This is a genomic window from Oerskovia sp. Root918, from assembly GCF_001428945.1.
Classification (GTDB): Bacteria; Actinomycetota; Actinomycetes; order Actinomycetales; family Cellulomonadaceae; genus Oerskovia; species Oerskovia enterophila.
The window spans coordinates 57,672-113,287 of sequence record NZ_LMJG01000011.1 but is presented as its reverse complement, the minus strand read 5'-3'; the positions used below and the strand labels follow the sequence as shown (position 1 = coordinate 113,287).

At 73.5% G+C, this 55,616-nt stretch carries 55 protein-coding genes and 5 tRNA genes (2 of these 60 cut by a window edge); 31 read left to right on the top strand and 29 right to left on the bottom strand.

The genetic code is table 11. The features are described from left to right. The 3 genes in view from ASE27_RS08145 to ASE27_RS08135 are tightly spaced (at most 43 nt apart) and all read right to left on the bottom strand, a layout consistent with a single transcriptional unit that may run on beyond the window. On the bottom strand, positions 1-44 hold the beginning of the coding sequence (locus tag ASE27_RS08145) for a single-stranded DNA-binding protein (RefSeq protein ID WP_056648549.1). Its footprint begins 601 nt before the window's first position; only the first 44 of its 645 coding nucleotides appear in the window; it begins with the start codon at positions 42-44; the stop codon falls past the left edge of the window. Between the two features lie 43 nt (positions 45-87). Next, the gene (locus ASE27_RS08140) at positions 88-1,674 is read right to left on the bottom strand and encodes a GTPase (RefSeq protein WP_056648547.1); all 1,587 of its coding nucleotides are present in this window, start codon (positions 1,672-1,674) and stop codon (positions 88-90) included. Further along, entirely contained in the window at positions 1,671-3,377 is a 1,707-nt protein-coding gene (locus tag ASE27_RS08135) for a GTPase (RefSeq protein WP_056648544.1), read from the bottom strand. Before ASE27_RS08135 ends, ASE27_RS08140 begins: the two co-directional genes overlap by 4 nt. Positions 3,378-3,555: 178 nt before the next feature. Here ASE27_RS08135 and ASE27_RS08130 point away from each other — a divergent pair. Then, positions 3,556-3,628, top strand: a tRNA-Arg gene (locus ASE27_RS08130). A gap of 3 nt (positions 3,629-3,631) precedes the next feature. Here the strand turns inward: ASE27_RS08130 and ASE27_RS08125 are convergent. Both ASE27_RS08125 and ASE27_RS08120 read right to left on the bottom strand, forming a co-directional pair. Continuing rightward, positions 3,632-3,832 carry a hypothetical protein gene (locus tag ASE27_RS08125; protein ID WP_157257460.1) on the bottom strand — a complete coding sequence of 67 codons (201 nt, stop codon included), beginning with the start codon at positions 3,830-3,832 and terminating at the stop codon, positions 3,632-3,634. 316 nt (positions 3,833-4,148) lie between these two features. Next, positions 4,149-4,781 carry an alpha/beta hydrolase gene (locus ASE27_RS08120; protein ID WP_056648540.1) on the bottom strand — a complete coding sequence of 211 codons (633 nt, stop codon included), beginning with the start codon at positions 4,779-4,781 and terminating at the stop codon, positions 4,149-4,151. A 217-nt stretch (positions 4,782-4,998) separates the two neighbouring features. Here ASE27_RS08120 and ASE27_RS08115 point away from each other — a divergent pair, with 217 nt between their 5' ends. The 16 genes from ASE27_RS08115 (at position 4,999) to ASE27_RS08040 (ending at position 23,951) form a co-directional block, all read left to right on the top strand. After that, positions 4,999-6,216: a toxic anion resistance protein gene (locus ASE27_RS08115; protein WP_056648538.1), complete on the top strand. Its 1,218-nt coding sequence runs from the start codon at positions 4,999-5,001 to the stop codon at positions 6,214-6,216. A gap of 10 nt (positions 6,217-6,226) precedes the next feature. Next, positions 6,227-6,784, top strand: coding sequence for a hypothetical protein (locus ASE27_RS08110; RefSeq protein ID WP_056648536.1), 558 nt, complete (start codon positions 6,227-6,229; stop codon positions 6,782-6,784). Then, positions 6,781-8,532 (top strand): AAA family ATPase, encoded by a 1,752-nt coding sequence (locus ASE27_RS08105; RefSeq protein WP_082608693.1) that lies wholly within the window; start codon positions 6,781-6,783, stop codon positions 8,530-8,532. Before ASE27_RS08110 ends, ASE27_RS08105 begins: the two co-directional genes overlap by 4 nt. Beyond that, positions 8,529-9,896 carry a hypothetical protein gene (locus tag ASE27_RS08100; protein ID WP_056648534.1) on the top strand — a complete coding sequence of 456 codons (1,368 nt, stop codon included), beginning with the start codon at positions 8,529-8,531 and terminating at the stop codon, positions 9,894-9,896. Before ASE27_RS08105 ends, ASE27_RS08100 begins: the two co-directional genes overlap by 4 nt. Beyond that, the gene (locus ASE27_RS08095; RefSeq protein ID WP_157257458.1) at positions 9,893-10,903 is read left to right on the top strand and encodes a glutamate ABC transporter substrate-binding protein; all 1,011 of its coding nucleotides are present in this window, start codon (positions 9,893-9,895) and stop codon (positions 10,901-10,903) included. Before ASE27_RS08100 ends, ASE27_RS08095 begins: the two co-directional genes overlap by 4 nt. Next, positions 10,900-12,093: a hypothetical protein gene (locus ASE27_RS08090; RefSeq protein WP_235535390.1), complete on the top strand. Its 1,194-nt coding sequence runs from the start codon at positions 10,900-10,902 to the stop codon at positions 12,091-12,093. Before ASE27_RS08095 ends, ASE27_RS08090 begins: the two co-directional genes overlap by 4 nt. Further along, positions 12,093-14,447, top strand: coding sequence for a serine/threonine-protein kinase (locus ASE27_RS08085; RefSeq protein WP_056648532.1), 2,355 nt, complete (start codon positions 12,093-12,095; stop codon positions 14,445-14,447). Before ASE27_RS08090 ends, ASE27_RS08085 begins: the two co-directional genes overlap by 1 nt. Beyond that, positions 14,444-15,682 (top strand): protein phosphatase 2C domain-containing protein, encoded by a 1,239-nt coding sequence (locus ASE27_RS08080; protein ID WP_056648530.1) that lies wholly within the window; start codon positions 14,444-14,446, stop codon positions 15,680-15,682. Before ASE27_RS08085 ends, ASE27_RS08080 begins: the two co-directional genes overlap by 4 nt. A gap of 22 nt (positions 15,683-15,704) precedes the next feature. Further along, positions 15,705-16,988 (top strand): VWA domain-containing protein, encoded by a 1,284-nt coding sequence (locus tag ASE27_RS08075; protein WP_056648528.1) that lies wholly within the window; start codon positions 15,705-15,707, stop codon positions 16,986-16,988. Next, on the top strand, positions 16,985-18,028 hold the full coding sequence (locus ASE27_RS08070; protein ID WP_056648527.1) for an FHA domain-containing protein: 1,044 nt from the start codon (positions 16,985-16,987) through the stop codon (positions 18,026-18,028). The genes ASE27_RS08075 and ASE27_RS08070 overlap by 4 nt, the downstream gene beginning before the upstream one ends. 313 nt (positions 18,029-18,341) lie before the next feature. Further along, positions 18,342-18,863, top strand: coding sequence for a hypothetical protein (locus ASE27_RS08065; protein WP_157257456.1), 522 nt, complete (start codon positions 18,342-18,344; stop codon positions 18,861-18,863). Positions 18,864-19,070: 207 nt separating this feature from the next. Continuing rightward, on the top strand, positions 19,071-19,796 hold the full coding sequence (locus ASE27_RS08060) for a biotin transporter BioY (protein WP_235535389.1): 726 nt from the start codon (positions 19,071-19,073) through the stop codon (positions 19,794-19,796). 18 nt (positions 19,797-19,814) lie between these two features. Then, positions 19,815-21,248: an AMP-binding protein gene (locus ASE27_RS08055; RefSeq protein ID WP_056648523.1), complete on the top strand. Its 1,434-nt coding sequence runs from the start codon at positions 19,815-19,817 to the stop codon at positions 21,246-21,248. Continuing rightward, complete coding sequence (locus tag ASE27_RS08050) at positions 21,245-22,438, top strand: thiolase family protein (RefSeq protein ID WP_056648521.1); 1,194 nt, start codon at positions 21,245-21,247, stop codon at positions 22,436-22,438. The genes ASE27_RS08055 and ASE27_RS08050 overlap by 4 nt, the downstream gene beginning before the upstream one ends. Continuing rightward, positions 22,435-23,265 carry an energy-coupling factor ABC transporter ATP-binding protein gene (locus ASE27_RS08045; RefSeq protein WP_082608691.1) on the top strand — a complete coding sequence of 277 codons (831 nt, stop codon included), beginning with the start codon at positions 22,435-22,437 and terminating at the stop codon, positions 23,263-23,265. The genes ASE27_RS08050 and ASE27_RS08045 overlap by 4 nt, the downstream gene beginning before the upstream one ends. After that, positions 23,262-23,951 (top strand): energy-coupling factor transporter transmembrane protein EcfT, encoded by a 690-nt coding sequence (locus ASE27_RS08040; RefSeq protein ID WP_082608690.1) that lies wholly within the window; start codon positions 23,262-23,264, stop codon positions 23,949-23,951. Before ASE27_RS08045 ends, ASE27_RS08040 begins: the two co-directional genes overlap by 4 nt. A gap of 16 nt (positions 23,952-23,967) precedes the next feature. Here the strand turns inward: ASE27_RS08040 and ASE27_RS21160 are convergent, their stop codons facing one another. Beyond that, on the bottom strand, positions 23,968-24,324 hold the full coding sequence (locus tag ASE27_RS21160; RefSeq protein WP_369819005.1) for a WYL domain-containing protein: 357 nt from the start codon (positions 24,322-24,324) through the stop codon (positions 23,968-23,970). A gap of 71 nt (positions 24,325-24,395) precedes the next feature. After that, positions 24,396-25,331 (bottom strand): phosphotransferase, encoded by a 936-nt coding sequence (locus ASE27_RS08030; protein WP_056648517.1) that lies wholly within the window; start codon positions 25,329-25,331, stop codon positions 24,396-24,398. A 357-nt stretch (positions 25,332-25,688) separates the two neighbouring features. Here ASE27_RS08030 and ASE27_RS08025 point away from each other — a divergent pair, with 357 nt between their 5' ends. Both ASE27_RS08025 and ASE27_RS08020 read left to right on the top strand, forming a co-directional pair. After that, a complete protein-coding gene (locus tag ASE27_RS08025; RefSeq protein WP_235535388.1) occupies positions 25,689-27,992 on the top strand; it encodes a choice-of-anchor I family protein in 2,304 nt (767 codons plus the stop codon). A gap of 5 nt (positions 27,993-27,997) precedes the next feature. Then, positions 27,998-29,080, top strand: a complete 1,083-nt coding sequence (locus ASE27_RS08020; protein ID WP_056648515.1) for a WxL protein peptidoglycan domain-containing protein — start codon at positions 27,998-28,000, stop codon at positions 29,078-29,080. Positions 29,081-29,293: 213 nt separating this feature from the next. Here the strand turns inward: ASE27_RS08020 and ASE27_RS08015 are convergent, their stop codons facing one another. From ASE27_RS08015 to ASE27_RS07985, 7 genes are all read right to left on the bottom strand, one after another. Continuing rightward, positions 29,294-30,547: an MFS transporter gene (locus tag ASE27_RS08015; protein WP_056648513.1), complete on the bottom strand. Its 1,254-nt coding sequence runs from the start codon at positions 30,545-30,547 to the stop codon at positions 29,294-29,296. Further along, the gene (locus tag ASE27_RS08010; protein ID WP_056648511.1) at positions 30,544-31,278 is read right to left on the bottom strand and encodes a helix-turn-helix transcriptional regulator; all 735 of its coding nucleotides are present in this window, start codon (positions 31,276-31,278) and stop codon (positions 30,544-30,546) included. The genes ASE27_RS08015 and ASE27_RS08010 overlap by 4 nt, the downstream gene beginning before the upstream one ends. A 164-nt stretch (positions 31,279-31,442) precedes the next feature. Further along, positions 31,443-32,063, bottom strand: a complete 621-nt coding sequence (locus tag ASE27_RS08005; protein WP_056648509.1) for a response regulator transcription factor — start codon at positions 32,061-32,063, stop codon at positions 31,443-31,445. Further along, positions 32,060-33,403: a sensor histidine kinase gene (locus tag ASE27_RS08000; RefSeq protein ID WP_200955921.1), complete on the bottom strand. Its 1,344-nt coding sequence runs from the start codon at positions 33,401-33,403 to the stop codon at positions 32,060-32,062. Before ASE27_RS08000 ends, ASE27_RS08005 begins: the two co-directional genes overlap by 4 nt. 9 nt (positions 33,404-33,412) lie before the next feature. After that, positions 33,413-34,177 carry an ABC transporter permease gene (locus tag ASE27_RS07995; protein WP_200955920.1) on the bottom strand — a complete coding sequence of 255 codons (765 nt, stop codon included), beginning with the start codon at positions 34,175-34,177 and terminating at the stop codon, positions 33,413-33,415. After that, positions 34,177-35,112 (bottom strand): ABC transporter ATP-binding protein, encoded by a 936-nt coding sequence (locus ASE27_RS07990; RefSeq protein WP_056648507.1) that lies wholly within the window; start codon positions 35,110-35,112, stop codon positions 34,177-34,179. Before ASE27_RS07990 ends, ASE27_RS07995 begins: the two co-directional genes overlap by 1 nt. A 97-nt stretch (positions 35,113-35,209) precedes the next feature. Then, positions 35,210-35,977, bottom strand: coding sequence for a phosphatase PAP2 family protein (locus ASE27_RS07985; RefSeq protein ID WP_082608689.1), 768 nt, complete (start codon positions 35,975-35,977; stop codon positions 35,210-35,212). A 151-nt stretch (positions 35,978-36,128) separates the two neighbouring features. On the opposite strand from ASE27_RS07985, the gene ASE27_RS20215 reads away from it, so the two are divergent. Further along, positions 36,129-36,278: a hypothetical protein gene (locus ASE27_RS20215; protein ID WP_157257454.1), complete on the top strand. Its 150-nt coding sequence runs from the start codon at positions 36,129-36,131 to the stop codon at positions 36,276-36,278. A 115-nt stretch (positions 36,279-36,393) separates the two neighbouring features. Here ASE27_RS20215 and ASE27_RS07980 read toward each other — a convergent pair whose 3' ends face one another. Further along, on the bottom strand, positions 36,394-36,969 hold the full coding sequence (locus tag ASE27_RS07980) for a type 1 glutamine amidotransferase domain-containing protein (RefSeq protein WP_056648506.1): 576 nt from the start codon (positions 36,967-36,969) through the stop codon (positions 36,394-36,396). A gap of 177 nt (positions 36,970-37,146) precedes the next feature. On the opposite strand from ASE27_RS07980, the gene orn reads away from it, so the two are divergent. From orn to ASE27_RS07960, 4 genes are all read left to right on the top strand, one after another. Beyond that, positions 37,147-37,785, top strand: a complete 639-nt coding sequence (orn, locus tag ASE27_RS07975; protein WP_369819004.1) for an oligoribonuclease — start codon at positions 37,147-37,149, stop codon at positions 37,783-37,785. 69 nt (positions 37,786-37,854) lie between these two features. Next, positions 37,855-37,930 (top strand) — tRNA-His (locus ASE27_RS07970). A gap of 129 nt (positions 37,931-38,059) precedes the next feature. Continuing rightward, complete coding sequence (locus tag ASE27_RS07965; protein ID WP_056648955.1) at positions 38,060-39,466, top strand: FAD-binding oxidoreductase; 1,407 nt, start codon at positions 38,060-38,062, stop codon at positions 39,464-39,466. After that, entirely contained in the window at positions 39,463-40,737 is a 1,275-nt protein-coding gene (locus ASE27_RS07960; RefSeq protein WP_056648503.1) for a class I SAM-dependent methyltransferase, read from the top strand. Before ASE27_RS07965 ends, ASE27_RS07960 begins: the two co-directional genes overlap by 4 nt. Before the next feature lie 48 nt (positions 40,738-40,785). On the opposite strand, the gene ASE27_RS07955 is transcribed toward ASE27_RS07960, so the two are convergent. Next, complete coding sequence (locus ASE27_RS07955) at positions 40,786-41,175, bottom strand: nuclear transport factor 2 family protein (protein WP_056648501.1); 390 nt, start codon at positions 41,173-41,175, stop codon at positions 40,786-40,788. Between the two features lie 309 nt (positions 41,176-41,484). Here ASE27_RS07955 and ASE27_RS07950 point away from each other — a divergent pair, with 309 nt between their 5' ends. After that, positions 41,485-41,964, top strand: a complete 480-nt coding sequence (locus ASE27_RS07950; protein ID WP_056648499.1) for a hypothetical protein — start codon at positions 41,485-41,487, stop codon at positions 41,962-41,964. 169 nt (positions 41,965-42,133) lie between these two features. On the opposite strand, the gene ASE27_RS07945 is transcribed toward ASE27_RS07950, so the two are convergent. Together ASE27_RS07945 and ASE27_RS07940 are read right to left on the bottom strand one after the other, a co-directional pair. Further along, the gene (locus ASE27_RS07945; RefSeq protein ID WP_056648497.1) at positions 42,134-43,054 is read right to left on the bottom strand and encodes a RimK family alpha-L-glutamate ligase; all 921 of its coding nucleotides are present in this window, start codon (positions 43,052-43,054) and stop codon (positions 42,134-42,136) included. Between the two features lie 66 nt (positions 43,055-43,120). Further along, entirely contained in the window at positions 43,121-44,167 is a 1,047-nt protein-coding gene (locus tag ASE27_RS07940) for an ABC transporter ATP-binding protein (protein ID WP_056648495.1), read from the bottom strand. A 68-nt stretch (positions 44,168-44,235) separates the two neighbouring features. Here ASE27_RS07940 and ASE27_RS07935 point away from each other — a divergent pair, with 68 nt between their 5' ends. The 3 genes from ASE27_RS07935 (at position 44,236) to ASE27_RS07925 (ending at position 46,778) form a co-directional block, all read left to right on the top strand. Beyond that, complete coding sequence (locus ASE27_RS07935) at positions 44,236-45,000, top strand: ABC transporter permease (protein WP_082608688.1); 765 nt, start codon at positions 44,236-44,238, stop codon at positions 44,998-45,000. Then, complete coding sequence (locus ASE27_RS07930) at positions 44,997-45,677, top strand: ABC transporter permease (protein WP_056648494.1); 681 nt, start codon at positions 44,997-44,999, stop codon at positions 45,675-45,677. Before ASE27_RS07935 ends, ASE27_RS07930 begins: the two co-directional genes overlap by 4 nt. An 84-nt stretch (positions 45,678-45,761) precedes the next feature. Next, complete coding sequence (locus tag ASE27_RS07925) at positions 45,762-46,778, top strand: glycine betaine ABC transporter substrate-binding protein (protein ID WP_056648492.1); 1,017 nt, start codon at positions 45,762-45,764, stop codon at positions 46,776-46,778. A gap of 28 nt (positions 46,779-46,806) precedes the next feature. Here the strand turns inward: ASE27_RS07925 and ASE27_RS07920 are convergent, their stop codons facing one another. From ASE27_RS07920 to ASE27_RS07890, 7 genes are all read right to left on the bottom strand, one after another. Next, positions 46,807-48,330 (bottom strand): NAD(P)/FAD-dependent oxidoreductase, encoded by a 1,524-nt coding sequence (locus ASE27_RS07920; protein WP_056648490.1) that lies wholly within the window; start codon positions 48,328-48,330, stop codon positions 46,807-46,809. A gap of 90 nt (positions 48,331-48,420) precedes the next feature. After that, entirely contained in the window at positions 48,421-48,987 is a 567-nt protein-coding gene (locus ASE27_RS07915; protein WP_056648488.1) for an AAA family ATPase, read from the bottom strand. 91 nt (positions 48,988-49,078) lie between these two features. Continuing rightward, positions 49,079-49,816, bottom strand: coding sequence for a tRNA (guanosine(46)-N7)-methyltransferase TrmB (gene trmB, locus ASE27_RS07910; protein WP_056648487.1), 738 nt, complete (start codon positions 49,814-49,816; stop codon positions 49,079-49,081). Between the two features lie 156 nt (positions 49,817-49,972). Further along, positions 49,973-51,226, bottom strand: coding sequence for a TrpB-like pyridoxal phosphate-dependent enzyme (locus tag ASE27_RS07905; RefSeq protein WP_235535397.1), 1,254 nt, complete (start codon positions 51,224-51,226; stop codon positions 49,973-49,975). Between the two features lie 381 nt (positions 51,227-51,607). Further along, a tRNA-Lys gene (locus ASE27_RS07900) sits at positions 51,608-51,683 on the bottom strand. 71 nt (positions 51,684-51,754) lie between these two features. Then, positions 51,755-51,830, bottom strand: a tRNA-Lys gene (locus ASE27_RS07895). Between the two features lie 120 nt (positions 51,831-51,950). Continuing rightward, positions 51,951-52,247 (bottom strand): co-chaperone GroES, encoded by a 297-nt coding sequence (locus ASE27_RS07890; RefSeq protein WP_056648953.1) that lies wholly within the window; start codon positions 52,245-52,247, stop codon positions 51,951-51,953. A 190-nt stretch (positions 52,248-52,437) separates the two neighbouring features. On the opposite strand from ASE27_RS07890, the gene bcp reads away from it, so the two are divergent. Continuing rightward, positions 52,438-52,917 (top strand): thioredoxin-dependent thiol peroxidase, encoded by a 480-nt coding sequence (gene bcp / locus ASE27_RS07885; RefSeq protein ID WP_056648482.1) that lies wholly within the window; start codon positions 52,438-52,440, stop codon positions 52,915-52,917. 118 nt (positions 52,918-53,035) lie between these two features. Continuing rightward, positions 53,036-53,120, top strand: a tRNA-Leu gene (locus ASE27_RS07880). A gap of 12 nt (positions 53,121-53,132) precedes the next feature. On the opposite strand, the gene ASE27_RS21075 is transcribed toward ASE27_RS07880, so the two are convergent. Next, the gene (locus ASE27_RS21075; RefSeq protein ID WP_255354704.1) at positions 53,133-53,267 is read right to left on the bottom strand and encodes a hypothetical protein; all 135 of its coding nucleotides are present in this window, start codon (positions 53,265-53,267) and stop codon (positions 53,133-53,135) included. Between the two features lie 186 nt (positions 53,268-53,453). Between ASE27_RS21075 and ASE27_RS07875 the strand changes: the two genes are divergently transcribed. Continuing rightward, a complete protein-coding gene (locus tag ASE27_RS07875; RefSeq protein WP_318244484.1) occupies positions 53,454-54,050 on the top strand; it encodes a protein-L-isoaspartate O-methyltransferase in 597 nt (198 codons plus the stop codon). Here the strand turns inward: ASE27_RS07875 and ASE27_RS07870 are convergent. The 3 genes in view from ASE27_RS07870 to ASE27_RS07860 are tightly spaced (at most 43 nt apart) and all read right to left on the bottom strand, a layout consistent with a single transcriptional unit that may run on beyond the window. Continuing rightward, positions 54,037-54,669, bottom strand: coding sequence for a thymidine kinase (locus ASE27_RS07870; protein ID WP_255354254.1), 633 nt, complete (start codon positions 54,667-54,669; stop codon positions 54,037-54,039). The genes ASE27_RS07875 and ASE27_RS07870 overlap by 14 nt on opposite strands. 43 nt (positions 54,670-54,712) lie before the next feature. Further along, positions 54,713-55,297: a GNAT family N-acetyltransferase gene (locus ASE27_RS07865; protein ID WP_235535387.1), complete on the bottom strand. Its 585-nt coding sequence runs from the start codon at positions 55,295-55,297 to the stop codon at positions 54,713-54,715. 15 nt (positions 55,298-55,312) lie between these two features. After that, positions 55,313-55,616, bottom strand: the 3' portion of a protein-coding gene (locus ASE27_RS07860; RefSeq protein WP_056648479.1) for an Rne/Rng family ribonuclease. It continues 3,641 nt past the right edge of the window; the window shows 304 of its 3,945 coding nt (coding positions 3,642-3,945); its start codon lies off the right edge, out of view; its stop codon occupies positions 55,313-55,315.

Here is a 55,616-nt window from a genome sequence, read left to right as displayed (position 1 = left end):
GTGCCCATGAAGCCTGCCAGCGTGACCGTGACGTCGTTGCCCATCGTTCCTCCTGGGTGCGGGGCCGGCCTGGTGCCGACCGCGACCTCAGGCTGACGGTTCGCGCGCAGCGGTGTCCGGGGACGTCGAGCCGTCTGTGGACGGAGCGACCAGATCGTGGGCTGTGGGCAAGCTCAACGCCCCGGTGAGCGGTGCGGTCCTGCCCGTGTCGCGTGCGGACTGGGCGAGCTCGCGCACGCGCCGGTGCTCGTCGAGCAGCTTCTGCGTGGGCTTGCCCATGGTCTCCTGGACCACTCGCTCGACCGCTCCGCGGCCCGAGGCCAGCACGGTCGCCTCGCGCCGACGGGCCAGGGTCCGACGGATCTGGATCCCCGCGAGGAAGAAGCCGAGCGCCACCAGGACCGCCGCGCCCGCCACGATCGCGGACGCAGCGACGATCGTCCGGTCGAGGTCCAGCACGCCCGACGAGCTGAGGATCGCGAGCGCCCCCGTGACGACGGCCACGCCGATGGCCACGAGCGCGGTCGTGCGCGTGGCACGGGCCGAGGACGGCCCGCGCGTGTCGAGCGAGACCTTGGACAGCGCCCGCTGGGTGTCCTCGACCAGGCGGTCCGCCGGGGCGACGGCCTCGTCGAGCGCCTGCTTCCAGCCCGGGCGCAGGGACTTGCCGGCGCGCGCCAGCCACCGGCTGCGCGAGAGCGCGACCGCGTCGGTCTGCGGCGGCGCGAACTCGGGGCGGCCGTACCCGTTGCGCACGGCCGCGGCGACCTGACCTGCCACGGCCGAGAGCCCGGTCGCCTCGCCGATCGCGGAGACCTCCTCGTCGACCGCGGTGCTCATGGTCCACGGCACCTCGCCCGGGGTCTGCTCGAGCAGCAGAGCCCCCGCACGGTCGAGCTCGCCCGCGACCCGGCTCGCAGCCACGCTGCGTCGGGCCACGGCCTGCTGCAGCAGCTCACGCACCTGGCCGAGCCCCTCGCCCGTGCGGGCCGAGACCATGGTCACGTACACCCCGGACAGCCCGTCCTCCTCGAGGAGGCGACCCATGTCCGCGACGAGGTTGCCGCGCTGGGTGGTCGGGACCGTGTCGATCTGGTTGAGCGCCACGACCATCGACGCCTCGAGCCCGACCGACTTCTGCAGGTAGCCCGAGTGCAGCGCGTCGTCGGCGTACTTCTGGGGGTCCACGACCCACACGAGCAGGTCCACGAGCGGCAGGACGCGGTCGACGACCGCCTGGTGCGCGGGCTCGATCGAGTCGTGGTCCGGCAGGTCGAGCAGCACCAGCCCGTCGAGACCCTCCTCGGCGTCCCCGTCGAGCTCGCTGCCCCGCGTGATGCGCCGCTCCGGGTCGACCTCGAGCCAGTCCAGGAGCGCCGTGGCCTGGTCGCTCCACGAGCACGCCGTGATGCGGGCCGTGGTGGGGCGCTTGGCACCGACGTCGGCGAAGTTCAGGCGCGAGATGCGGTTGAACAGGCTCGACTTGCCCGAGCCCGTGCCGCCCGCGAGCGCCACGACCGTGTGGTCGACGCCCAGGGCGAGGCGCTCGCGCACCCCGCCGATCGCGGTCCGGATGCGGTCCGCGACCTCGGGGTCGAGCCGGTCGCCCGCGAGGTCGAGGGCCTTGCCGAGGTCGTCCGCGCGGGACCTGAGCTGAGAGTCGTGGGACGTCATGAGAGCCTCCTGAGCTCAGCGAGGCGCAGGCGCAGCCCGACGGCGGCATCCGGCGCGAGGGCGGGGATGTCGAGGCGTTCCAGCAGGTCGACGGGTTCGCGGGCCACCATCGCGGCGGCGCGGTCGGCGAGGTCCGAGGCCAGGGTCTGCGCCGAGGCGACCCCCGGCTCGCCGAGCAGGGCCTGCACGAGGCGCGTGGCGTCGTCGACCCCTGCGGCGGACGTGAGGAGCAGCGCGACGAGCCCCGTGGGCCCGAGCGCCTTGACCGCGGCCTCTGCCCTGCGGTTCTCGGCGCTGTCCTGCGGGGTGACGCCTGGCTCGTCGATGCCGCGCAGGGCCTCGACCGCGCGCTCGGCGACCGAGACCCACTCGTGGACCTGGGTCGCGGCGGCCTTCTCGCGCGCCGCCTCACGGGCCGGGTCGCCGTGCTCGGGCGCGAACGCAGGACCCCCGGGAGGCGCGTCCGGGCCGGTGAGCGCGGCGCGCAACGCGTCGTCGGCGCTCGAGCCGGCAGCGACCAGCGTGCGCGTCGCCGCGGCGCGGACCTCGTCGAGGAGCGGTCCGAGCGCTGCCTCACGTGCACGCCCGCGGCGCTTGGTCGAGCGCGCCAGCCCGTGGCGCACCTTGAGACGGTCGATCTTCTCGGCGCTCGCGAGCTGGGCCCAGCGTGAGGCGACCGAGCCCTCCGCGACGACGCCCGCGGCGACGGACGCACGGGCCGAGGCCTCGGCGTCGGGCAGGGCCTTCTCGATCGTGCCGCGCAGCACCTCCGCGGCCTCGACCTGCTGCTGGACCGCGTCCGCGATGCCCGTGACCCACGCCGGGAGCGCGGCGAGCGATCCCTTGAGCGTGCGCACGATCACGGCGCGCGACCTGTCCGGCCCCGCGAGCATGGTCAGCCACCGGGCGATGGGGGTCACGGTCGCGCGGTCGAGCATGCCCTCGTGCGGCCCGACGTCGGGGATCACGAAGAGCGGCACACCCTCCATGCCGTGCTCGCGCAGGCGGGCCAGGAGGTCGCCACGGATGGTCGTGAGGTTGTGCTGCGGGACGCGGTTGAGGACCATCGCGACGCTCGCGCCACGCTCCATGGCCTGGCCGAGCGCGACCCAGGGCAGCGCGTCGCCGTAGCGCGCCGCCGTGGTCACGAAGAGCCACAGGTCCGCGGCCTCGAGGAGCTGGGCTGCGGTCGAGCGGTTCTCCGCGAGGAGCGAGTCGAGGTCCGGGGCGTCCAGGAGCGCGGTGCCGCGCGGGACGCCGTCGTGCTCGACGACGCGCGACATCGCGGTCGTGGGGCTGTGGACCAGGACGTCGACGTCGAGCGGGTTGTAGGCGAACACCGGCTCGCGCGTCGTGGGGCGCAGCACGCCCGCCTGCGAGACCTCCTCGCCCAGCAACGAGTTGTACAGCGTCGACTTGCCCGCGCCCGTCGACCCGGCGATCACCACGACCGCCGGGGAGGACAGCTCCTTGAGGCGCGGGAGCAGGTGCTCGTCGAGCTGGTTCAGCAGGCGCCGGCGGGCAGCCTCCGCCTCCTCGACCCCGTCGAGGACCAGCGGAAGCTCGACCTCGGCCACGTCGCGGCGCAGGTCACGGCCCACGTCGAAGACCGTCGTCCCGATCTCCTCAGGGGTGTTGCCGGGCGTCCTGCCCGAGGCGGGGGTTGCCCGCGGGGCACGGTCGGCAGCATGTCGGGTCGTCACCCGTTCATCTTCTGTGGTTCCCGAGGCGATGCCAAACGCGCGCGCCGGTCGCGGGGCCGCGGACTGCCGAGGAGCCGGGTGAGGTGGGCGGGCGGGTCCGCGCGGGACCGTCCGCGACACGACCGTCTCGCGCGCGTGCGCGCAGGTCACGGCCGGATCCCACTACGATGGTCCCCGCGCCCCGATAGCTCAATGGATAGAGCAACGGCCTTCTAATCCGTAGGTTGCAGGTTCGAGTCCTGCTCGGGGCACCGCTACGCGTCCTTCAGGAGCATCCGCAGCGTGGCTCCGCTCGTGGCCACCCGGGCGTCCTGAAGGAGTTCCTCGGGAAGGTCTCGCAGCGCCTGCGCATCCGTCACGACGACGAGCCCGGCCAGCATGATCGTCAGCCCGCAAGCGCTCGCCACGTTCACAAGGAAGTCCCACGCGGCCTCGCCCCCCACATGGGTGAGCATGAAGCCGCTGCTCGGGTCACGAGCTCCGTACATCTCCGCCTGACCGTCGCGGAACGAGAGCTCGACGAATCCCGCCTCCAGCTCTCGTCGTGAGACCAACGGCCGACGAACCAACCGGGACCTCAGGGTCGTGCTTCTGCGGAGCCACCACAATTGTGGTGGCTCCGCAGAAACACCACCCGCCCCCGGAAGGCCCCCAGCCCCGGGCGCAACCCCCGAAGCACCCGGCCCCAGCCCCAGCCCCAGCCCCAGGCGAGACGCCCCTGCGGACGCGCGCTCCGCCGTCGGCTCACACCGTACCGAGGCTCACCCACCGCTACTCGGCGGCGTCCGGCAGCACCTTCTCCAGGAACGTCGAGACGTCGGCGAGCTCCTCGGCGCTGATCGAGTGCGGCAGCCCCGGGTACACGACCTCGGTCGCGTCGGCGTGCTGCGGGAGCCAGGCCGACGTCCGCGCCGTCGCGTCGGGCGAGATGACCTGGTCCGCGTCGCCGTGCCCGAAGAACACGGGCGGCCGACGCGCCGCGAGCGCCTCGTCACCGGGCAGCACCGCGTCGAGCACGAAGCCCGACAGCACGACGCCCGCCGCGAACCGCCCGGGCGCGGCCCGCAGGAGCTGGGTCACCATGAGCCCTCCCTGCGAGAACCCCACGGGCACGACGACGGTCCCCGGCTCGACGTTCACGTCGAGCCATGCGAGGACCGCGGCGGTCGAGTCGGCCACGACCTGCGGGTCAGGGCGCCCGGGCACCTCGATCGGTACCCACGAGAACCCGCCGTTGCCCGCTGCCAGGGGTGCCCGCAACGACGCCCAGTCCCACACCGGCGGCAGGTGCCCGGCGATCGCGGGCAGGTCGTGCTCGTGCGAGCCGAACCCGTGGAGCAGCAGCAGGAGGGGGCGTCCTGCGCGGTTGCTGCCGCGGACGTGGACCGTGATCTCAGCGCTCATGCCGAGAATCCTTCCATGGGGAGTTCTCACCCCCCTCAGGGCGTGAAAGAGTAAAGAACCGGCCACCCGTCGCAGATATACTCCCGGGACCGGTCGATGGACCGGCTTGCCCGGTTCGCCGGGTTCCAGGGGTGGGTCTCGCGCCGACCCCTGCTCCAGGATCGGCGACCGGTCAGCGCCCCGGCCGGCGACCGGCAGACACGAGCGAAGGATCACGATGACCGAGGCAGCACCGCTCCAGCCCCCCGCCGCGACCGAGCACCTCGTGCTCTCCGCGCCCGAGCCCGTGAAGCCCGTCGCGACCACGCAGGCTCCCGCGATGGCCCCGCGCGTCGACGAGGCAGCGATCCCCGGCCTGGACCAGAAGGTCACGTCCTACCTGGACGCGCTCATGGCCTCCGACGCCCGCTCTCCCGAGTTCGCCGCCAAGGCCAACGACGTGCGCACCATGGGCGACCAGGACATCCGCACCGCGGCCGACTCCTCGAACCGCCTGCTGGCCACGCCCGTGCGCGCGCTCAAGGAGGGTGGGCTGTCCGAGGGCTCCAAGGTGGGCAGCACGCTCCTCGAGCTGCGCCGCACGGTCGAGAACCTCGACCCGTCCGAGGCCAGCATGGGCCGCAAGATCCTCGGGTTCATCCCGTTCGGCGACAAGCTGACGGACTACTTCCGCCGCTACGAGTCGGCACAGGGCCACCTCAACGCGATCATCCGCGCGCTCTACGACGGCCAGGACGAGCTCCGCAAGGACAACGCGGCCCTCAACCTCGAGAAGCAGCACCTGTGGGACACCATGGCGCGCCTCAACCAGTACATCTACGTGGCCGAGCGCCTCGACGCGCAGCTGTCCGCCAAGACGGCCGAGCTCGACGCGACGGACCCGGAGAAGGCCAAGGCCCTGCGCGAGGACGTCCTGTTCTACGTCCGCCAGAAGCACCAGGACCTCCTGACCCAGCTCGCGGTGTCCATCCAGGGCTACCTCGCGATCGACATCGTCATCAAGAACAACGTCGAGCTCATCAAGGGCGTCGACCGCGCGACCACCACGACCGTCTCCGCTCTGCGCACGGCCGTCATCGTGGCCCAGGCCCTCGCCAACCAGAAGCTCGTCCTGGACCAGATCACGGCGCTCAACACCACGACGTCGAACATGATCGCCTCGACGTCCAAGATGCTCGCGGACCAGTCGGCGTCCATCCAGTCGCAGGCCGCGAGCGCGACCGTCGGGCTCCCCCAGCTCCAGGCCGCGTTCCAGAACATCTACGCGACCATGGACTCGATCTCGACGTTCAAGGTCCAGGCCCTGGACTCGATGGCGCAGACCATCGGTGTCCTGGAGACCGAGACGACCAAGGCCCGCGAGTACCTGGACCGCGTGGCCCAGGGCGACCAGACCGGTGCCGCCACGGGCGCGCTCGACCTCGGAAAGGTCTGATCCGGACACCATGGGCTGGTTCCAGAACCTGTTCGGCGGCGGGCGCAACCGCCCGCCGGAGATCCCTGCGCTGCCTCCGGCGCCCACGAGCGCGGACATCCTCGCCTCGGTCGACGCCGTCCAGGCGCAGATCGAGGGCAGGGTCCCGCCCGCGGTGACCGCACGCGTGAACCGCATCGCGAAGACGGTCGACGACATGGCGCCGCGCCTCGACCGCCTGGGCGGCGGCACGGCCCAGGCGCACACGGTCGTGGCGACCGCGACGAGCTACCTCCCGGAGGCCGTGGGCGGCTACCTGCGCCTGCCGCGCGACTTCGCGGACACGCGCGTCATCAACCGCGGCAAGACCTCGCTCATGATCCTGTGCGACCAGCTCGACCTGCTGGGCGTGACGCTCGACAAGATCTCCGACGCGGTCTCGCGCGCCGACGCCGTGGCGCTCGTGGCGCACGGGCAGTTCCTCGCGGAGAAGTTCCAGACGTCCTCGATCGCCCTGGCCCCCGAGGCCGGGCTCGGATCCGCCCAGCCGCAGGCGCCGGGCACCCCGGGCGGGCTGGAACGACCATGAGCGCCGCGCGCCAGGGGGCGCTCGCCCGCAGCATCGCGGCACTGACCGAGGTGGGCCGCCAGGGGGGCCTCGTGCCCGACGACGTCACGCGCGAGGGCGAGCGTCTCGCCGCCGCGGTGGCCGAGTCGTCCACGGGCGCGGCCCCCGCGTGGCTCGAGGCCGTGGGCCGCGCCCCCGACGACTTCACCGCGTTCTTCGAGGCCGCCCAGCGCGGTCGCCGGTGGCGCTCGGCCCCGACCGACCAGCTCACGACGCTCGTGCTGGCCGGCTCGGAGCACGCGGCCGCCTACGCCGAGGCTCTCGCGACCGTGATCGACGCGGCTGGCGCCCTGGGCTCCCCCGGGCTCGCGGCGTCCGCCAACGCCGCGTCCACGACGGCCGTGCAGCGGGCCGCGGCCAGGCCGCACACCGGCGCGCCGCAGCCCGCAGGGCCGCACCCTGCGGTGCCGTCGGCGGCCGGCCCGCTCCACCCGCCGCACGGCGCGCCCGCCCGCTTCCCCACGCCCGCGTTCGACCCGACCCTCCCGAGCGGCACGAACCCGTTCGACCTGGGCTCTCTCGTCGGCGCGGGCGGGCTGCGCCCCCCGGCGCAGGACGTCCTCCCGACGGTCGACGCGATCCTCGACGCCCTGGGTGCGCGCACCCCGGGTGCCCCGGACCCCGCGACGCACGCGGCGCCGTCGGGAACCCCGGGCAACCCGGCCTCAGGCGGCGCGCAGAGCGCGACCACGGGCGACGCCCCCGCCGAGGAGGAGACCGAGGCCGAGCCGCCCCGGTCGCTCGAGGAGCTCCTGGCCGAGCTCGACGCGCTGATCGGGCTCGACCGGGTCAAGCACGAGATCCGACAGCAGACCGAGCTCCTGCGCATCGAGCAGCTCCGCACGGCCGCAGGCCTGACCCGGCCCACGCTCACGCGCCACCTCGTGTTCCTCGGCAACCCCGGCACGGGCAAGACGACCGTCGCGCGAGTGGTCGCCGGGATCTACCGCGCGCTCGGGCTGCTGAGCAAGGGGCACCTGGTCGAGGTCGACCGTTCCGAGCTCGTCGCGGGCTACCTGGGCCAGACGGCCGTCAAGACCTCGGAGGTCGTGGCGACCGCGATCGGCGGCGTGCTGTTCATCGACGAGGCGTACGGCCTCGCGGAGGACCAGTACGGCGCCGAGGCCATCAACACCCTCGTCAAGGACATGGAGGACCACCGCGACGACCTCGTGGTGATCGTCGCCGGGTACCCCGGCCCCATGGCCGGGTTCATCGCGACCAACCCCGGCCTCGAGTCACGCTTCTCGACGACCATCACGTTCGACGACTACTCGGACGCCGAGCTGCGCGGGATCTTCGAGCGCATGGCCACCTCGGCCGACTTCGAGCCGCTGCCCACGACCCTCGACCGGTTCGAGCAGATGGTCTCGCTCGTGCCGCGCACCGAGGGGTTCGGCAACGGCCGCCACGCGCGCAACGTCCTGGACGCGGCCATCGCCCGGCACGCGTGGCGCCTCAAGGACACGCCCGAGCCCACGCTCGACGAGCTGCGCCGGCTCCTGCCCGAGGACCTGCTCCCCCCGGACGAGGCCCCCGAGAGCATCCTGCAGACGACGCCCACCGAGGACGTGCCGCCCGCGGACGTGCTCGACGAGCCCACCGCGGCGGACGACGCCCTCGACCTCGCCGACCCCCTCGACGACGACCAGCCCACCGACGACCAGCCCACCGACGCGACCGTCTCCCCTCAGGAGGAGCCTGCATGAGCCAGACCCTGACGCCGCCGCCCGGGTCCGCCCCCGCGCCCGGTCGGGCCGTCCAGCCCGCCCACCCCGGCCAGCCGGGCGGGCAGACCGGGACAGCCTCCCTGACGCAGGCCCAGGAGCGTGCGGAACGCCGGGCCGGGGTCCGCAGCGCGCTGCGCCGCACCCCGGGCAAGCTGCGGATCGCCCTCGCGGTGTGCGTGCTCGCCTCGATCGTCTTCGGCGCGCTCGGCTTCCAGGCCGCGCGCGTCCAGGGGATCGCGCTCGAGGACGCGCGCTCGGACACGAGCCAGCTCGTGGGCATCCAGGACGTGCGCAACAACTTGGTCGTCGCGGACGCCTCGGCGACGAACGCGTTCCTGGTCGGCGGCCTCGAGCCCGCCGACCAGCGCGCGCGCTACGACGACGCGATCGCCAACGCCTCGATCCGGCTCGCCGAGCTCGCGGGCTCCAACAGCGCCGACGCGACCGAGCTGGGCGTGGTCGCCTCGCAGGTCACGGTCTACACGGGCCTGATCGAGCAGGCCCGTGCGAACAACCGGCAGGGCTTCCCGGTGGGCTCGGCCTACCTGGACCAGGCCTCGACCCTGCTGCGCGACGAGATCCTGCCGACGCTCACGACGCTCGTCGACGACAACGCCGAGCGCGTCGCGTCCGACCTGTCGATGGTGCGCAACGCGATGTGGATCCTCGCGGCGGGCCTGCTGTGCCTCGCGCTGCTGATCGTCACGCAGGTGTGGCTCGCCAAGCGCACGCACCGCGTCCTCAACGTGGGGCTCCTGGTCGCGAGCATCGTGCTCCTGGTCGTGGGTGTGGGCGGGGCCGTCCTGCTGAGCCAGACCAACAGCGCCGCCGCGGCGGTCCGCGACGGCCCCTACGCCGCGACGCTCGCGGCGTCGACCGCGTACTCCGAGGCCAACGACGCCAAGGCCATGGAGAGCTTCACGCTCATCAAGCGCGGGTCGGGCCAGACCTACGAGGAGTCGTTCGTCGAGCTGACCGCGGACGCCGCGCAGCGCCTCGACCAGGCAGCCGCCGACGGGAACCTCGACGGGACCTCCGCGGGGTACCTCGACGACTGGGTCGTCCAGCACCAGGCGATCCGAGCGCTCGACGACGCGGGAGACTGGGACGGAGCGGTCGCGCTCGCCACGAGCGCTGACGAGGGCGGCCCGAACGCCGCGTTCGCCGCGTTCTCGCAGACGGTCACGTCCGACATCGCCGAGAACATCAAGGCCACGCAGGCCGACCTCGCCTCGGCCGGCAACCGCTCGGCCCTCGCGGGCTGGCTCCTGCTGGCCGCGGGCCTCGCTGCGGCGGTCCTCGCCTGGCGCGGCCTGAACGTCCGACTGGAGGAGTACCGGTGATCACCTCGACCTTCCGCAAGAGCGGGCGCCTGGGCGCCCTGGTGGCGCTGGGGCTCTCGGGTGCCCTGGTCCTGGCCGGCTGCGCCACGCCCGACGCCGGACCGGCGGCGGGAGCACCGGTCACCTCGGTCGTGGGGACCTCGAGCAGGGCGGCCGCCGGCGCGGCCGGTTCCTCGGTCGCCGCCGCGGCGACGTGCGAGAACCCCGTCGCGTCCTACGCCCCCGACGGCCCCCTGCCCGGACCGGGCGCCCTGCCGGCGGGCAGCACCATGGCCGCGATCCGCGACCGCGGCTCGCTCATCGTGGGCGTCTCGGCCGACACCCTCCAGCTCGGAGCCCGCAACCCGCTCAGCGGCCAGATCGAGGGCTTCGACATCGACGTGCTGCACCAGGTGTCGAACGCGATCTTCGGCGACCCGGACCGGCTGCAGTTCCGTGTCATCACCTCGGGCCAGCGCCTCGAGGTCCTCGAGAACGGCGAGGTCGACGTGGTCGCCCGCGCCTTCACGATCAACTGCGAGCGCTGGGAGACCATCGCGTTCTCCTCGGAGTACTACCACGCGGGCCAGAAGGTCCTCGTGACGCGCGACTCCGAGGCGCAGGGCATCGCGGACCTCGCGGGCCAGCGGGTGTGCGCACCGGACGGCACCACGACGCTCGAGCGCCTCCAGGAGTACCCCGACATCACCGCGGTTCCCGCGACCACGCACACGGGCTGCCTCGCGCTGTTCCAGCAGGGCAAGGTCGACGCGATCACGGGCGACGACACGATCCTCGCGGGCTTCGCGGCCCAGGACCCGTACGCCAAGGTCGTGGGCCAGGCGATCTCCGACGAGCCCTACGGCCTGGGCATCCCGGCCCAGAACGTCGACATGGTCAAGTTCGTCAACGGCGTCCTGGAGCAGATGCGCACCGACGGCACGTGGACGGCGCTGTACGACGAGTGGCTCGGCGTGCTCGGCCCGGCCCCCGCGCCGCCCGTCGCCGTCTACGGCCGCACGCCGTGACCCCTGCCTCGTCCGCCACCCCTGCTGCCGGGCCGCCCGTCGCCCCCCGGACCCAGCAGGCTCCGAGCGCGCCCGGACGTCTCGGCGAGGCGATCCCCGCGGCGGAGCTGTACGACTACCTCTTGCGCCTCGAGGAGTGGCTGCGCGCCCGGCGGACCGAGCTCGACCGCCTTGACGCGGCCGCCCAGGCCGCCGCGTCGCCCGAGACGTACACGGCCGACATGCTGCTGGCCATGACGCTCTGGCAGGCGGCCCGCACGCGCGCCGACGAGATGGGCGTCGTGTGGGACTCGGGGCGCGCCGACGCGGTGGGTCGCGAGAAGATCTCCCAGCTCGTCTGGGGCCGGCTCAGCTCGCCCGACGGCTCGTCGCTCGTCTCGCTGGTCGAGGCCACGCGGCTGTGCGACGCGATCGTGTCCGCCCTGCGCACGCGGCTCTCGTTCGACCCGAACGCGGCCGACGAGGTCGCGCGCTTCCGCGGCCTGCGTGCCGAGCTGGCACGCTGCGACGAGCTCGCGGGCTCCGACACCACGGCTCGCGGGCGCGTCGAGAAGCTGCGCGAGCGGTGGACGAGGCTGCGCGACAAGGCGTCGAACGGCGCCGACGTCACGGGCCCCCTCACCGAGCTCGAGGCCGAGGTCGCACGCACCGAGCGCGACCTCATCGTGGGCGCCTCCGAGCGCCGCGAGCTCGCCCGCGACCGCAGGCAGGCCGTCGAGCGCTACGCGGCCCTCGAGGCGCGCGAGCCCTCGCTGCGCGAGCTCGCGGCCCGGTGCCGGCGCGAGATCGCCGCTCCCCCGCGCCTCGCGGTTCCTGACGTCTCTCGGCTCGGCGAGGTCCCCGCGGACCGGGCCGGGCTCGACGGGTTCCTCACGCGCCTCGCGACCGTCGCGCGTGCCTTCGACACGGTCGAGGCCTCCTACTCCGCGCCGCTGCGCGAGCGCGCCGAGCTCCGCTACCGGCTCGACGCCTACCGGGTGCGGGCCGACACGAACGGGCGCAGCGTGTCCCCGACGGTCCGCTCGGGACTCGCCGAGGCCCGCACGGCCGGCGAGGCCGTGCCGTGCGACGTCGTCCTCCTGCGCTTCCTCGTCGAGCAGTACCAGTTCCTGACCCGCGACCTGCCTGCTCACCTCTCGTCTCCCGCCCCTGGATCGTCGCCCGTCCCGGGCCAGGAAGGATCGTCCTGATGACCACATCGACCACGCAGGAGCCGTGCGCCCAGCCGGGCTGCGACGGCTTCATCGAGGACGGCTACTGCAACGTCTGCGGCTCGCCGGGCGGATCGTCCGCGTCGCCCGCGCCCTCCACGGGGGGTGCCACGGGCACGACGACGCCCGGCGCGGCAGCGTCGCCGTCCGCCATGCTCGGCACGGGGATCGCCCAGGCCGCTCCCAACTATGCGGCCGGCCCCGGCCCCGAGGGCGAGGCCGTGTCCACGCGCACGGGCCGGACCAGCTCGACCCAGCTCGCGAGCGCCGCGCTGGGCTCGGCCCGCTCGGCCGTCACGGGCACCAAGTCCACGCGCCGGGTCGGCACGTCCTCGACCCGCCTGCGCGGCCACCGGCTCGGCGCGGGACTGACGACCGTCCCGAGCGCCCCGGTCCGCGACCCGCTCCAGGCCATCATGGCCGTGCCCGAGCTCGCCGAGTCCAAGCGCTTCTGCCCCACGTGCGGCGCCAAGGTAGGCCGCTCGCGCGACGGCGTCCCGGGCCGCACCTCGGGCTTCTGCCCCCAGTGCCGCACCGCGTTCTCGTTCGACCCGCAGCTCTCGCCCGGCGACGTCGTCGGCGGGCAGTACGAGGTCGTGGGCTGCCTCGCGCACGGCGGACTGGGCTGGATCTACCTCGCGCGCGACCAGAACGTCTCGGGCCGCTGGGTCGTGCTCAAGGGCCTGCTCAACTCGGGGGACCCCGACGCGTTCGCGGCCGCGATCTCCGAGCGCCAGTTCCTGGCGGAGGTCGAGCACCCGCTCATCGTCGAGATCTACAACTTCGTCATGCACGACGGCGCGGGCTACACCGTCATGGAGTACGTGGGCGGCAAGTCGCTCAAGGAGATCCTCAAGGACCGCCGCGACGAGAACAACGGCGTGGTGGACCCGCTGCCCGTGGACCAGGCGCTCGCGTTCGTGCTCGAGATCCTGCCCGCGTTCGCCTACCTGCACGACCTGGGCCTGATCTTCTGCGACTTCAAGCCCGACAACATGATCCAGCAGGGCGACGGGGTCAAGCTCATCGACCTGGGCGGCGTGCGACGCCTCGACGACATGACGTCGGCGATCTTCGGGACCGTGGGCTACCAGGCCCCCGAGGTCGCGGAGGTCGGGACCTCGGTCGCGTCCGACATCTACACGATCGGGCGCACGCTCGCGACGCTCGTGCTCGACTTCCGCGGCAACCAGACGACGTACGTCGCCTCCCTGCCGCCCGTCGCCGAGACACCCGTCTTCCAGAAGTACGACTCGTTCTACCGGCTGCTCGCCAAGGCCTGCGCGCTCGACCCGTCCGACCGCTTCGCCACGATCGACGAGATGCGCGCCCAGCTCATCGGGGTCCTGCGCGAGGTCGTCGCGACCGACCGCGGACCGGGCAGCGGGGCGCTCCACTCGGCCGCGTCGATGCTCTTCGAGGCCCCCGTGTCCGACGACGCCGACGCGCCCCTGACCTGGGACGCGCTGCCCGCGCTCAAGGTCGACGAGTCCGACCCCATGGCCAGCTGGCTCGCGGGCGTCAACATCGCCGACCCGGCTGCCCGCATGGCCGCGCTCGCCGCCGCCCCCGAGGGCACGGTCGAGGTCCGCCTCGCCTACGCCCGGGCCGCGATCGAGCACCGCCGCTTCGCCGAGGTCGACAAGACCATCGCCTCGATCCTCACCGACGACCCGTGGGAGTGGCGCGCGGCGTGGATCGGCGGGCTGGCAGAGCTCGCGCGCGGCGAGGCCGCAGCAGCCCGCGCCTCGTTCAACGCCGTCTACGGCCAGGTGCCCGGCGAGCTCGCGCCCAAGCTCGCGCTCGCCGTCTCGTGCGAGGTCAGCGGCGAGCCGGACATCGCCGAGTCGCTCTACGTGATCTGCGCCCGCTCGGACGCCAACTACACGGCCCCCGCGGCGTTCGGGCTCGCCCGCATCCGCCAGGCCCGCGGCGACCTCGACGGCGCGCTGCACGCCCTGGACCTGGTCACCCCGACCCGCAGCTCCTACACCGACGCCCGCATGCGCCGCGCACGCCTGCTCGCGGGCTCGGGCCGCGGGCTCCCGGCCCTGGCCGAGGCACTCGCGAGCGTCGAGTCGGTCGCGATCCCCCCGCGCGAGCGGGTCTCGCTCTCGATCGACGTGCTCCGCTCGGCGCTCGAGGAGGTCACGGCCGCGCCCACCAAGCAGGTCGGCACCGTGCGCATCGGCGGGGTCGAGCCCAAGGAGCCGCCGCTGCGCGACGCTCTCGAGGGGGCCTACCGCGAGATGGCGACCCTGACCGAGGACAAGATCGCGCGCATCGACCTGGTCGACCAGGCCAACGCCGTGCGCCGCTGGACCACGACGTGAGCGCGGAGGACACGCCGACCGGCGTGCTCGCACCGTGCTCCACGTGCGGTGAGCTCCCCGCTCCCGGGGCGAGGTTCTGCGAGAACTGCGGCTCCGACGTCGGGCCCGCGACGGGCACTGCGGGCGGGCCGCCCGTGCTGGCGCGCCCTCCGGTGCCGGCGCTGCCCGAGCCCCCCGCCGACCTCAAGCCGACCGATCCCCCGGGCGACCCCGCGGCCGACCCGGTGCCTCCGCCGCCCGTCGCCACGCACCGCCCCTGCACGAGCTGCGGCGGGACCGTCGCGGACGACGGCTACTGCGAGCAGTGCGGCGAGAAGGCCCAGGTCGAGCGCGACCACTGGGCCGAGCGGCCCGCACCGTGGGTCGCGGGCGTGTGCGACCGCGGCATCCGCCACGCGCGCAACGAGGACGCCATGGCGCTCGCCGCGTCGGGCGACCCGGCCACGGCCGGGCGCTTCGCAGCGCTCGTGGTGTGCGACGGGGTCTCGGCCGCGCCCGACTCGGACGTCGCGAGCCTCGCGGCCGCGCGTGCCGCCCGGGACGTGCTCGCGTCCGGCGGGCCCGACGGCGCCACCCCCGTCACGGGGGACGTCACCGAGCGCATCCAGGCCTGGCAGGCCCTCATGGTCGCGGCCTCGACGACCGCGAACGACGCCGTGCTGGTCGCGGTGGGTGACAAGGCCGAGCGGGCCGAGCCGCCGTCGTGCACGTTCGTCGCGGCCGTCGTGGACGGCCCGCTGATCGTCGCGGGATGGGTCGGCGACTCGCGCGCCTACTGGATCCCCGACGCCGGCACGGCCCGCCAGCTCAGCGTCGACGACTCGTGGGCGCACGAGCTGATGGCCATGGGCACCCCGCGCCACGTGGCCGAGAACTCGCCCCAGGCGCACGCGATCACGCGCTGGCTCGGGCCCGACTCGACCGACCCGGCCGCGCGGTGCGCCCCGACGGTCCCGGACTCGTCGGGCTGGCTGCTGGTCTGCTCGGACGGCCTGTGGAACTACTGCTCGGCGGCCGACGACCTCGCGGACCTCGTGCGCTCGACCGAGGCCACGACGGGGCGCGAGCCCCGGGCGCTGGCTGCCGAGCTCGTGCGCTGGGCCAACGCCCAGGGCGGCCGCGACAACATCACGGCGACCCTCGCCCGGTTCGAGGCGCTCCCCGCCTCGGCCACCTCCGATAACCTGCACACAGACGCTGTCACGGGCGACGAGCCCGCGACGCGCGCCCTCTGATCCACGAAGGAGCCCAGAACCCATGGCCGAGTTCTCCGCCGAGGTCTTCCAGAACGAGTTCCTGTCCGAGGGCGCCACGGATGTGCACGCCATCGTGACGGTGACCGCCCGAGGGGCAGGTCAGGCCGGCGCCGCGACCTCCGGGGGCGGCGTCGCCGAGATCATCATGGTCGACACGTCCGGCTCGATGTCGGGGCGCAACATGGAGTCCGCCAAGTACGCGGCGCAGGTCGCGGTCGACCAGATCCTCGACGGGACCTGGTTCGCGATCGTCGGCGGCAGCCACGTCGCGCAGCGCGCGTTCCCCTACCCCAACGCGCGGGTCGCGATGGTCCAGATGGAGCCTGCGGCGCGCGAGGAGGCCAAGCGGGCCATCGCGATGATGAGCCCGTCGGGCGGCACCGCGATGAGCACGTGGCTCCAGCTCGCGGCCCAGCTCTTCGACACCGTGCCCCAGGCCGCCCAGCGCCACGCGATCCTGCTGACGGACGGCAAGAACGAGTCCGAGCCGCGCGAGAACCTCTCGCAGGTCGTGCGCAACGTGACCGGGAAGTTCCAGTGCGACGCGCGCGGCGTCGGGTCGCGCTGGCAGGTCGACGAGCTGCGCGAGATCTCGACGGCCCTGCTCGGGACGGTCGACCTGATCGCCGACCCGAGCGAGATCGCGGCCGACTTCTCGTCGCTCATCCAGAAGTCCATGTCGCGCGGCGTGGCCTCCGCGGACCTGCGCGTGTGGGCCCCGCAGGGCGCCCAGGTGCTGTTCGTCCGCCAGGTCGCCCCGACGGTCGAGGACCTCACGACGCGCCGCGCCGTGGTCAACCCGCTCACGGGCTCCTACCCCACGGGGTCGTGGGGCGACGAGACGCGCGACTACCACGTGGCCGTGCGCGTGGCCTCGAAGCCCGTGGGCTCCGAGCAGCTCGCGGCGCGCGTGCAGCTCGCCGTGAACGGCGAGGTGGTCTCGTCGGGTCTCGTCAAGGCCAAGTGGTCCGACGACGGCGCGCTCACCACGCGCATCAACCCCGAGGTCGCGCACTACACGGGTCAGGCCGAGCTCGCGTCCGCGATCCAGGAGGGCCTCGCGGCCAAGGCCGCGGGCGACGAGGCGACGGCCACGGTCAAGCTCGGCCGCGCGGTCCAGCTCGCGGCCGAGACGGGCAACGACGAGGCGACCTCGCGCCTGCGCAAGGTCGTGGAGATCGAGAGCGAGGAGCAGGGCACGGTGCGCCTCAAGCGCAACACCGACAAGCTCGACGAGATGGCCCTCGACACCGCCTCGACAAAGACCACGCGGGTCAAGCGATGAGCGCGATCTGCCCCAACGGGCACGCGTCCGAGTCGACCGACTACTGCGACGTGTGCGGCGAGCCCATGGCGGCTGCGTCGAGCGGCGCGTCGGGGGCCGTGTCCTCCGGCTCTGCGGGACCCGGCGCGACCGCCGCTGGTGCTGGTGAGGGTGCCGGAAGCGGCGAGCCGATCACGTGCCCGCACTGCTCGTTCCCGGCCGCGGCCGGTGCGCTGTTCTGCGAGAACTGCGGCTACGACTTCACGACGGGTTCGCTGCCCGAGCCCGCCGAGGCACCGTCGGCGGCGACCCCGGTCCCGGCAGGTGCGCCTGCCGGGGCGTCCGGGCCGTTCGCTCCCCCGGCGTCGTCGCTCGACCTGGACCCGGTCGCTCCCCCTGCGGGGTCGCCCGCGGCCGCGCCGTCCGCCGACCCGTTGTCGGCCCCGGCAGCCCTGACGCCGCCCGGGGGCGATCCCGGGGCGGGTGGCCCGTCGACTGCTGCGGTCGCCGCCGGTGACCCGGGGACGGGTCCGCTCGTCGCTCCCGGTGCTCCTGCCGACCCGGCAGACCCGGCCGAGGGCGAGGCGACGTCCGCACGGACGGGCGCGACGCCGTCGGGCACGGGGACGCACCTGCCCACCCCGCCCGTGCCGGGCGAGGACCAGTGGGTCGTCGAGGTGTGGATCGACCCCGACTGGTACCAGGCGCAGAAGGCCGAGGACCCGTTGCCGTCGGCCGGGCTGCCCGGTCTCGTGGTGCTGCGCGAGCGCAGCGTGCTCGTGGGGCGCCCGTCGGCCTCGCGCAACATCCACCCGCAGATCGACTGCGGCGCCGACTCGGGCGTCTCGCGTCGGCACTGCCAGCTCAACACCGACGGGCAGCGCTGGTGGGTCGAGGACCTCCAGTCGTCCAACGGGACGTACCTGAGCCCTGCGGGCGGCGAGCTGCCGATCGACCCGATCCCGGCCGGTCAGCGCCGCGAGGTCGCCGACGGCGACCGCATCTACCTCGGTGGGTGGACGCGGCTCGTGATCCGCAAGGCGATGCCTGGCGAGGTCTGACCCTGGTGGTGTGACGGGTGGCGCGGTCACCGGCTGAGGCCGGGGCCGCGCCACTGGTCGTCGTGGGCGTGTCGCTTCTGGCGCGTGCGATCAGGTCGGACGCGGCCCGACGGCGGGCGCGGCTGCCACGTTGGGCGCGCCCTTCCACTCTCCCTGGAGGTGGGATGCGTTGTTCGCGCAGCCGCAACAATGGTGGTGGCTGCGCGAACGACACCTCCCACCCCAGGGGCCGTCCCCACCGGGACGGGGTGTGCCCGGACGTCCAGGCACATCGAGGAGCGGATCCTCGCCCTCGAGGGGGCAAGATGCCGGTATGAGCACAGCATCAGCGGGCCCTCGATCCGGCTACGCTCTCGAGGTTTTGCGCTACGACAGGTCCACCGCCCTGTGGTGGGGTGAGGGCGCCGATGGCGGCGACGTCGTCGCGACCCGGAGCGGCAGGGTGCTCACGTGGGCGAGCCCCGAGGACTGCTTCTCAGCAACCGCCGTCGAGGGCTGGGACGTGGCGGACGACGAGACGACGCGGACGGACCTGACTCCTGCCCTCGAGTGGCTCGCTCGCCGGCGAGCCCTCGACGCCGAGGCGGCTCTCGACGCATGGAACCTGGCTGGCGACATGGCGCGCAGCACGGGAACGCCCTGGGGAGACCGTGGGCGCGTCGCGGACGCCTGCCACCGCAAGCTCACCGTGGCGTGCGTCCCGTGGCTCGTCGGGCAGGACGACTGCTCACCCCGGTGGACCGTGACCGAGGAGCGTTACCTGCGCAGGCGGGTCGGTGCGGCGATCGCGCTGTTCGACCAGCAGGTCGTGGGGCGTCGCCGCCAGCGCCCGTAGGCCTACCCCCGGCGACCATGCCGAGACGATTCCTCAAGCCAGGGCCCTGCGAGGCCACACCGGTTGGAGGTTTCCTCCAACCGGTTGTCGACTTCCGCCAACGCTCCCAGCACTCCGTGATCCATGGCGCCGACGCACCAGCGCCCCGTCCCCGACAAGAGTGGACACGTGCCACCCGGCACCTCACGCCCTTCCCGAGGAGACCCCGTGGCCCGCCCAGTGCGCACCGACCTGCCCGCAGACCTGCCCGCTGACGTGCCCGGCAGCGAGCACCCCGACGTGCCGACCGCGCCGGACCAGCCGGCCGCGGCCCTGGACCCTGCCTCCTCCCGCTGGCGCCTCTCCGCCGCCGACGCCGCCCGCATCGCGACCTTCGCCGCGCTCACCGCGGTCCTCGGCATGCCCGGCTCGCTGGCCCTGTTCGGCAACGCCGTCCCGATCACGCTCCAGACCCTGGGCGTCATGCTCGCCGGAGCCCTCCTGGGCGCGTGGCGCGGCGCGCTCGCGATGCTCGCGTTCCTGGCCCTGGTCGCGGCGGGCCTCCCGCTCCTGTCGGGCGGCCGCGGCGGCCCTGCGGTCTTCGTGGGCCCGTCGGCGGGCTATCTGATCGGGTTCGTGGTGGGAGCAGCGGTCGTCGGCCTGATCGTCGAGCGGTTCCGCACCCTGACGTTCTGGCGGGTCCTGGCCGCGAGCGTCGTGGGCGGCATGCTCGTCATGTACGCCCTGGGCATCCCGCTCCAGGCGCTCGTCACGGGCTTCCCCCTCCAGACCGTCGCGACCGGCTCGCTCATGTACCTCCCGGGCGACGTCGTCAAGGCCGTGATCGCGGCCTCGGTCACGGTCGGCGTGGTCCGCGCCTACCCCGCCGCGTCGCCCCTGCGCCGCGCCGAGCGCGCCTCCGGGCAGCAGCCCGCCGCGAGCCCCGCGGCCTGATCGACCTACGATCCCCTCATGCCCGTCGCCCACGCCGTCATCGCGCACGCCCGCAGCTCCGCAGGGGGTCGCTGCGCGCTGCGCTCACCGGAGCGCTCCCGCACCTACCGAGCCCTCGCCGCCGACGTCGCGGCGGGAGCAGAGTTCCTGCGGGCGACCGGGACGGTCGTGGGCGATGTCGTCGCGATCTCGCTGCCCGACCCGGTCGACCTCCTCACGGCCCTCCTCGCGGTCGACCTCGCGGGCGCGACTCCCCTGGTCTGCGACCACACGTGGTCGCGCGCCCAGCGCGCCGAGGTCCTGCGGACGATCGCCCCGGCGGGCTTCGTCGAGGTCCCGCTCCCGCGCGGCAGCGCCGCGGACGCGCTCGCCCCGCTGAGCGCCCCGGTCACGAGCAGCCTGCCCGACGACGTCGCTCCCCCCGAGCCCTCGGCCTCGGCCCTCGCGTGGGCCGGGTTCTCGTCGGGGAGCACGGGTCGCCCGCGCGCGGTCGCCCGCACCCGCGACTCCTGGGCAAGGTCCTTCCCTGCGGCCGCGCGCCTCACGGGCACCCGACCCGAGGACACCGTGCTGGTGCCCGGCCCGCTCGCGTCCTCGCTCTACTGCTTCGCGGCAGTGCATGCGCTCTCGACGGGGGCGTGCGTCCAGCTCGCCACGGGGGCCGCCGCGATCACCACGGCCCTGGCGACCTCCGACGTCGTGCACCTCGTCCCCTCGGCGCTCGAACCGATCCTCGACGCGATCGAGGCGGGTGCTCCGAGCCGCCTGCGGACCGCCGTGGTCGGCGGCGCCTCGCTCCCCGCGGACGTGCGCGAGCGCGCGGGGCGCGCCGGGGTCGGCGTCGTGACCTACTACGGGGCCGTCGAGCTGTCGTTCGTCGCGATCGACACCGACGGCACGGGCCTCCGCCCCTTCCCCGGGGTCGAGGTCGAGGTGCGCGAGCTGCCCGGCGCCACGCTCGGCGAGGTCTGGGTGCGGTCGCCGTGGGTCGCGCAGGGCTACCTCGCGCGCGCGACCGGCCCGTTCCGCCGCGAGGGCGAGTGGTCGACCGTGGGCGACCTCGCGGAGCTCCCCACCCCCACCCACCCGGACACCCCCCTGGTCCTGCGCGGGCGCGGTGACGGCGCGATCCTCACGGGGGGCGCGACCGTGGTCCCGGAGGACGTCGAGGTCGTGCTGCGCGCGATCCCGGGCGTCGAGGACGTCGTGGTCGTCGGGACCCCGCACCGCCGCCTGGGCGCGGTCGTGACGGCCGTGGTCCAGTGCGCCGACCGCCCAGGCCTGCGCGCCCACCTCGAACGGGTCGCCCGGGCCTCGCTCTCCACGGCCCAGCGCCCGCGGCGCTGGTACGGCGTGCGCGAGCTGCCGCGGACGCCGTCGGGCAAGGCGGCACGTGGCGCGATCAGCGAGGCGCTGCTGTCGGGCGGCCCCGCGTACGAGGCGCTGCGGTGAGCGCGTCCCCCGACTCCCCCGTGGTCGTCGCCGCGCGGCGGACCTGGATCGGCACGGCGAACCACGGGCACGCCCACCTCTCGGCGACCGACCTCGCCGCCCCCGTCCTCGGCGCGGTGCTCGCCGACCTCCCGGCGGGCCACGGGCTGGGCGTCGAGGACGTCGTGCTCGGGAACTGCACGGGACCCGGCGGGAACCTCGCCCGCGTCGCGGTCCTCGCCGCCGCCCTGCGCGACCCCGCAGGCCCGCTGACCGACCGCGTGCCCGGCCTCACGATCGACCGGCAGTGCGGCAGCGGCCTGGCGGCGATCCTGCTCGCGGCCCAGGGCGTCCGCGCCGGCGACGGCGACGGCGACCTGGTCCTGGCCGGAGGCGTGGAGAGCGCCTCGACCGCCCCGCTGCGCGCTCACCGCCCGCCCCGCGGATCGGGGGCCCCGCCCGTGCCCTACGACCGCGCCCCGTTCACCCCGGCCGCGCTCGGCGACCCCGACATGGGCGCCGCGGCCGACGTCCTGGCCCGCGAGCGCGGCCTCGGCCGCGAGCGCCAGGACGCCTACGCCGCCCGCTCGCACGCCCGCGCCCTGGCCGCGCACGCCGAGGGCCGCTTCGACGCGGAGGTCGTCCCGGTCGGCGGCCTCACCCGCGACGAGCGCGCCCGCAGGCTCGATCCCGCGCTGCTCGCGCGCCTCCCGTCCGCCTTCACGCCCGGCGGCTCCGTGACCGCGGGCACAGCGAGCCCGGTCAGCGACGGGGCCGCGGCCGTCGCGATCGTCCCCGAGCACGTGCGGGCACGGCTGGGCCTGCCGGGTCTGCGGCTCGTGGGCGGCCTGACGCGCGGCTGCGACCCACGCCTGCCCGGGTGGGGCCCGGTCCCGGCGGTGCGCGAGCTGCTCGCCCGCACGGGCCGCACCACGGGCGACCTCGCGGCGGTCGAGCTCGTCGAGGCCTTCGCTGCGCAGGTCCTGGCGTTCACCGACGCGCTCCGCCTGCCCGACGACGACGCGCGCCTCTGCGCGGACGGCGGCGCCCTGGCCCTGGGGCACCCGTGGGGGGCGAGCGGAGCGGTGTCGGTCGTGCGGCTGTTCAGCAGGCTCGTACGCGCAGAGGCCCCGACCGGTGCGCTCGGCCTCGCGGCGGCCGCGGTGGGCGGCGGCCTGGGAGTGGCGGCGTTGTTCGAGGTCGTCCGATGAGCTGGTTGCGCACGCGGCGGTCCACGGGCACCGGTCCGGGTGCCGACGGCGTGCGGCCTGGTTCCGGTGCCACCACCGCAGCCGATCGGCGGCCGGCCGTCGGTCCGACGACCACGGCGACCGCTCCACCCGAGGTGGGCTGCGTCGTCGGGCTCGAGGACGTGCACGTGCGCCTGGGCGAGCGCGACGTCCTGCGCGGGGTCACCACGGAGCTGCGCGAGCGACGCATCGGGATCGTGGGGGCCAACGGCTCGGGCAAGAGCACCCTGGCCCGGCTGCTCAACGGGCTCGTCCTGCCCACGCGCGGCAGCGTCCGGGTCGACGGCCTGGACACCCGCCGCTCGGGCGCCCAGGTGCGCCGGCGCGTGGGCTTCGTGTTCTCCGACCCCGACGCCCAGATCGTCATGCCGACCGTGGCCGAGGACGTCGCCTACTCGCTGCGCCGCAGCGAGCACGACCGTCCCGCGCGCGACCGGCTCGTCGCCGACTGGCTCGCGCGCCACGGCCTCGACGGGCACGCCGACCACCCCGCGCACCTGCTCTCGGGCGGTCAGAAGCAGCTCCTCGCCCTCACGTCGGTGCTCGTCAGCGGGCCGCGCCTCGTGGTGGCCGACGAGCCCACGACGCTGCTCGACCTGCGCAACACGCGTCGCGTCGCGTCGCTGCTCGCCGAGATCCCGCAGCAGGTCGTGCTCGTCTCGCACGACCTCGATCTCATGGCAGGCTACGACCGCGTCCTCGTGGTCGACGAGGGTCAGGTCGTTGCCGACGACGAACCCGCTCCCGCGATCGCGTACTACCGCCGGCTCCTGGACGACCGGCCGTGAGCGGGTCGAGCCCGGCCGCCGTCACGGACGTCCCGCGAGGTGGGCCCCGCTCCGCCCCGACGAGCACAGCACGGGGCGCGACGGGTCACGCGGCCGGAGCCTACGTCGTCGGGCGCTCTTTGCTGCACCGCGCCCCCGCCGGACCCAAGCTCGCGGCCCTCATGCTCTGCTCGCTCGCCCTGCTGCTGGTCCGCTCCCCGCTGGGCGTGGGTCTCGCCGCGCTCGCGGTCGCAGGCCTCTACGCGCTCTCCGGCGTCGGCCGGCGCGCCGCGTGGGGGCAGGTGCGGCCCCTGCGTGTGTTCGTGCCCGTGCTCTTCGCGCTCCAGTGGTGGCTCATGGATCTCACCTCCGCGGCCGTGCTCAGCGCGCGGCTCGTGGTCCTCGTGGCGCTCGCGGGCCTCGTCACGTGCACCACGCGGGTCGGCGACCTGCTCGGGGCGATCGAGCGCGGGCTCGCTCCCCTGGGGCGCGTGGGCGTGGACGTCGAGCGCATCGCGCTGGTGCTCGCCCTCGCGCTGCGCAGCGTGCCCGTGATCGCCGACCTCGCAGCGCGGGTCCGCGACGCGCAGCGGGCGCGCGGGCACGAGCGCGACGTCCGCGCGTTCGCCGTGCCGCTCGTCGTGGGCGCGATGCGGCAGGCCGACGCACTGGGCGAGGCCCTGCGCGCTCGCGGGTTCGACGACTGAGGTCGCCACCTGCGGATCAGTCGGGCCGGTCGCCGGGGTCCGAGGCCCGCTGGAACCGCTGGGCGAGCTCACCGAAGGCCAGCCGGAGCTCCTGCGGGTGCAGGACGTGCACGTCGGCCTCGAGACGTCCGAGGAGCGAGGCCAGCGCGGTCCACGACCACGACCCCACCTCGACGCTGCACTTGTCGGGCCCCAGGTCCTCGACCACGCCGTCCTCGACGAACGGCGCCACGTCCCGGGCCGGCAGGTCGACGACGACCTTCCCGCGGCACGGCCAGTCGTTCGCGTGCCGTCCGGTGAACCGCGCAGCGACGAACTCCTGGACGTCGCCCCCGGGGACCTCGCGCGGCGTGAACCGCGGGCCCGTGTGCAGGCGGGCGTGACGTGGGTGCTCGACGTCGAGGTCGCCTGGAACGCCTGAGCCGCCGCCGACCGCCTCGTGCCTCAGGCCCGGCGCTGCGCCAACCAGTCGATCGCGACGAACCCCTGCCGCCGTTGGAACGCGCGCAAGGTCGGCATGTTCTGCGGTGCGGGGTGCCGTGCGGCGTCGAAGAAGTAGCCCGCGAGCCCCGCGAGGAAGGCGTCGACGTGGTCGCGTGTCGCCCCGCGGAAGAGCGGGTGCGAGGACGCGATCGCGTCGACGTCGACCGTGCTGTCGTTGACGCGCGCGTCGAGCAGCAGGGTCAGGGCGTCGACCCATCGGGCGCCCGTCCCGGCCCACGGCCAGTCGACGACCCACACGCGTGAGGACTGGTCGACCAGCACGTTGTCGAAGCGGAGGTCGAGGTGGACGAGCCGGTCGCCGTGCGCGGCCTGCGCGGCCGTCGCCGCGAGCGCCTCGAGCTCGTCGAGGTGCTCGAGCGCCCAGGCGGGCAGCCCCGCCAGGTGGTCGTCGGCGCGCAGCCGTGACCAGCCCTCGAACGTGGGGGCGAGCTCGGTCGTCGCGTCGGGGAACGGTGAGGTGCCGGACCCGTCGCGGACCACGGGGAGCTCGAGCAGGGCGCCGAGCACCGCGATGAGCTCGCGGCGCTCGGGCGGCAGGTCGGGGTGCCGGCCCTCGACGTCCTCGACGACGAGCGCGACCCACTCGTCGCTCTCGTGCGCCCCCAGGAGCCGGGGCGCGGGGGCCGCGCCGGGCAGGCGGCGCAGCACGTCGAGCTCGCGCCGATGGATGTCGTACGCGTCGGCGTTGCGCGATCGGCTCACGGCCTTGACGAAGGCGCGCGCGCCCGAGGCGGTGCGCACGCGGTCGGCGCTGCCGGGCGAGTAGCCCTGAACCTGGCTCGTGGCGAAGACCACCGGGCTCCCCAGGATCTCCTCGACGTCCGTGCGCACCTGCGGTGCGAGCTCCTGCCAGGTCGTGCGCCGCGTCGAGTCCACCCGGTGAGACTAGTGGTCGGGCCGGGGCGACGGTGGAGGCGCGCGCCCGCGAGTCGGCGGGACATCTCTGGCATCGACCGGTCGGCAGGACGACGGGCCGGCATCGGCCGCGCTCCTGCCCCACGACGCCACCGAGGCCGCGGACCCGTTGTCAGAACGTGGTCGGGGCAGAGCCCGGCCACGTTCTGACAACTCGCCGCAGCAAGGGGCGAGACGGCCGGTTCGTCCCCTCCGCCCCACTCGTCACCCGGCCGCCCCCGTCACGTCGGGCGCCGTTCACCGACGCGACACCCGCCCCGCCTAGGTTCCGAGCGTCTGCCCTGCACCCTGCAGGGCCATCGGAACGAGGAGCACGGAATGCGCGTGGTTCACCAGTCCCGCCTGCGTCACCCGAGGTCGGCCGGGATCGTGGCTGCCGGCCTCACGGTCGCCGTCGCTGCCGGGACGTTCGGGGTCGTCGGCACCGCCGTCGCCGCCCCCGACCCGTCCGTCCCCCCTGCTGTCACCCTCTCGCCGCTCGGCACGTACTCCACGGGCCAGCTCGACGAGTCCGCTGCGGAGATCGTCGCGTTCCACGCGGCCTCCCAGCGCCTGTTCGTCGTCAACGCCCAGTCCGGGAAGGTCGACGTCCTCGACGCCCAGGACCCCACGGCCCCGACCCGCCTGTTCGAGCTCGAGCTCGCGGTCGGCGGCACGGCCGCCGCGGACGGCTCGGTCGTCGCGGCCGACGCCGTCGTGAACTCGGTCGCGATCCGTCCCGACGGCCTCGCCGTCGCCGCGGTCGAGTCCGGTACCAAGACCGACGACGGGTGGCTCGTGTTCTTCGACGCCGCCGCGCCCGTGACCACGCCGGGAGCCGCCCCCGCGTCCGCGATCCTCGGCGCCGTGCGCGTGGGCGCGCTGCCCGACATGGTGACGTTCTCGCCCGACGGCACGCGCATCGCGGTCGCGAACGAGGGCGAGCCCGCGGACGACTACAGCGTCGACCCCGAGGGCTCGATCTCGATCGTCACGGCCCCCGCGAGCCTCGCGAGCGCCGCCCAGGGCGACGTCCGCACCGCGACGTTCCACGCGTTCGAGGCCGGCGGCTCCAGGACGCTGCCGGCCGGTGTCCGGGTGTTCGGCGGCCGCGAAGCCGCGGGCACGGGCGTCCCCCAGCGGCCCGTCTCGGAGAACCTCGAGCCCGAGTACATCGCCTGGGACGCGACCGGCACGGTCGCCTACGCGAGCGTGCAGGAGGCGAACGCGCTCGCGGTCGTCGACGTCGCGAGCGCGACCGTGACCGACCTGCTGCCGCTCGGGACGCAGGACCACCTCGCCGCGGGCAAGGGGCTCGACGCGTCCGACAAGGACGGGAAGATCGACATCCGCTCCTGGCCCGTCAAGGGCCTCTACCAGCCCGACACGATCGCCTCGTACCAGGCGGGCGGCGCGACCTACCTCGTGACCGCGAACGAGGGCGACTCGCGCGACTGGAAGGCCTGGTCCGAGGTCAAGCGCGTCAAGGACCTCGGCAAGAAGGGCGTGCCCGGCCTGTGCGCCGACGCGTTCTCGTCGTTCGTCGGCGCGTCCGGCAACCCCGCGACGCTCGCCGACCTCACCGCGGACGCCCACCTGGGCCGGCTCAACATCAGCACCGCGAGCGGCCTGCGCGCCGACGGCTCGTGCTACGAGGAGCTGTACTCGTACGGGTCGCGCTCGTTCTCGATCTGGTCGACCGACGGCCGCCAGGTCTTCGACTCGGGCGACGCGTTCGAGCAGCTCGTGGCCTCGGTCGAGCCCGGGTTCTTCAACTCGAACCACACCGAGTCCGGGTTCGACGGGCGCAGCGACGACAAGGGGCCCGAGCCCGAGGGGCTCACCCTGGGTGAGGTCGGCGGACGCACGTACGCGTTCATCGGCTTCGAGCGCGTGGGCGGGATCGCGGTCTTCGACGTGACCGACCCCGCGCAGGCGACTTACGTCTCCTACGTCAACAACCGCAGCTTCTCCGTGAGCGCCGAGGCGACGCCCGAGAAGCTCGCCGAGGCCGGCGACCTGGGTCCTGAGGGCCTCACGTTCGTCCCGGCGAGCGACTCGCCCACGGGCGCGCCGCTCCTCGCCGTCGGGAACGAGGTCTCGGGCACCACGACGTTCTACGGCGTCGACGTGCCCGGCGCCGAGCCCGGAGACGGCCAGATCGACCTCACGGTCACCATCCCGGCCGCGCCCGTCGAGCCGGGCGAGTTCGTCTGGACGATCGACGGTGGCGCCCGCGTGGTCGACCTCGGCACGGCCCGGCTCGCGGGCGACCACCTCGCAGCGACCGGCCGCCTGGGCGCCGTGACGGTGACGGACACCCGAGCGACCGCCCCCGCCTGGTCCGTCTCGGCGCAGGTCGGGGACTTCACCACGACCGCCGGGGCGCGCACGCTCCCCGGCAAGCACCTCGGGTGGACGCCCGCACTGGTCACGGCCGGCGGCGGGACGCTCGCCGGCGCTCCGGTGGCCTCGGGCCTGGTGAGCGGCAACGGCCTGGCCGACTCCGCCCTGCTCGGGTCCGCAGCGGCCGGGCACGAGCCGGGCAGCGCGGTCCTCGGGGCCGACCTGGACCTGCGCTTCCCGGTCGACGCGGCGGCCGGGACGTACACGGCCACGCTGACCCTCACGGCGATCGGCTGACCGACATGACCCGTCGCATCGTGCACACCGGCACGGCGACCTTCCCGTCCCGCAGCGCGGCGGGTCCCGTGCGCGGTGTCGCGGCGGCGCTCCTGCTCGGGGCGGTGGCAGCGCTGCTGTCCGCCGCCCCGGCCGGCGCCACGGCTCAGCCCGTCGCTCTGCCGGTGACCTGGGGCGTCGCCCCTGCCTCCGCCCCGACCTTCGACTTCGCCCTGGAACCCGGCGCGACCCTCACCGACCAGCTCGTCGTGACCAACCACGGCGAGGTCCCGCTCGACCTCGCGGTCTACGCCGCGGACGCCTTCACCTCACCTACGGGAGCGCTCGACGTCCTGCCCGCCGGCACACCGTCCGAGGACCTGGGCGCCTGGATCTCGACCGACGTCCCGCAGGTCCTGGTCGCCCCCGGTGAGCGCGTGGCGGTCCCCTTCACCCTCACGGTCCCGGCCGACGCCACGCCGGGCGACCACACGGCCGCGGTCGTGACCTCGCTCGTGACGGGCGCGGGCGCGGGCGCGGGAGCGGGTGGGGTCGCGGTCGACCGGCGCCTCGGCACACGAGTCCTGGTCCGCGTCGCGGGCGACCTCGCCCCGTCCGCGACCGTCACGAACGTCGACGCCGACTACGCCGGGTCGTGGAACCCCGCCGGCACGGGCGACGCGCACCTCACGTTCACGGTGACCAACACGGGCAACGTGCGTCTCACGGGCCCGCTCGCGGCGACGGTCGCCGGCCCCATGGGTGTCGGGGCCGTCTCGGTCCCGCTGGGCGACCTGCCCGAGCTCCTGCCCGGCGACGCGATCACCCTCACGGGCACCGCGACGGGGGTCGCGCCGCTCGGGCGCCTGTCGGCGTCGGTCGCGCTCGCGCCCGTGGTCGCCACGACGGCGACCACCACCCTGCCCGACGACGCCACCTCCCACGCCCTCGACCCCGCCACGGGCGAGGCTCACCTGTGGGCGGTCCCGTGGTCGGTGCTCGCGGTGGCGACCCTCCTGGTGGGTGCGGTGCTCGCGTGGCGGACGCTGCGCCGTCGGGCACGCGTGCGCTTCGAGGCTGCGGTCCAGGACGCGCTCGCGGCCGCCTGACCGCCTGACCGCGCCACGGCCTGTTCCGGACCGCCACCGGCAGCCACGCACGGCCCCGGACGGACACCGAGCACCCCGGCACGTGTTGTCAGAAGTGGGCCGAGGTATCCCCCGGCCCACTTCTGACAACCCATCCGTGGCAGGTCGTTGCGGCGACCGGCTCGCGGTCCTCACCCCTCGGTCGCCGGCCCCCCAGCCGCCAACCGTCAGCTCTCAGCCCTCAGCCGTCGCCCCGGCCACCGCAGCCTCCTCGGCCGCCGACGCACGCGACCCCTTGAGCGAGAGCAGCATCGAGACGGCGAGCCCGGCCGCGGTCAGCCCGACCAGCAGGCGGTAGTCGACGACCCCGACGACGGCCGCCGCGACCACGGTCATGACGAGCTGCGGGACGTTGAGCAGCATGTTCGTCGCTGCCGACGTGCGCCCCTGGAGCGTGGCCGGCGTCTTGAGCTGGCGCTCGGTGACGAACCCGACGATCGCCCACGTGACCCCCAGGCCGATCGCGCCCATGCCCACGACGATCGCCACGAGGTTCGTGCCCAGCGCGGGCAGGATGCCGAGCGTCACGATCCCGAGCGCGAGCGCGACCAGTCGCTGCGACCCGATCCGCTTGATCATGCGCGCGGCCGTGAGACCCGCGACGATCGCCGTGACGCCCTGGACGCTCGAGATGGGCCCGAGCATCTCCGGCCCCAGCCCCAGGCCTCTCTCGATGATCGCGAAGCTCACCGCGTTGAGCACACCCACGGCCCCGAACCCGACCGCGAGCGCCACCGTCAGGACGCCGAGCGGGGCGGTGCGGAAAAGGTGTCGGAACCCCGCCGTGACCTCGGCGAGGAACGGCTCGCGCTCGTCCTGCGGTGTCGGCGGGGTCTCCACGAGCACGATCCGGGACACGAAGAACGCCGCGACCACGAACGCGACCACGGCCGAGACCACGAGGGGCAGCGGCCCGACCGCGACGTACACACCAGCGCCGATGACGGGCATGACGAGGCGGAACGTCTGGTCGATCGTCGTGAGCCGGCCGTTGGCAGCCCCCAGGGCCTCGTCGGGCAGGAGGTCGCGGATGAGCCCCGACTGGGCCGCGGCCGTCGCGAACCCGATCCCCGAGTACAGGACCGTGACCACGAAGATCAGCCAGACCTGCCCAGGACCGCGCACGGCGAACAACGAGAGCAGCGAGACCGCGCCGACGAGGTAGGCCACGATCATCATGCGGCGGCGCGAGACGCGGTCGGCGACCTGGCCGAGCAGCGGCGAGACGAGCGCCGGGAGGCCCAGGGCCGCGAAGACCAGGCCCGCGGTGCCGTTCGAGCCCGTGAGGTCCTTGACCCACACCGCGAAGATGATCGCGAGGACCGAGTCCGCGAAGTTCGTGAATCCCCACGCGACCGTGAGGAAGCGGAAGGGCCGGGTACGCAGCGCCTGCTTGACCAGGGTCGCCTCGTCGGTGGTCGTGCTCATACGCGGGGCTCCTCGCCGGTCGGCAGCTCGACCGTGACCGGCCCGTCCGCGGGCGTGCCCGGGGTCCGGGCCGCGGGGCTCCCGGCGTCCGCCGGCGCGTCGGGGTCGAACGGGTCCGCGTTGACGACGCCGAAGAACCGCGCGGGCCGCGATCCCTCGGGGCGCAGCTCGGGGTGCGTCCAGCGACCTTCGAAGCGGTCCGTGATCGCCTGGAGCTCGCGCGAGAGCTCGGTCAGCTCCTCGGGCGTCGCCCAGAACGAGCTCTTGGTCATGACCGAGGCGAGCAGCCACTCGTGGGGCTGGCGGGGCGCGCTGTCGATCCAGTGCGCGACCCGCGCTGCCTCCTGGTCGACGATGATCCGCGCGAGCTCGCCCGCGGCCCGCAGCGACTCGGGCTGCTCAGGGTCGTAGCGGCTGGTCCGTCCGGTGCCCACGGGCTTCCACGGCTTCTCGCGACCGACCCGCTCGGCGGGCTCGACGAACCCGTACTTGGCGAGCATGCGCAGGTGGAACGAGCAGCTCGCGACCGACTCCCCCGTGACCTCGGCGCAGCGCGTGGCCGTGGCCTGGCCCTCGTCGTCGAGCAGGTCGAGGATCGCGAGGCGCAGCGGGTGCGCCAGGGCCCGGATGCGCTCCGGGTCGGAGGTCGTGACGGCCTCGTCGCGCTGCGCCGGGGCCGGGGCCTGTGCGGGCGGGTGCGCGACGTCGTCGGGCGGGGTGCTGGCTGGCATGCCGCCACCCTACGACTCTAAAGAAGTCTTGCGCAAGAGTTCTTTAGAATGCTCCCGGCTCGAGCGGCCGACTCCCGTCGCGCAGCTCGCCGCCCGACGTGGCACCGCCGGCCCCGTCTGCCCCGTCGGCCCCGCCGGCGAACGCCGCCTGCGCCCAGGTGGCGTCACGTCAACAGGCGACGGCGGTAGCCCTCGGCCACCGCCGAGGCCCGATCGCGGACGCCCAGCTTGTCGTAGACGTGCTGCAGATGGGTCTTGATGCTCGCCTCGCCGATGAACAGCGTCGCAGCGGCCTCCCGGTTCGAGCTGCCGTTCGCGACCAGCTGCAGCACCTCCTTCTCGCGATCGGTCAGCGTGCCCGCGCCGGGCCTGCGTACCTGGCCCATGAGGTGCTGCGTCACCGACGGCGCGAGCACCGACTCTCCGCGCGCGGCCGCACGGACCGCTCGCATCAGCTCGTCGGGCAGCGCATCCTTCAGGAGATAGCCGATCGCCCCCGCCTCGATCGCCGGCAGCACGTCGCTCTCGCTGTCGAAGGTGGTCAGGACCAGCACCCGGGCATCCGGCGCCCGCTCACGCAGGGCCGCCGTCGCGGCGACGCCGTCCATCCTGGGCATCCGAAGGTCCATGAGCACGACGTCCGCAGCCAGCGCCGTCGCCCGTTCGACGCCCTCGGCGCCGTCGCCGGCCTCACCGACCACCACGATGTCCTCGACGTCCGCGAAGGTGTCACGCAGGCCGCCTCTCACGATCGGATGGTCGTCGACGATCACCAGTCGAATCATCGGTCCGTCTCCTCCGTCGCTCGCGCGCCCCCGGGAGCGATCGCCGGGACGCGCGCGCTGACGGACGTCCCTTCGCCCGGCGTGCTCTGCACCTCGATGTGACCGCCGACGCCCCGGATGCGCTGGCGCATGCTCGTCAGGCCGAACCCGGCCCCGCTCCCTCTCACGAACCCGCGTCCGTCGTCCCGCACGTCCAGCAGCACCTCGGGGCCCGTGTACGAGAGCGTGACGCCGACGCGCGAGGCCTCGGCGTGCTTCGCCACGTTGGTCAGCGACTCCTGCGCGACCCGGAAGAGCGACACCTCGATCGCCGGGCTCAGCGGCTCGCGGGTGCCGGTGACCTCCACCTGCGCACTGATCCCCTGGTCCTGCGACCATCGTTCGGTCAACGTGCGCAGCGCGTCGGGAAGGTGCGCTCGGCCGAGCTCCCGAGGAGCGAGCGCCTGCACGGACCGTCTGGCCTCGGTCAGGCTGCTGCGCGCGAGCCGGAGCGCGCGCTCGACGTGCTCGTCCTTCTCACCCCGTGCCCCGGCGGAACGCTCCGCGGCCTGGAGCTGCGTGATGATGCCGGCGAGCCCCTGGGCCAGGGTGTCGTGGATCTCGCCGGCCAGCCGCTGCCGCTCGTCGTGCGCCCCGGACTCCCGGGCCTGAGCGACGAGCTGGGCGTGGAGCCCGGCGTTCTCGTGCAGCGCCGCCTCGAGCCGCTCGACGAGCTCCTCGCGCTTGCGCTCCTCCGGCTCGCTCCGCGCCGTCAGCAGGATCCCCACCCCGATCGCCGCGGTCTGCACCGCGACGATCAGGAGGAGCTCCGCGAGCACCTCCGGGGTCGGGTCGACCCACACGCTCATCGCCGAGCCGTTGAGTGCCACGGAGGTGGCCAGCACCGCGAGCACGCCCACGGGCCACGGTCTGAGGAGGTACGCCTGGAAGAAGCACGCGACCGTGAAGACGAGGAACACGTCGGAGTACGTCATCAGGGCGACGCACAGCGCCAGCAGCCCGACGAAGTAGATGCCGGCCGGCACCGGCCGGAGCGCCCTGCGCCGCAGGGGCAGCGTCTGCCCGAACAGCACCCACAGGGCCGAGACCGCGACCAGCCCGAGGACGGAGGCGCCCTCGGGCCAGAAGCGTTCACCGGAGGCCGGCAGCACCTGCGAGAAGTAGATCGCCGTCGAGATCGTCAGCAGGAGCCACGGCGTGACCAGCTGCAGGAGGTCCCAGACCCGCAGCTGCTCCTTCCTCCAGGCCAACCGGGAGCGGTGCGCGATCTCCGCCTCTTCCGCGACCGTGGATTCGAGCGTCGCAGGGATCGGCCGCTCGTCGGCCCCGACGTCCCCCATCTTCGACACCTACTCCCAGCGGAAGAGTCGTGCGGCGATCGCGCTCGCGATCACCGCGATACCCGCCATCATGGCGATCTGCAGCCAGAACGGCTGCCCGCCGGCGGTGGCGGTGATCTCGCCCGCCTCGGTGGACCACGCAGCGGTGAGCGCCTGCAGCCCGGGCGGGACGACCTCACCGACCTCGCGCAGCGCGTCGGGCATGAGGACACGGGGCAGGAAGGCCCCGCCGAAGAACATTAGCGCAACGAGAAGGAGGGTGCCGATCTGGTTCGCGGCGCTGCTCGTGCGGACCACGGCGGCGGAGATCAGGCCGATCCCGAGCAGTGCCGCATAGCCGACGACGAAGGCGACGACGAACTCCAGCGGCCGCTCGGGCGGTGCGATGTCCAGCACCGCCCACGCGAAGAAGATCAAGAGCACCGCAGAGACGACCACGGAGCCGAACGCCACGATCATCTGTGCGGACAGGATGCTGCGCGGATGCGCCGGAGTGGTCGACAGCCTGCGCAGGATGCCGCGCTCCCGGTAGGTCGCGATCACCACCGGGACGTGCTGCACGGCGATCATCACCATGCCGAACACCAGTGCGGTCGGAGCCCAGACGTCGATGGCTCGGAGCCCACCGGTCTCCGGCGTCACCTCGCCGAGCGCCGGGACGGCCCCCAGCCCGAGCAGCAGTCCCGTCGGGAACAGCACGCCGAAGACCACGGTGGCCGAGTCGCGGAGGAAGAGCTTCGTCTCGACCGTGACCATCTTCAGGCGAGCGCGCATCAGCCGACCTTCCTCTCGGAGCCTTCGGTGGATTCCGGGGCGCGTCCCGTGAAGGCCACGAACGCGTCGTCGAGGGTGCGCTGGTCGACGCGGAGGTCTTCCACGACGACCTGCGCCCGGGCGAGCGCACCTGCGACGCCGCTCACGAGCTGCCCCCTGCCGGTGACCAGCCAGGAGCCCTCGACGACCTCGACACCGCTCACCTCGGGAAGCTCGGTGAGGATGCTCCTGTCCAGCGGCCGGCTCACACGGAACCGGATCTGCTGCTCCGCGGTCGCCTGCGCGATCAGCCCCGCGGGCGTGTCCACCGCGACGACCCGGCCGCCGTCGATCACGGCGATCCGGTCGCTGAGGCGCTCCGCCTCGTCCATGAAGTGCGTCACGAGGAGGATCGTGACGCCTGTGTCACGGACCCGTTCGACGAGGCTCCAGGTGTCCCGCCTCGCCTGCGGGTCCAGGCCCGTCGTGAGCTCGTCGAGGATCGCGACCTTCGGGTTGCCGACCAGGGCGAGCGCGATCGAGAGCCGCTGCTTCTGCCCTCCCGAGAGCGCCTTGTACCGCGTGCTGCGCTTCTCGGTGAGACCGAGCAGCTCCATGAGCTCGCGCCAGTCGACGGGGTCCCGGTAGAAGGAGCTGTAGAGATCGAGCGCCTCGGAGACCGTGATCGCGTCGGGGAAGCTGCTCTCCTGCAGCTGCACGCCGAGTCGCTCACGCACCTCCGCCCGGTCCGTGACCGGGTCGAGCCCCAGCACGGAGATCGAGCCCGAGTCGGGCGTCCGCAGGCCGGCGATGCTCTCGACGGTCGTCGTCTTGCCGGCACCGTTGGGCCCGATGATGCCGAAGATCTCCCCCTCCTCGACGGTGAAGGAGACGTCGTCGACGGCGACGTGCTGCCCGTAGCGCTTGTGCAGGTGTCGTACTTCCAGTGCGGTCATGCTGCGAGGCTATGGACGCACCACCCCGTGCCGCATCGACCGTTGCGGCTGGGCTCGGGTGGATGCGCGCATCCACCGTTCGGTGGACCTGCAGCACTCAGGCCGAGCTCCCGGCGCGTGACTGCTCCCCCAGGTCGTGCAGCCTGTCGATCACCACCACGCCCCCGAGCACCGCGACCGCGAGGCTCGCACCCGCGAGCACGTCGGTCACGAAGTGATACCCCAGGTACAGCCGGCTGCCCCCCACGACGGCGATCACCGCGACGCTCACGACGACCCACAGCACGAGCACGAGCCTGCGCTGCCGCCCTTCCTGCCACTGCCGCCACACGAGGTACCCACCGACCAGCACGAGGGTCGCCGCGCCGATCGTGTGCCCCGACGGGAACGAGAAGCTGCGCTCGACGCCCGGGACGACCATGGCGGCGTCGTCGGGCCGTGGCCTGGCCACGAGCGCCTTGAGGACCGAGGACACGACCGTCGAGGCGATCATGGCCCCGGCCAGCAGGCCGGGCTCCCACCAGCGCTTGGTCGCGAGCCCCCACCACAGGCACCCCACGCCGACGAGGATCGGCAGCACCACCGGGCCGAAAAGGTTCGTGACCACGGTCAGGACCGACGTCGCGGCCACGGTCCGGTGCGCGACCATCCACGCGAGCACGGCGTCATCGGTGAACCAGAGGTCGTCGCGCTCGCGCACCGAGTCGTAGACGACCAGGAAGCCCAGCACGCCGATCACGACCAGGACCAGGCCGGGCAGGGCGGCGACGAGCCGCGCGCGCCACACGCTCCCCGTGCCCGACGGCGCCACCTCCCCCGCGCTCACGTCACGTCGTGCGTCGCTCGGCTCGCTGTCTGCTCCCATCCAGAGAGCCTAGGGAGAAAAAGGCGTGCACCGCCCGGCGAGGAGGTGGTTGTGTTGCACCTATCACCGCGGTGGCGTCCGTCCGGTCAGTACCGGGCGGTGGAGGACCCGGCCAGGTCCACGAATCCGACGTCACGAAAGACGAACCACCATGCATCCCCAGCTCATGCACGACGTCGCCGACCTCGGCCGGCGCGAGCAGCTCCAGGAGCAGACGCTGCGCCGCAGCAGCCTGCGACGGACGACGACCCGCATCCCGGCGCGCACCCGGCAGGCACGCCTGCCGCGTCGCACCGCATGACGGCGCCCGACCGCTCGGTGATCTCCCGCCGACCGGGCACCCACGACCGAAGGCCCTGACCTCCTCGTCACAGGAGTCAGGGCCTTCGTGCTGCGGGCTGACGGCCACGGTCGCGTCAGGCGCTCACGGCGCTCTCGCTGAGGACGGCGTCGACCTCGCGCAGGAAGTCGGGGAGGTCGCCGGGATTGCGTGACGTCACGAGCGCCCACCCCTCGGCGTCGTCCCGCACGACCGACCGGTCTTCCCAGGAACCGCCCGCGTTGCGGACGTCCGTCTGCAACGACGGGTAGGACGTCAGGGTCTTCCCCGCGAGCACGCCCGCCTCGACGAGCACCCAGGGGCCGTGGCAGATCGCCGCGACCGGTCGGCCCGAGGTCGCGAACGACCGGACGGCCTCGACCGCCGTGCCCTCGAGCCGCAACGAGTCGGCGTTCAGCGTGCCGCCGGGCACGAGCAGCAGGTCGTAGCCGCCGGGGTCGACGTCCTGCAGCCGGAGCGTGGGCGGGACGGTGGTGCCCGGGTCCTTGTCCCCGACGAGGGTCTCGACGGGGTCGCTCGTCACAGCAGCGACGTCGACGTCCACCCCTGCGGAGCGCAGGTGCTCGAGCGGGACCACGAGCTCGTCCTGCTCGACGCCGTAGTTCGTCACGATCGCGAGGACGCGACGGCCTGCCAGGTCCGTGTCAGCCATGGTTGTCTCCTTCACGTGGTGGTGGGGAGCCCGAGGGAGCCTCCTCCGGGTCTTCTTCGACCGTAGGTCCGGCCCGCTCCGCTCGCAGCGCGGGCCGCCACGTCCTTCGTCACGGCCTAGGCTGTGGGCGTGAGCCCTGTGAACACCAATGACCGCATCGTGTGGATCGACTGCGAGATGACCGGTCTCGATCTGGGCGCCGACGCGCTCATCGAGGTCGCCGCCGTCGTCACCGACTCCGAGCTGAACGTCCTGGGCGACGGGATCGACGTCCTCATCGCCCCGCCGGCCGAGGCGCTCGAGCAGATGGGCGACTTCGTCCGCGAGATGCACACCACGTCCGGGCTCCTCGAGGAGCTGCCGGGCGGCACCACCATGGCCGACGCGCAGGCCCGTGTGCTCGAGTACATCCGCACCTGGGTCCCCGAACCGGGCAAGGCACCGCTCGCAGGGAACTCGGTCGGCACCGACAAGACGTTCCTCGAGCGCGACATGCCGGAGCTGGTGGGCCACCTGCACTACCGGATCGTCGACGTCTCCTCGATCAAGGAGCTCGCACGGCGCTGGTACCCGCGCGTGTACTTCGCGTCGCCCGCCAAGACCGGCGGCCACCGTGCGCTGGGCGACATCCTCGACAGCATCGACGAGCTGCGCTACTACCGCGAGGCGCTGTTCGTGCCGCAGCCCGGCACCGACTCCAAGACCGCGAAGGCCGTCGCCGAGCGCATCAAGGAGACCTCGGTCTCCAAGTCGATCGGGGCGTCCGGAACGGCCGCCGAGACCGGGACCGAGCCGGAGGCCGCACCCCTGTCCTGAGACCCCTCAGAAACCAGGTACACTTTTCGACGGCTGCTAAAGAGTTCTTCGGAGCTCGAGCAGGCCGTGGTGGGTATAGCTCAGCTGGTAGAGCACCTGGTTGTGGTCCAGGGGGTCGCGGGTTCAAGTCCCGTTACTCACCCCACGGAGAGAGGCCCCTCGCGTTCGCGCGAGGGGCCTCTTCTCGTTCCGGACGGCCCCCGCCCCGCACGGGCGACGGGTGTGATTCCGCTCACCGGTGGCGACCTCGCCAGCCCCACCTACAGTGGGTGAGGTGTCAGCCCCCGCGAACGTTGCCGTCCGTGGTGAGCACCAGCACGCCGAGGCCGTGGCCACGCTGGTCCGCTCCGCCGCCGCCGTCGAGCCAGGCCGCCCCTTGCGCCTGGCCAAGAGGACCACGAACCTCTTCCGTCCCAGACGTCCGTCGGACGGGCCGGGCCTCGACGCGTCGGGCCTGACGGGCGTCGTCTCGATCGACCCCGAGGCGGGTACGGCCGACGTCCAGGGCATGTGCACGTACGAGGACCTGGTCGCCGAGACCCTCCCGCACGGCCTCGTGCCGACCGTCGTCCCGCAGCTGCGCACGATCACGGTCGGCGGGGCGCTGGCGGGCCTGGGCATCGAGTCGAGCTCCCTGCGCAACGGCCTGCCTCACGAGGCGGTCCTCGAGCTCGACGTCCTGACGCCCGCGGGCGAGGTCGTCACGGCCACGCCCACGGGCGAGCACGCCGACCTCTTCCGCGCGTTTCCCAACTCCTACGGCACGCTCGGGTACGCGACGCGGGCGAGGCTGCGGCTGGACCGCACCGAGCCGTTCGTCGCGGTCCGCAACGTGCGCTTCGGTTCGGTCGCCGAGGTCGCGGCCGCGATCGGCAAGATCGCGGCGGACGGGTCGTGGGACGGCGAGCAGGTCGACTTCTGCGACGGCGTGCTGTTCGACCCGGGCGAGGTGTACCTGTGCCTGGGCAGGTTCGTGGCGGGCGAGGAGGCCCGCACGCTCGCTCCCGCCCCGAGCGACTACACGGGCCAGAAGATCTACTACCTGTCGCTGCGCGAGCGGTCGATCGACGTCCTGCGCACGCAGGACTACCTGTGGCGCTGGGACACCGACTGGTTCTGGTGCTCGCGCGCGTTCGGGGTGCAGAACCCGCTCGTGCGCAGGTTGTGGCCGCGGCGCTGGCGGCGCTCCGACGTCTACCGCAGGATCGTGGGCCTCGACGAGCGCCTGGACCTGACCGGCCACCTCGCCGACCTGCGGCACCGGCCGCGCAACGAGCGCGTGGTCCAGGACGTCGAGGTGCCGCTCGACCAGGTCGAGAGCTTCATGGCGTGGTTCACGGGCCACGTCCCCATGTCCCCGGTGTGGCTGTGCCCGTTGCGGCTCGCGTCGCCCGAGCCGTGGCCCCTGTACCCCCTCGAACCGCACCGCGTGTACGTCAACGTGGGGTTCTGGGGCGGGGTCCCGATCGCCGAAGGGGCGCACGACGGCGACGTGAACCGTCAGATCGAGATGGCGGTCGCCGTCCGGCACGGGCACAAGTCGCTCTACTCGACGTCGACGTACGGCCGCGAGACGTTCGACACCCTCTACGGCGGCCTCGACTACGCGGCCGTCAAGGACCGCTACGACCCGGCGGGGCGCACGCCCACGCTCTACGAGAAGGCGGTGCAGGGAGCATGACGCAGATCGCAGTGGCCGACGTCCTGGACCAGCTGGCCGACGGCCCGCTCCCGTTCGGGTTCACCGCGTACGACGGGTCGAGCGCGGGGCCTGCGGACGCCCCGTTCCACGTCCACTTGGCCAACGAGCGCGGCCTGCGCTACGTCGCGACGGCCCCGGGCGGGCTGGGGCTGGGGCGGGCGTACGTCGCGGGCGACCTCCAGGTCGACGGGGTACCGGCAGGCGACCCGTACCCGCTGCTCAAGGCGGCCGCGGACGGGTTGCGGCTGCGTCGTCCGAGCGCGGCCGAGGCTGCACGGATCGCTCGTGGCCTGGGCCTGGGGGTCCTGCGCCCGCCCGATCCTCCGCCCGAGGAGCACCTGTCGCGGCTACGCCGGCTCACCGAGGGCCTGCGTCACTCGCGCCGTCGCGACGCCGACGCGATCAGCCACCACTACGACGTCTCGAACGCGTTCTACGAGCGCGTCCTGGGGCCGTCCATGACGTACACGTGCGCGTGCTTCCCCACCCCGCAGTCGACGCTCGAGGAGGCGCAGGAGCACAAGTACGCGCTCGTCGCGGGCAAGCTGGGCCTGCACCCGGGCATGCGCCTGCTCGACGTGGGCTGCGGCTGGGGCGGCATGGTCCGGCACGCGGCCCGCTCAGGCGTCCGGGCCCTCGGGGTCACGTTGTCGCGCCAGCAGGCCGAGTGGGCGCAGGCGCGGATCGAGGCCGAGGGTCTCGCGGACCTCGCCGAGGTCCGCTACGCCGACTACCGGGACGTCACGGAGGGCGGTTTCGACGCCGTGAGCTCGATCGGGCTGACCGAGCACATCGGGGTCGCCAACTACCGCTCGTACTTCACGTTCCTCCAGGGACGCCTGCGTGATGGCGGGCGCCTGCTCAACCACTCGATCACGCGCCCGACCAACACCGCCCGCCCCCGCGCGGGCGGCTTCATCGACCGGTACGTCTTCCCGGACGGGGAGCTCACGGGATCGGGCCGGATCATCTCGACCATGCAGGACGTGGGTCTCGAGGTGCGGCACGCGGAGAACCTGCGCGAGCACTATGCGATGACGCTGCGCGAGTGGGGTGCGAACCTCACGCGGCACTGGGACGAGTGCGTGGCCGACGTCGGGATCGGCACGGCCCGCGTGTGGGGCGTGTACATGGCGGGGTCGCGGCTCGCGTTCGAGCGCAACGAGATCCAGCTGCACCAGGTCCTCGCGGTCCGTCCGGAGCCAGGTGGGGCGGCGGACTTCCCGCTGCGCCCGGACTGGACCCCGTAGGCCCGACAGCGCCGCGCACCGTAGGCGGTCGCGTGCGGCGAGGAGGGGTCAGGACCCGTCGCGCGCGGTCGTGAGGTGCGTGTGGGCGCACCGCCACCCGTCGGCGCCTCGGACGAACACGTCGGTGACCCACTCGTCGGAGCTGAACGCCTGCCCGCGATAGCGGCCGGTGGTGGTGCCGCGCCCGGTGAGGACGGCGACGTCCCCCAGGCCTCGCACGCTGCCGGTGATCTTGCTCATCGTCTCGTGCGTGAGATCGCCTGAGCGGACGAGGGCCAGGAAGGTCTCGCGGGACGTGATGCCGTCCTCTCCGACGATCTGCCAGTCGTCGGTGGTGAAGCGGCCGATCGCGTCGGCGTCGTTGTCGACGATCGCCCTCCCCCAGTCGGCCTCGACCACCTCGAGCTCGGCCGTGAGGTCGTGCTCCTCGTCGGTCATCCGTCCGCCTCCTGTCGGTGCTCCGTCGTCGCGGGCAGGCGCTCCGTCGAGGGCCGTCGGGACCTTGGTCCCGCCCCTCCGAACCCTTCGGCACTACGCCCCGACGGGCCTCGTCGGATCACACTTCCTCTCGTTGACAATCTGTCATCTCCGCGTGACAGAGGCCACATTCTCAAGCTTGTGAAGGCATTCACAAGCACGTTAGGGTCAACATATCGAAGCGCTCCCAGCCCCGGGTTCGCACCGAAGATCGGCCCTTTCCGTTCCTCCGTCACAGGTCGTCCGACCTCTTCCTCTGGGAGTCACACCATGAGCACCAGCACCGCTGGTCCCGCCCGGTCCGTCCGTCTCATCGGCCTCGTCACGATGATCGCAGGCCTCGTGCTGCTGCTCGCCGGCGCAGCCACCTGGGCCACCATCTCCTCGCAGCTCGCGGCCGAGAAGATCACCGTCTCCGAGGACGCCTCGATGTTCGGTGGCTCCCAGGTCCGCGGCCCGTTCACCGCGTACGCACAGGCCGAGGTCATCAACAAGCACGCGCTGGCCGCCTCGGAAGGCAAGACCTACGCCGAGCTCGACAAGGAGGACCCGGCCCGTGCGACCGTCATGAACGGCTCGTTCCTCCGCGCCTCGCTCTTCACCTCGGTCGTCTCCTACGGAGTCAGCGCTCTGGTCATGGGCCTCGGTGTCCTGTTCGGCCTCCTCGGCTACGCACTGCGCCGCATCGGAGCAGCTCCTGCCCTGGCCGCCGGTCCCTCGACGACCACCCCTGAGGTCGCCAAGGTCTGATCTCGGACCGGCTCCACCGCACGACCCGCACGACCCGCACGGCAGATCACCCGGCAAGAATCTCCCGGCATGGTGAAGGGCCGACGAGCACCAGCTCGTCGGCCCTTCATCACGTCCGGGCCCGGGGGCCTGCTGTCGCGGGGATCGTCACCGCGTCGGCGTCGGGCCGTCAGGCCGTGGGCGCCGCGACGAGCCGCTGTGCGACCGCGTCGGCGAACCGGTCGAGCGACCCCTTGCCGAGCGAGAAGAACAGCGACGGCTCCGTGAGCTCGACCTCGATGACCATGGGTGCGCCGTCGTCCCCACCCACCAGGTCGACGCGTGCGTAGAGGTTGGGCTCCTGACCCGGGACCGCCTTCGCCGCGACCGCGAGCGCCTGCTGCGCGACCTCGAGCTGCTCGGGGCTCGCCTCGAAGCGGCTCATCTCCTCCTGCTTGTACAGGCCCTGGGTGGGCCGGTGCGGCCCGGTGAGGAGCGCGTTCTTGCGCACCGCGTGCGAGAACTCGCCGTCGATGAAGACCAGGCCGGTCTCGCCGGCCGTGTCGACGCTGCGGACGTAGGGCTGGACCATGACCTGGCGCCCCGAGACCAGCAGGTTCTTGGCGTGCTGGATCGCGAGGCCGCGCGAGTGGGCCTCGCCCGACTGGTAGCGCCCGGTGTCCTTGGCCCCGGCGCTCACAACGGGCTTGATGACGAAGTCGCCCTGCGCGGGCAGGCGCGTGTGGATGGCACGCGACGACAGGTTCTGGCTCGGGTCGAGCCAGAGCGTCGGGATGACCGGCACGCCCTGCTCCTCGAGCTCGCGCAGGTAGCGCTTGTCGGTGTTCCAGCTGATGACCGCAGCGGGGTTGAGCACCCGGCCGGCGCGCTCGGCCCACTCGACGAACTCGTCGCGGCGCGGCGCGTAGTCCCAGGCGGAGCGCACGACGACCGCGTCGAACGAGGTCCAGTCGACCGTCTCGTCGTCCCACACCGAGGGCACTGCCTCGATGCCCCGTGCGGCGAGGGCACCGACGAGCGGAGCGTCGTCGGGGTCGAGGTGCGGCAGGACGGAGCAGGTGGCGACGGCGATGCGCGAGGTGGTGGTCACCCACAAGAGCCTAGACGCCCTGGGCTCACTGAACACGTGGGACCGGGTGAGATCTGCGTCGCGCCGCTAGACCGCGGCGGCATCGGCTGTGCGCCGCAGGGCGGCGAGGATCCCGTCCGCGGTGAAGGAGCCGACGACGTCGCCCGCCTCGTCCGCGACGGGCACCCTGCCCATGGCGGACCCGGGCAGGGCCGCGATGGCCTCGAACGCCTCTGTCAGCGGGGCGCCGAGCCGGATGGGCTCGGGAGCGGGGGCCGAGATCAGCTCGGCGCCGTCGAGGTCGCCCTGCTGCACCGTGGCCAGGCCGAGCATCCGGACGGGCGCCCCCTCGCCGATGAACTCGCGGACCGCGTCGCTCGCGGGGTGCGCGAGGACGGTCAGCGGCTCGGCGAGCTGTTCGAGACGCCCTCCGAAGCTGAAGACCGCGATCCGGTCGCCGAGGTGGACGGCCTCGTCGATGTCGTGGGTCACGAACAGGACCGTGGTCCCGAGCTCGCGCTGGATGCGCCGGAACTCGGTCTGGAGGCGACGCCGGCCGGCGGGGTCGACCGCCCCGAAGGGCTCGTCCATGAGCAGGACGGGCGGGTCGGTCGCGAGCGCGCGGGCGACTCCCACCCGTTGCCGCTCGCCCCCGGACAGCTCGTGCGGGTAGCGCTTGGCGTAGGTGTCGGGGGCCAGGCCGACGAGCTCGAGCAGCTCGCCGACCCGCGCCCTGGTCCGCGCCTTGTCCCAGCCGAGCAGCCCGGGCACGGTCGCGACGTTCTGGGCCACGGTCCGGTGCGGGAACAGGCCGACGTTCTGGATGACGTACCCGATCCTGCGGCGCAGCGCCACGGGGTCGCCCTGCGTGATGTCCTCGCCGCGCAGCAGGATGCGCCCGGCCGAGGGTTCGACGAGCCGGTTCGTCATGCGCAGCGTCGTGGACTTCCCGCAGCCCGACGGCCCGACGAGCGCGAGCATCTCGTGCTCACGGACGCTCAGCGAGAGGTCGCCCACCGCGACCGTGCCGTTGGGGTACTCCTTGCGGACGCCGTCGAACACGATGGCCGCCTCGTCGGTGATGGTCGGGAACGCTGCGGTCGCCTCGCTGGTGCCTGTCGTGGAGCTCGCCATGCCCCGACGCTACCGGGCGCCCCACGTCGTCGCGCGAGCGGTGGGCGGCTCGGGATAGGTTCGACGGCATGCCACCCAACCCGTGGTTCTCGTGGAGCTACGTCCAGAACAACTGGGGAGAGATCTCCCAGGCGCTCGTCGAGCACACGACGATCACCCTCGAGGCCGTGCTCATCGCGCTCGTGATCGCGCTGCCGCTCGCGGCTCTCGCGCACCGCGTGCGCTGGCTGGCCGTGCCCGTGCTCGGCATGACGGGCGTCATGTACACCATCCCGTCCCTCGCCCTGTTCTCGATCCTCGTCCCGTTCACCGGGATCGGGCGGACGCCCGTGCTCATCGGCCTGGTCATGTACGCCCTGCTGATCCTGGTGCGCAACATCCTCGTGGGTCTCCAGGGCGTGGACCCGGACGTCCGCGACGCCGCCAGGGGTCTGGGCTACGGATCGACCCGGCTGCTGGCCTCGGTCGAGATGCCCAACGCGCTCCCGAGCATCATGACCGGGGTGCGCCTCGCGACGGTCTCGACCGTGGCCCTGGTGACCGTCGGGTTCGTCGCGGGGTACGGCGGGCTCGGCACGCTCATGTTCCGCGGCTTCCGCTCGAGCTACAACGCCCAGATCATGACCGCGACCCTCCTGTGCCTGCTCCTGGCCGTCGTGCTCGACCTCCTCCTGCTGCTCCTGGGGCGGGCGTTGACGCCCTGGTCCCGCACGCGGGGCGCCTCGTCGAGGACCGGTTCCCGGCCGGCGGCCGGCACCGCGAGCGCGACCACGGGGTCCGAGTCGCGGGAACCGCTGGAACCGCGGGACCGGACGGCGGTGCGGGACGCATGAACGTCGTCGAGCAGGCCCTGACGTGGCTCAACGACCCCCTCAACTGGACCGGGCCGGACGGGCTCCTGGTCCGCACCGGGGAGCACCTCGAGATGACGGCCGTCGCGGTCCTCCTCGCGGCGCTCGTCGCGCTGCCCGTCGGCATCTGGCTCGGGCACTCCGGGCGCGGGGCCGGGCCGACCATCGTGGTCGTGAACACCTCGCGCGCTCTCCCGACCTTCGGGATCCTGCTCATCCTCGCGGCGGGCGGGTTGTTCGGGAACCGTGCGGCGGTCATCTCGGCCGTGATCTTCGCGATCCCGCTCATCCTCGCGAACGCCTACACGGGCGTCGCCGAGGTCGACCCCGACGTCAAGGACGCCGCGCGAGGCATGGGCATGTCGTCGCAGCGCTCGCTGTGGCTCGTCGAGGTGCCGCTCGCCGTGCCCTTGATCGCGGCGGGTCTGCGCACCGCGATCGTGCAGGTCATCGCGGTGCTGACCCTCGCGGCGTTCGTGGGGGGCGGGGGGCTCGGGGTCCCGCTGCGGGTCGGCTTCTCCAACCAGCGGTACGGGCAGGTGCTCGCCGTGGGCGTCGTGATCGCGGTCCTGTGCCTGGTCGTGGACGCCGTCCTGGCACTGGTCCAGCGTGCCGTGACCCCCGCGCCTCTGCGGACCAGGGCCGGGACCTTGCGCTGAGGCGTCGCTCGGGTTGCCGGTCTCCGGCGCCGGGGGTGGAATGGGTTGTCCGTGCGAGCCGACGATCGAGAGGCCCCGACACACATGTCACGGCGATCCACCACCCTTCGCACCCTGTCCGCTTCCGCCCTCCTCGTCCTGGCCCTCGCGGCGTGCGGCGAGGCCGGCTCCTCCGGTACCGGAGGGAACACCTCCGGCGGTTCGACGTCCACAGCGAGCGGCGCCGCGTGCGAACCGGTCGCGGGCGACGCGCTCGTCGTCCTGGAGGACGACAAGCACCTCCAGACGGTCGACAACATCATCCCTGCGGCGAACGCCGCCGCGGTGGCGAACCAGCCCGCGGTCCTCGAGCTCCTCGACACCGTGTCCGCGGCCCTGACGACCGACAAGCTCATCGCGCTCAACAAGGCCGTCGACGTCGAGCGGCAGACCTCTTCCCAGGTGGCCCAGAAGTTCGTCGAGGACGAGGGCCTCGCGGCCCAGGACACCCCGGGGACGGGCACGTCCCTGGTAGTGGGGGCCGCGAACTTCTCCGAGAGCACGACGCTCGCGGAGATCTACGCGGCCGTGCTGCGCTCGGGCGGGTACGACGTCACGGTGCAGACCGTCGACGCGCGCGAGACGTACCTGCCCGCGCTCGAGTCGGGCCAGCTGAGCGTGTTCCCCGAGTACGTGGGCACGCTCACCGAGTTCCTCAACAAGGAGATCAACGGCCCCGACGCCGAACCCCTCGCGAGCGGCGACCTGGACACCACGGTCGCGGCCCTGCGTGAGCTCGGTGCGCAGAAGGGCCTGACGTTCGGCGAGCCGTCGTCGGCCCAGGACCAGAACGCGTTCGCCGTCACGACGGCCTTCGCCGAGGAGCACGACGTCTCGACGCTGAGCGAGCTCGCCGAGGCCTGCCCCGGGGGCATCACGCTGGGGGCCGGGCCCGAGTGCCCCGAGCGCGCGTTCTGCGAGCCCGGTCTCGAGGAGAAGTACGGGCTGAACATCACCAACTTCGTCAACCTCGACGTGGGCGGCCCGCTGACCAAGGCCGCCCTCCTGCAGGGCGAGATCGTTCTCGGCCTCGTGTTCTCCTCGGACGGCCAGCTCGGCTGACGAGTAGGCGGCTGCTCGCGGCAGACGGTCACAAGCCGTAGGTCTCGAGCAGCCGTAGCCAGACCTCGCTGATCGTCGGGTAGGCGGGCACAGCGTGCCACAAGCGTGCAAGCGGCACCTGCCCGACGATCGCGATGGTCGCGGCGTGCAGCATCTCCGCCGCGTCCGGGCCCACGAACGTCGCGCCCACGATCACCTGGCGCTCGGTGTCGACCACGATCTGCGCGGTCCCCTCGTAGCCCTCGGCCACGAGCACGGCCCCGGACACCGACCCGAGCTTGTAGGACACCGCACGGGCCGGCAGGCCCGCCTTCTTCGCCTCGGCCTCGGTCAGCCCCACGGACGCGACCTCGGGACGCGTGAACACCACCTGCGTCTTGGCTCCGTGGTCCGCGGTCGCGGCATAGCGGCTCCAGGGCTCGGGGGCCTCGCCCGCCGAGCCGCTCGCCCCTGCGGCCCGTGCCTCCTCGGGCCGGACCTTCCCGAACCGCGCCGCGACCACGTCGCCGACGACCCTGCCCTCGTACTTGCCCTGGTGCGTGGTCGCGACCCGTCCCGTCACGTCGCCGCACGCGAAGAGCCAGCCGCCCTCGACGCCCTGGACCTCAAGCTGGTCGTCGACCGCGAGCCCCTTCCCGGGTTCGAGCCCGACCGCCTCGACCCCCAGGTCCCCCGTGCGCGGCACCCGACCGGTCGCGACGAGCACCTGCGCGCCCGCGACCGATCCCCTGCCCTGGGGGCCGTCGTACGCGAGGCGCGCTCCGCCGTCGGGCAGGGACGTCGCTCCCGTGACGCTGACCCCCAGCCGGACGTCCACCCCGATCGCCCTCAGGCCCGCCGCGACGGCCTCGCTCGCGAAGGGCTCCGAGCGCCCGAGCAGACGGCCGCGCGAGAGCAGCGTGACCTTTGACCCGAGGTCGGTGAAGGCCGTGGCCATCTCGACCCCCACGACTCCCCCGCCGATCACGACCAGCGAGGCCGGGACGTCCTGCACGCTCGTCGCCTCGCGGCTGCTCCACGGGTCGGTCTCGGCGAGGCCGGGAGTGTCGGGCAGGACGGGCACGCTGCCCGTCGCGACGATCACGGCGTGCCGCGCCGCGAGCAGCCGGGTCGCGGGGAGGTCGTCGACGTCGGCGTCGGGATCCTCGGGGCTGACCTCGACGAGCCTCGGCCCGACCAGGCGCCCCAGGCCGCGCACGAGCGAGATGCCGGCGCCGTCGAGCCACTGGACCTGACCCGAGTCGTCCCAGTGCGAGACCATCTCGTCGCGGCGCGCCAGGATCGGGCCGGGGTCGAGCGTGGGGCTCGCCTCGACGCCCGGCACGGCGCGCGCGGCCGCGAGCGCTGCTCCGGGGCGCAGCAGCGCCTTGGATGGCATGCACGCCCAGTAGGAGCACTCGCCGCCGACGAGCTCGGCCTCGACGACGGCCACGCTCAGGCCCGTGCGGCTCGCGCGGTCGGCCGCGTTCTCGCCGACGGGCCCACCGCCGATCACGATCACGTCGAACGTCTCGTCGGGGGTGGCCTGGGTCCGGGGGTCGCTGCTGCTCATGCCTCCCATCGTGACCCGGAGGGCGCGGGGCTGCGCGTCGGGCGGTCGGCTCGCCGAACGACGGGGGCGGTCAGCTCGGCTGCCGGCCGCTCAGGCGACGCGCGCCTCGTCGAGACGGTCGAGGATCTGCGCGACCGTCTGGGCGACGGTCCACCCCGTCGTGTCGAGGCGCAGCCCTCCCGGGGTCTCGCGAGCGGCCTCGGCGAACTCCTCGGGGGTCCAGGCACCGTAGGCCTGCTTGTGCCGGGCGGCGTCGCGCGCCGCGAGGGTCGCCGCGTCGGGCGTCAGCACGACGGCGTAGCGCGGCCGGGTGCGCAGGCTCGCCGTGAACCGGGCCAGGTCGGGCCCCAGGAGGATGTCCTGGACCACGGCGGTGATCCCCGCGGCCGCGTAGGTGTCCGCGGCGTGGGCCGCGAGGGACTGCCGCAGGTCGAGCTGGGCGCGCGCAGCGGGCGAGAGCGGCGGGTCCATCGAGGCCTGGCCGCTCACGACGAAGCGCCGGAACATGTCGCCGCGCACGTGCGCCGCGAGCGGGAACGAGCGGGCCAGGGCCTCGGCGACGGTCGACTTCCCGGAGGCCATGGCCCCCGTGACGACCAGGACGGGAGCCGGCTGACCGGGGTGAGCGGCGCCGTCGGGCAGGGAGGTCGTAGGCATGACCGGAGCCTAGGTCGCGCGGCCCCTCGCCGAGAAGCGCATTCTCACTTCTCGGCGGGAGCGCGCCCTGCCGGACCGGCCCGAGCCGCACTCAGACCCGGCGGAACTCCAGGTCCGTGATGGAGCGGCCCGCGGCGTGCCCCTTGCCCTCGAAGCTCGTGCGCACGCGCCCCTCGAAGCGCGGCGCGACCGCCCCGACCCCGTGGACGTTGACGAACGACGGGTTCGCTCCGATGACCTCGAGCATCTGGTCGGCGTACTCGGCCCAGTCGGTCGCGAGCCGCCACGTGCCGCCGGGGCGGATCGCGCGCGCAGCGAGCTCCGCGAGCGAGGGCGTGACGAGGCGACGCTTGTGGTGCCGGGCCTTGTGCCACGGGTCCGGGAAGAAGACCCACAGCTCGTCGACCGATCCCTCGGGGAGCGTCGTGGTGAGCACCTCGGCCGCGTTGGCCTGCAGCAGGCGCACGTTCGTCAGCCCGCGCTGGGTCGCCCGCAGCACGGTCTGCGCGAGCCCGGGCGTGTAGACCTCGACGGCCAGGAAGTCACGCTCCGGGGTCGCCTCGGCCGCGTGGACCACGGCCTCGCCCAGGCCCGACCCGACCTCGACCACGAGCGGAGCCTCGCGACCGAACGTCGCGGCGACGTCGAGCACGTAGGCGGGGTCCACGGAGGTCCGGGCCTCCGCGCGCGGGACGTCGACGACGAGCTGCGCGGCGTGCTCGTCCCACGCGCGCTGCTGGCGAGGGTTGAGGCGGCCGCTGCGACGGACGAAGGACACGATGTCGGTACGGAAGCCCTGCTCGCGGGCTTCGTCGAGGGTCTCGGGCACCCGACAAGTCTAGGCGGGCCCCGGGGCGGACCCCGGGCGCGCGTGAGGCGGACCTCCTGGAGGCCCGCCTCACGCGCGGGGGCTACGCCTCGACGGCGCCGGCGGCAGCGAGGGCGGAACGGGCGGCCCCGCCCGAGCGCTCGCTGCCCGACGACGTCACACGTACTGCGCGTACGCCGGCAGGTCGAGCTGGCCGTTGCCCGAGAGCCCGATCACGACGACCTCGGGCTCCGTGACCGTGCGCGCGTAGGCGATCGCCGCGGCGACCGCGTGCGTCGACTCGGGCGCCGGGATGATGCCCTCGGACCGGGCGAACTCGAGCCCCGCCCGGAACGCCTCGTCCTGGTCGATCGCGACCGCGTCCATGAGCCCCAGGTTCACGGCGTGCGACACCATGGGCGACATGCCGTGGTAGCGCAGGCCGCCCGCGTGGATGGCGGGCGGCACGAAGTCCTTGCCGAGCGTGTGCATCTTGAGCAGCGGCGTGAGCCCCACGACGTCACCGTGGTCGTAGCGGTACTCGCCCTGGGTGAGAGACGGGCAGGCCGCGGGCTCGCACGCGACGAGCCGCGTCGTCGTGCCCTCGCGCAGGTTGCGCCCCAGGAACGGGAACGTGAGCCCCGCGAGGTTCGACCCGCCGCCCGCACAGCCGAACACGACGTCCGCGCCCGTCTCGCCCGCCTCCTCGAGCTGGACCAGGGCCTCCTGCCCGATGACCGTCTGGTGCAGCATCACGTGGTTGAGCACGCTGCCGAGCGAGTAGTGCGCCTGCGGGTCCTGCGCCGCGACCTCGACGGCCTCGCTGATCGCCATGCCGAGCGAGCCCGTGGTGTCTGGGTCGCTCGCGAGGATCGCACGCCCCGACGCCGTCAGCTCCGAGGGCGACGAGTGGCACACGCCCCCGTACGCCTCCATCTGGAAGCGGCGGTACGGCTTGGAGTCGTACGACGCACGTACCTGCCACACCTCGCACGTCAGGCCGAGCAGGGCCGCGGCCATCGAGAGCGAGGCCCCCCACTGCCCCGCGCCCGTCTCGGTCGTGAGCCGCGTCGTGCCCTCGATCGCGTTGTAGTACGCCTGCGCGATCGCCGTGTTCGGCTTGTGCGAGCCGACCGGGCTCACGCCCTCGTACTTGTAGTAGATGCGGGCGGGCGTGCCGAGCTCGCGCTCGAGGCGGTGTGCGCGGATGAGCGGCGCGGGCCTCCACATCGCATAGATCTCACGGATCGTCTGCGGGATCTCGATGTAGCGCTCGGTGCTGACCTCCTGCTCGATGAGCGCCATGGGGAACAGCGGGGCCAGGTCCTCGGGCACGAGCGGCTCGAGCGTGCCGGGGTGCAGGTGCGGCGGCACGGGCTCGGGCAGGTCCGCGTTGAGGTTGTACCAGTGGGTCGGGACGGTGGAGGGGATCTCGACACCGAGCGGCTCGAGCGAGCGCGCGGTCGGGGTAGCGGGGGCCGAGGGCGCCGCGGGGGTGGAGACGGGGGACGTCGTCAAGGGACTCTCCTTCGTGGATGGGCACGTTCCGGGCGATCCACTCCGGGAGACCTGCTGGACCGCCCGTCGTCGGGCTCGGTCAGCACGCCACAGCGTCCGACCGTCAGTGGTCGGGCCACCAGGTGTGCGCGGTGAGCAGGTTCACACCGGTGACCATAGCCGACGACGGACGGGGTGTGAAACGGGTCTCACCAGTGGCCTGCAAGGAAGGGCGTGAGGGGGGCCGGCCGCGCGGCGGCGGGCGGGAACGCCGAAGGCCCCTCCCCGCGTCTCCGCAGGTGAGGGGCCTTCGTGTGGTGCGCCATCATGGACTCGAACCATGAACCCGCTGATTAAGAGTCAGCTGCTCTGCCAATTGAGCTAATGGCGCGCTGGTACTGCTGGGTGGTGCGGTGGTGCTGGTCGGACGTCACGACGACCCCGTCTCCGGGGCCGTGATCGTGGTGCGCCATCATGGACTCGAACCATGAACCCGCTGATTAAGAGTCAGCTGCTCTGCCAATTGAGCTAATGGCGCGCGAGAAGAAACACTACTGAACAGGCCCGGTAGAGACAAATCAGGAGGCCGGGCGGGCCTGTGACCTGCACGACAACCGCCCTCGTGCAGGGTGCGCCCGGCCTCTCCTCGCCCCCGGACCTACAGGTACAGCCCGGTCTTGCCGTCGCTCTCCTCGGGCTGCGAGACGGCGCTCACGTCCTTCTCGCGCAGCAGCACGTAGCTCTTGCCGCCCAGCTCGACCTCGGCGCGCTCCTCGGGGTCGAACAGCACGCGGTCCCCGCGGCGCACGTGCCGGACGTTCTCCCCGGTCGCGACGACCTGCGCCCACGCGAGCCGCTTGGGCCCCACGGCCGTGGCGGGGATCACGAGCCCCGCGGACGACTGCCGCTCGGACGCGTCGACCTCGGGCAGGACGAGGAGGCGGTCGTGCAGCATGCGCAGCGGCAGGCGCTCGGGCGTGCTGCCCGACGGCGCCGCCGGGCTCCCGGAGGCGCGCTCGCGCGGGGTGGGGGCCGGCTCGGGCGCCGGGCTGTCGCTGGTGCTGGGGTTCGTCGTGCTCACGCCCACCACGCTACCGGTGTCCTCTACGCTCGGAGGGATCCGTGAACGCTTCCCGAGGAGTCCCATGAGCACGCGCCTTGCCGTCGGAGACGACGCCCCCGACTTCACCCTCCCGACCGCCGACGGCGGCTCCGTGACGCTCTCCGAGCTGCGCGGCAGCTCCGTGATCGTCTACTTCTACCCGGCCGCGTCGACGCCCGGCTGCACCAAGGAGGCGTGCGACTTCCGCGACTCCCTCGCCTCGCTCCAGGGCGCGGGCTACCAGGTCGTCGGTGTCTCGCCGGACCCGCTGCCCAAGCTCGTGAAGTTCGCCGAGGAGGAGCTGCTGACGTTCCCCCTCGCGTCCGACGAGTCCAGGGCGACGCTCGAGGCCTACGGTGCGTGGGGCGAGAAGAAGCTCTACGGCAAGACCGTGACGGGCGTGATCCGCTCGACCGTCGTCGTCGACCCCGAGGGCAAGGTCGCGCTCGCGCAGTACAACGTCAAGGCCACGGGCCACGTCGCCAAGCTGCGCCGCGACCTGGGCCTCGACCCCAAGAAGTAGGCCGCCCGTCGGCGTCCGGGCGCCCGGGGCGGTCGCCGAGCGCCCCGGTCAGGGCCGGTGCCACACCCGGCGAGCCGACGAACGACGCACCCCTCGCGCGCCCGTAGACTGTGCGGGCGCGCGAGTGGCGTAATTGGCAGCCGCGCCAGGTTTAGGTCCTGGTGTCTTCGGACGTGCGGGTTCGAGTCCCGCCTCGCGCACCACATCGGTGCAGGTCAGCCGACCGGCACGTCGATCTCCCCCGGCACCAGGCCCGGCTTGGGCTCACCACAGTCGGACTCGTCCGGGTAGCCCCAGCCCTTCACGGGCACGGCGTCCCCGGCACATCCGACGAGCTCGCGCTCCGGCACCGACCGCGCACACGGCGGCTCCTGCGAGCACCCGCCCGACCGCACCCGGTCCTCTCCGCGCCGACCTGCGCCCGCCCGATGCCCGTCTCGTCATGGGCGGGACCCTACCGTCCGCCGGGCCGGCTCCCGCCCCTCCGGCGCCTCGTCGTCCTACCCTGGAAGCAGGTCCCGAGGAGGCGATCCGACGTGCCGAACGGTCACAGGGTTCAAGAGACCACCGCGCGCGACGTCGCAGCAGCGATGTCCGCGATCGACCGGCGGCGCTTCCTGCCGCGCAACCAGCGCCCGTACGCGCGCGACGACCGACCCTTGCCGATCGGGCACGGGCAGACGAACTCGCAGCCACGGACTGTCGCCGACACGCTCCGGCTGCTCCAGGTGCCGCGCGGGGCGCGCGTCCTGGACGTGGGGTCGGGCTCGGGGTGGACGACCGCGCTGCTGGCTCACCTCGTCGGCCCGGGTGGCAGCGTCGTGGGCGTCGAGATCGACCCGGACCTCGCGGAGTGGGGGGCCTCCAACCTCGCGAGCTACCCGATGTCCTGGGCGCGGATCGAGGTCGCAGAGCCAGGACTCCTGGGGCGCCCGACGATGGGCGGCTACGACCGCATCCTCGTGTCGGCGGCCGCCCAGGTCCTGCCGCAGGAGCTGGTCGACCAGGTCGCGATCGGCGGGCGCCTCGTGATCCCCGTGCAGCACGTCCTGGTACTCGTCGAGCAGCACCTGACGGGCACCGTCACGAGCCGGCACGGCACCTACAGCTTTGTCCCGCTCATCGGCTCGTGACCGTCGGATCGTCAGGAGCCGCTGCACCGGGAGTGCCCGTACGCCAGCGCGCCGCCGAGAAGTGGACCCGGCACCGCGCCTGGTAGGACTCGAGGCCGCCGACGTGCTCCGCACCCGCCGTCAGGGCGTCCCCGTCCGCGGCGGCGACGACGCGCTCGTGGAAGGGGGCGTCCTCGCCGCAGACCGTGCAGACGGCCGTGAGACGGTCGGCACGCTCGGCGAGGGCCCCCAGGGCCGGGATGGGCTCGAACGGCCGGCCGTCGAACGTCACGTCGAGGCCCGCGACGATCATCACGAGGCCGCCGTCGGCACCGCGCTGCACGACGTCGAGGAGGTCCGGCCCGAAGAACTGGGCCTCGTCGACCGCCACGAGCTCGACCGACGGGTCGAGGCGGTCCAGGATCTCGGCTGCCGATGCCGCAGGACGCGACGGGATGCCCAGGCCGGAGTGCGAGCTGACGACTCCCTCGCCGCGCCGGTCGTCGAGCTCGTGGTGCACGACCTCGACGCGGCGCCCCGCGATCTGCGCCCGGCGCACACGCCGCAGCAGCTCCTCGGTCTTGCCCGCGAACATGGGCCCGCTGATGACCTCGACCCGTCCCCGCCTCACGTCCTCCACCGGGCCAGTACAGCACCGGCGTCCGACACGGGCCCGCCGAAGGTCAGGCGCGTGCTTCCCACTCGCTGCGGAGCACCCCCATGACCACCGCGTCGTACCGCTCCCCGCGCACGATCCGCGCATCGCGGAAGCGTCCCTCCTCGACGAACCCGAGGCTGCGTCCGACCCCCAGCATGGGCAGGTTCCCCGACCACGTCGCGAAGTCGAGCCGACCCCAGTCGGTCACCTGGAACAGGTAGGTGGTCCACAGGGCGAGCGCCTCGCGCCCGATCCCCCGCCCACGAACGGCCGGGTCGTAGACCCCGACGCCCATGCGCGCCCACGACGTCTCCTGCGACTCCCAGTACCAGGAGACGGTCCCCACGAACCGGTCGTCGGCGTCGGCGACCACGACGGTCCGAGGCGGCATCCCGTCCACCGCCCCGGCAGGGGCCGCAGCCAGGGCCGCGACGCGGGCGTCTGCCTGCGCGTCGTCGGGCACGGGGTAGTACGGCCCGTCCCAGTCGTGCCACTCGTGATGGGGCCGCAGCCACTCACGGAAGACGGCGAGGTCCGCGGGCCGCCAGCCTCGGAGCCGGGCAGCATGCCCGACGCCGTAGACCGGCACCCGCGGGTCCCTCGCCGTCACGTGTCCTTCAGCAGGTCAGGAGTCGTCGCGCGACTCGTCGTCCGCGACCGTCTCCTCGTCGTTCAGCCCAGCCGTCGGCGCAGGCTCCCCAGCAGCCTCGTCGCCAGCGGTGGCCGGCTCGGCGTCAGCCTCCACTGTCGTTCCAGGCTCGACTGTCGTTCCAGGCTCGACTGTCGCTCCGGACTCGTCTCCCGAGACCGGAAACTGGCCCTCGTCGGCGACCTCCGGGGCGCCCTCCACGGCCTCGACGTCCGTCAGGACGGTCTCGACGCCCACGACCTCGGTCTCGGCCTCGGTGATGACCTCCGAGGTGACGGTC

Coding starts and splice junctions, on each gene's coding strand:
- ASE27_RS08140 (WP_056648547.1), bottom strand. CDS start 1,674: ATGACGTCCCACGACTCTCAGCTCAGGTCCCGCGCGGACGACCTCGGC.
- ASE27_RS08125 (WP_157257460.1), bottom strand. CDS start 3,832: ATGCTCACCCATGTGGGGGGCGAGGCCGCGTGGGACTTCCTTGTGAAC.
- ASE27_RS08120 (WP_056648540.1), bottom strand. CDS start 4,781: ATGAGCGCTGAGATCACGGTCCACGTCCGCGGCAGCAACCGCGCAGGA.
- ASE27_RS08115 (WP_056648538.1), top strand. CDS start 4,999: ATGACCGAGGCAGCACCGCTCCAGCCCCCCGCCGCGACCGAGCACCTC.
- ASE27_RS08110 (WP_056648536.1), top strand. CDS start 6,227: ATGGGCTGGTTCCAGAACCTGTTCGGCGGCGGGCGCAACCGCCCGCCG.
- ASE27_RS08105 (WP_082608693.1), top strand. CDS start 6,781: ATGAGCGCCGCGCGCCAGGGGGCGCTCGCCCGCAGCATCGCGGCACTG.
- ASE27_RS08100 (WP_056648534.1), top strand. CDS start 8,529: ATGAGCCAGACCCTGACGCCGCCGCCCGGGTCCGCCCCCGCGCCCGGT.
- ASE27_RS08085 (WP_056648532.1), top strand. CDS start 12,093: ATGACCACATCGACCACGCAGGAGCCGTGCGCCCAGCCGGGCTGCGAC.
- ASE27_RS08075 (WP_056648528.1), top strand. CDS start 15,705: ATGGCCGAGTTCTCCGCCGAGGTCTTCCAGAACGAGTTCCTGTCCGAG.
- ASE27_RS08070 (WP_056648527.1), top strand. CDS start 16,985: ATGAGCGCGATCTGCCCCAACGGGCACGCGTCCGAGTCGACCGACTAC.
- ASE27_RS08065 (WP_157257456.1), top strand. CDS start 18,342: ATGAGCACAGCATCAGCGGGCCCTCGATCCGGCTACGCTCTCGAGGTT.
- ASE27_RS08055 (WP_056648523.1), top strand. CDS start 19,815: ATGCCCGTCGCCCACGCCGTCATCGCGCACGCCCGCAGCTCCGCAGGG.
- ASE27_RS08045 (WP_082608691.1), top strand. CDS start 22,435: ATGAGCTGGTTGCGCACGCGGCGGTCCACGGGCACCGGTCCGGGTGCC.
- ASE27_RS08025 (WP_235535388.1), top strand. CDS start 25,689: ATGCGCGTGGTTCACCAGTCCCGCCTGCGTCACCCGAGGTCGGCCGGG.
- ASE27_RS08020 (WP_056648515.1), top strand. CDS start 27,998: ATGACCCGTCGCATCGTGCACACCGGCACGGCGACCTTCCCGTCCCGC.
- ASE27_RS08015 (WP_056648513.1), bottom strand. CDS start 30,547: ATGAGCACGACCACCGACGAGGCGACCCTGGTCAAGCAGGCGCTGCGT.
- ASE27_RS08010 (WP_056648511.1), bottom strand. CDS start 31,278: ATGCCAGCCAGCACCCCGCCCGACGACGTCGCGCACCCGCCCGCACAG.
- ASE27_RS08005 (WP_056648509.1), bottom strand. CDS start 32,063: ATGATTCGACTGGTGATCGTCGACGACCATCCGATCGTGAGAGGCGGC.
- ASE27_RS08000 (WP_200955921.1), bottom strand. CDS start 33,403: ATGGGGGACGTCGGGGCCGACGAGCGGCCGATCCCTGCGACGCTCGAA.
- ASE27_RS07995 (WP_200955920.1), bottom strand. CDS start 34,177: ATGCGCGCTCGCCTGAAGATGGTCACGGTCGAGACGAAGCTCTTCCTC.
- ASE27_RS07990 (WP_056648507.1), bottom strand. CDS start 35,112: ATGACCGCACTGGAAGTACGACACCTGCACAAGCGCTACGGGCAGCAC.
- ASE27_RS07985 (WP_082608689.1), bottom strand. CDS start 35,977: ATGGGAGCAGACAGCGAGCCGAGCGACGCACGACGTGACGTGAGCGCG.
- ASE27_RS20215 (WP_157257454.1), top strand. CDS start 36,129: ATGCATCCCCAGCTCATGCACGACGTCGCCGACCTCGGCCGGCGCGAG.
- ASE27_RS07980 (WP_056648506.1), bottom strand. CDS start 36,969: ATGGCTGACACGGACCTGGCAGGCCGTCGCGTCCTCGCGATCGTGACG.
- orn (WP_369819004.1), top strand. CDS start 37,147: ATGACCGGTCTCGATCTGGGCGCCGACGCGCTCATCGAGGTCGCCGCC.
- ASE27_RS07960 (WP_056648503.1), top strand. CDS start 39,463: ATGACGCAGATCGCAGTGGCCGACGTCCTGGACCAGCTGGCCGACGGC.
- ASE27_RS07955 (WP_056648501.1), bottom strand. CDS start 41,175: ATGACCGACGAGGAGCACGACCTCACGGCCGAGCTCGAGGTGGTCGAG.
- ASE27_RS07950 (WP_056648499.1), top strand. CDS start 41,485: ATGAGCACCAGCACCGCTGGTCCCGCCCGGTCCGTCCGTCTCATCGGC.
- ASE27_RS07940 (WP_056648495.1), bottom strand. CDS start 44,167: ATGGCGAGCTCCACGACAGGCACCAGCGAGGCGACCGCAGCGTTCCCG.
- ASE27_RS07935 (WP_082608688.1), top strand. CDS start 44,236: ATGCCACCCAACCCGTGGTTCTCGTGGAGCTACGTCCAGAACAACTGG.
- ASE27_RS07930 (WP_056648494.1), top strand. CDS start 44,997: ATGAACGTCGTCGAGCAGGCCCTGACGTGGCTCAACGACCCCCTCAAC.
- ASE27_RS07925 (WP_056648492.1), top strand. CDS start 45,762: ATGTCACGGCGATCCACCACCCTTCGCACCCTGTCCGCTTCCGCCCTC.
- ASE27_RS07920 (WP_056648490.1), bottom strand. CDS start 48,330: ATGAGCAGCAGCGACCCCCGGACCCAGGCCACCCCCGACGAGACGTTC.
- ASE27_RS07915 (WP_056648488.1), bottom strand. CDS start 48,987: ATGCCTACGACCTCCCTGCCCGACGGCGCCGCTCACCCCGGTCAGCCG.
- ASE27_RS07890 (WP_056648953.1), bottom strand. CDS start 52,247: ATGCTGCACGACCGCCTCCTCGTCCTGCCCGAGGTCGACGCGTCCGAG.
- bcp (WP_056648482.1), top strand. CDS start 52,438: ATGAGCACGCGCCTTGCCGTCGGAGACGACGCCCCCGACTTCACCCTC.